The organism is Mobilibacterium timonense (assembly GCF_900155555.1).
Classification (GTDB): domain Bacteria; phylum Bacillota; class Clostridia; order Peptostreptococcales; family Anaerovoracaceae; genus Allobaileyella; species Allobaileyella timonense.
Map to the genome: position 1 here is coordinate 634,387 of NZ_FUHN01000008.1, position 57,671 is coordinate 692,057.

At 55.5% G+C, this 57,671-nt stretch carries 43 protein-coding genes and 1 tRNA gene (2 of these 44 only partly in view); 37 read left to right on the top strand and 7 right to left on the bottom strand.

The window, feature by feature from the left end:
• The 20 genes from queE to BQ7382_RS09130 form a co-directional block, all read left to right on the top strand.
• Window positions 1–439: the 3' portion of a putative 7-carboxy-7-deazaguanine synthase QueE gene (gene queE, locus BQ7382_RS09035; protein ID WP_077391778.1), read on the top strand. Its footprint begins 203 nt before the window's first position; 439 of the gene's 642 nt are visible here — the last part of the coding sequence; its start codon lies off the left edge, out of view; its stop codon occupies window positions 437–439.
• An 18-nt stretch (window positions 440–457) separates the two neighbouring features.
• Window positions 458–1,033: a GTP cyclohydrolase I FolE gene (gene folE / locus BQ7382_RS09040; protein ID WP_077391779.1), complete on the top strand. Its 576-nt coding sequence runs from the start codon at window positions 458–460 to the stop codon at window positions 1,031–1,033.
• Window positions 1,034–1,307: 274 nt separating this feature from the next.
• Window positions 1,308–2,699 (top strand): beta/alpha barrel domain-containing protein, encoded by a 1,392-nt coding sequence (locus tag BQ7382_RS09045; RefSeq protein ID WP_077391780.1) that lies wholly within the window; start codon window positions 1,308–1,310, stop codon window positions 2,697–2,699.
• 21 nt (window positions 2,700–2,720) lie between these two features.
• On the top strand, window positions 2,721–4,655 hold the full coding sequence (locus BQ7382_RS09050; protein ID WP_077391781.1) for an aconitate hydratase: 1,935 nt from the start codon (window positions 2,721–2,723) through the stop codon (window positions 4,653–4,655).
• An 18-nt stretch (window positions 4,656–4,673) separates the two neighbouring features.
• Window positions 4,674–5,882 carry an isocitrate/isopropylmalate family dehydrogenase gene (locus BQ7382_RS09055; protein WP_077391782.1) on the top strand — a complete coding sequence of 403 codons (1,209 nt, stop codon included), beginning with the start codon at window positions 4,674–4,676 and terminating at the stop codon, window positions 5,880–5,882.
• Between the two features lie 185 nt (window positions 5,883–6,067).
• On the top strand, window positions 6,068–7,009 hold the full coding sequence (locus BQ7382_RS09060) for an AEC family transporter (RefSeq protein WP_077391783.1): 942 nt from the start codon (window positions 6,068–6,070) through the stop codon (window positions 7,007–7,009).
• Between the two features lie 287 nt (window positions 7,010–7,296).
• Complete coding sequence (gene purE, locus BQ7382_RS09065) at window positions 7,297–7,788, top strand: 5-(carboxyamino)imidazole ribonucleotide mutase (RefSeq protein WP_077391784.1); 492 nt, start codon at window positions 7,297–7,299, stop codon at window positions 7,786–7,788.
• Between the two features lie 48 nt (window positions 7,789–7,836).
• A complete protein-coding gene (gene purF, locus BQ7382_RS09070) occupies window positions 7,837–9,270 on the top strand; it encodes an amidophosphoribosyltransferase (RefSeq protein WP_144082130.1) in 1,434 nt (477 codons plus the stop codon).
• Window positions 9,271–9,352: 82 nt separating this feature from the next.
• A complete protein-coding gene (gene purM / locus BQ7382_RS09075; RefSeq protein ID WP_077391786.1) occupies window positions 9,353–10,402 on the top strand; it encodes a phosphoribosylformylglycinamidine cyclo-ligase in 1,050 nt (349 codons plus the stop codon).
• A gap of 14 nt (window positions 10,403–10,416) precedes the next feature.
• Entirely contained in the window at window positions 10,417–11,046 is a 630-nt protein-coding gene (purN, locus tag BQ7382_RS09080) for a phosphoribosylglycinamide formyltransferase (RefSeq protein WP_077391787.1), read from the top strand.
• Window positions 11,043–12,308, top strand: coding sequence for a phosphoribosylamine--glycine ligase (purD, locus tag BQ7382_RS09085; protein ID WP_077391788.1), 1,266 nt, complete (start codon window positions 11,043–11,045; stop codon window positions 12,306–12,308). Before purN ends, purD begins: the two co-directional genes overlap by 4 nt.
• Before the next feature lie 21 nt (window positions 12,309–12,329).
• Window positions 12,330–16,040, top strand: a complete 3,711-nt coding sequence (locus tag BQ7382_RS09090) for a phosphoribosylformylglycinamidine synthase (RefSeq protein ID WP_077391789.1) — start codon at window positions 12,330–12,332, stop codon at window positions 16,038–16,040.
• A gap of 129 nt (window positions 16,041–16,169) precedes the next feature.
• A tRNA-Thr gene (locus BQ7382_RS09095) sits at window positions 16,170–16,246 on the top strand.
• 40 nt (window positions 16,247–16,286) lie between these two features.
• Window positions 16,287–17,480, top strand: coding sequence for an elongation factor Tu (gene tuf / locus BQ7382_RS09100; RefSeq protein ID WP_077391270.1), 1,194 nt, complete (start codon window positions 16,287–16,289; stop codon window positions 17,478–17,480).
• A gap of 348 nt (window positions 17,481–17,828) precedes the next feature.
• Complete coding sequence (locus tag BQ7382_RS09775; protein ID WP_077391790.1) at window positions 17,829–18,278, top strand: YdbC family protein; 450 nt, start codon at window positions 17,829–17,831, stop codon at window positions 18,276–18,278.
• A complete protein-coding gene (locus BQ7382_RS09110) occupies window positions 18,278–18,610 on the top strand; it encodes a thioester domain-containing protein (RefSeq protein WP_144082131.1) in 333 nt (110 codons plus the stop codon). Before BQ7382_RS09775 ends, BQ7382_RS09110 begins: the two co-directional genes overlap by 1 nt.
• Window positions 18,522–20,213, top strand: coding sequence for an MSCRAMM family protein (locus BQ7382_RS09115; RefSeq protein WP_144082132.1), 1,692 nt, complete (start codon window positions 18,522–18,524; stop codon window positions 20,211–20,213). The genes BQ7382_RS09110 and BQ7382_RS09115 overlap by 89 nt, the downstream gene beginning before the upstream one ends.
• 111 nt (window positions 20,214–20,324) lie before the next feature.
• Entirely contained in the window at window positions 20,325–21,983 is a 1,659-nt protein-coding gene (locus BQ7382_RS09120; protein WP_077391793.1) for a nucleoside kinase, read from the top strand.
• Between the two features lie 46 nt (window positions 21,984–22,029).
• Window positions 22,030–23,454 carry a tRNA (N(6)-L-threonylcarbamoyladenosine(37)-C(2))-methylthiotransferase MtaB gene (gene mtaB, locus BQ7382_RS09125; RefSeq protein WP_077391794.1) on the top strand — a complete coding sequence of 475 codons (1,425 nt, stop codon included), beginning with the start codon at window positions 22,030–22,032 and terminating at the stop codon, window positions 23,452–23,454.
• A 3-nt stretch (window positions 23,455–23,457) separates the two neighbouring features.
• Window positions 23,458–23,799: a histidine triad nucleotide-binding protein gene (locus tag BQ7382_RS09130; protein ID WP_077391795.1), complete on the top strand. Its 342-nt coding sequence runs from the start codon at window positions 23,458–23,460 to the stop codon at window positions 23,797–23,799.
• A 107-nt stretch (window positions 23,800–23,906) separates the two neighbouring features.
• On the opposite strand, the gene BQ7382_RS09135 is transcribed toward BQ7382_RS09130, so the two are convergent.
• Window positions 23,907–24,551, bottom strand: a complete 645-nt coding sequence (locus BQ7382_RS09135) for a TetR/AcrR family transcriptional regulator (protein ID WP_077391796.1) — start codon at window positions 24,549–24,551, stop codon at window positions 23,907–23,909.
• A gap of 219 nt (window positions 24,552–24,770) precedes the next feature.
• Here BQ7382_RS09135 and BQ7382_RS09140 point away from each other — a divergent pair, with 219 nt between their 5' ends.
• The 11 genes from BQ7382_RS09140 to BQ7382_RS09190 all read left to right on the top strand — a co-directional run bounded on the left by BQ7382_RS09140 (window position 24,771) and on the right by BQ7382_RS09190 (window position 43,382).
• Entirely contained in the window at window positions 24,771–26,729 is a 1,959-nt protein-coding gene (locus tag BQ7382_RS09140; protein ID WP_077391797.1) for an NAD(P)/FAD-dependent oxidoreductase, read from the top strand.
• A gap of 100 nt (window positions 26,730–26,829) precedes the next feature.
• Window positions 26,830–27,996, top strand: coding sequence for an MFS transporter (locus BQ7382_RS09145; RefSeq protein ID WP_077391798.1), 1,167 nt, complete (start codon window positions 26,830–26,832; stop codon window positions 27,994–27,996).
• Between the two features lie 15 nt (window positions 27,997–28,011).
• Window positions 28,012–29,364, top strand: a complete 1,353-nt coding sequence (locus BQ7382_RS09150; RefSeq protein WP_077391799.1) for an MFS transporter — start codon at window positions 28,012–28,014, stop codon at window positions 29,362–29,364.
• Between the two features lie 265 nt (window positions 29,365–29,629).
• A complete protein-coding gene (locus BQ7382_RS09155) occupies window positions 29,630–30,277 on the top strand; it encodes a hypothetical protein (RefSeq protein WP_077391800.1) in 648 nt (215 codons plus the stop codon).
• 92 nt (window positions 30,278–30,369) lie between these two features.
• Complete coding sequence (locus BQ7382_RS09160; protein WP_077391801.1) at window positions 30,370–31,098, top strand: tRNA threonylcarbamoyladenosine dehydratase; 729 nt, start codon at window positions 30,370–30,372, stop codon at window positions 31,096–31,098.
• Between the two features lie 145 nt (window positions 31,099–31,243).
• A complete protein-coding gene (locus tag BQ7382_RS09165; RefSeq protein ID WP_077391802.1) occupies window positions 31,244–33,106 on the top strand; it encodes a Na/Pi cotransporter family protein in 1,863 nt (620 codons plus the stop codon).
• A 394-nt stretch (window positions 33,107–33,500) separates the two neighbouring features.
• On the top strand, window positions 33,501–34,979 hold the full coding sequence (nhaC, locus tag BQ7382_RS09170; protein ID WP_205408176.1) for a Na+/H+ antiporter NhaC: 1,479 nt from the start codon (window positions 33,501–33,503) through the stop codon (window positions 34,977–34,979).
• 225 nt (window positions 34,980–35,204) lie between these two features.
• Entirely contained in the window at window positions 35,205–39,986 is a 4,782-nt protein-coding gene (locus BQ7382_RS09175; RefSeq protein WP_159437284.1) for a phosphohydrolase, read from the top strand.
• Window positions 39,987–39,999: 13 nt separating this feature from the next.
• Window positions 40,000–41,028: a hypothetical protein gene (locus BQ7382_RS09180; protein ID WP_077391804.1), complete on the top strand. Its 1,029-nt coding sequence runs from the start codon at window positions 40,000–40,002 to the stop codon at window positions 41,026–41,028.
• A gap of 46 nt (window positions 41,029–41,074) precedes the next feature.
• On the top strand, window positions 41,075–42,205 hold the full coding sequence (locus tag BQ7382_RS09185; protein ID WP_077391805.1) for a flavodoxin family protein: 1,131 nt from the start codon (window positions 41,075–41,077) through the stop codon (window positions 42,203–42,205).
• Between the two features lie 307 nt (window positions 42,206–42,512).
• Window positions 42,513–43,382 carry a LysR family transcriptional regulator gene (locus tag BQ7382_RS09190; RefSeq protein ID WP_077391806.1) on the top strand — a complete coding sequence of 290 codons (870 nt, stop codon included), beginning with the start codon at window positions 42,513–42,515 and terminating at the stop codon, window positions 43,380–43,382.
• Window positions 43,383–43,534: 152 nt separating this feature from the next.
• On the opposite strand, the gene BQ7382_RS09195 is transcribed toward BQ7382_RS09190, so the two are convergent.
• From BQ7382_RS09195 to BQ7382_RS09215, 5 genes are all read right to left on the bottom strand, one after another.
• Window positions 43,535–44,611 (bottom strand): helix-turn-helix transcriptional regulator, encoded by a 1,077-nt coding sequence (locus tag BQ7382_RS09195; RefSeq protein ID WP_077391807.1) that lies wholly within the window; start codon window positions 44,609–44,611, stop codon window positions 43,535–43,537.
• A gap of 167 nt (window positions 44,612–44,778) precedes the next feature.
• Window positions 44,779–46,080 carry a hypothetical protein gene (locus BQ7382_RS09200; RefSeq protein WP_077391808.1) on the bottom strand — a complete coding sequence of 434 codons (1,302 nt, stop codon included), beginning with the start codon at window positions 46,078–46,080 and terminating at the stop codon, window positions 44,779–44,781.
• A 94-nt stretch (window positions 46,081–46,174) separates the two neighbouring features.
• Entirely contained in the window at window positions 46,175–47,146 is a 972-nt protein-coding gene (locus BQ7382_RS09205) for an MBOAT family O-acyltransferase (protein WP_077391809.1), read from the bottom strand.
• A gap of 27 nt (window positions 47,147–47,173) precedes the next feature.
• Window positions 47,174–47,779 (bottom strand): MBOAT family O-acyltransferase, encoded by a 606-nt coding sequence (locus BQ7382_RS09210; protein ID WP_077391810.1) that lies wholly within the window; start codon window positions 47,777–47,779, stop codon window positions 47,174–47,176.
• Window positions 47,752–49,332, bottom strand: a complete 1,581-nt coding sequence (locus BQ7382_RS09215) for a class I adenylate-forming enzyme family protein (protein ID WP_077391811.1) — start codon at window positions 49,330–49,332, stop codon at window positions 47,752–47,754. The genes BQ7382_RS09210 and BQ7382_RS09215 overlap by 28 nt, the downstream gene beginning before the upstream one ends.
• 342 nt (window positions 49,333–49,674) lie before the next feature.
• Here BQ7382_RS09215 and BQ7382_RS09220 point away from each other — a divergent pair, with 342 nt between their 5' ends.
• The gene (locus tag BQ7382_RS09220) at window positions 49,675–49,914 is read left to right on the top strand and encodes a phosphopantetheine-binding protein (RefSeq protein WP_077391812.1); all 240 of its coding nucleotides are present in this window, start codon (window positions 49,675–49,677) and stop codon (window positions 49,912–49,914) included.
• 6 nt (window positions 49,915–49,920) lie between these two features.
• Here the strand turns inward: BQ7382_RS09220 and nadA are convergent, their stop codons facing one another.
• The gene (gene nadA, locus BQ7382_RS09225; protein WP_077391813.1) at window positions 49,921–50,838 is read right to left on the bottom strand and encodes a quinolinate synthase NadA; all 918 of its coding nucleotides are present in this window, start codon (window positions 50,836–50,838) and stop codon (window positions 49,921–49,923) included.
• 329 nt (window positions 50,839–51,167) lie between these two features.
• On the opposite strand from nadA, the gene BQ7382_RS09230 reads away from it, so the two are divergent.
• From BQ7382_RS09230 to hisD, 5 genes are all read left to right on the top strand, one after another.
• Window positions 51,168–52,487, top strand: coding sequence for an L-aspartate oxidase (locus tag BQ7382_RS09230; RefSeq protein ID WP_077391814.1), 1,320 nt, complete (start codon window positions 51,168–51,170; stop codon window positions 52,485–52,487).
• Window positions 52,488–52,919: 432 nt separating this feature from the next.
• The gene (gene nadC / locus BQ7382_RS09235) at window positions 52,920–53,774 is read left to right on the top strand and encodes a carboxylating nicotinate-nucleotide diphosphorylase (RefSeq protein ID WP_077391815.1); all 855 of its coding nucleotides are present in this window, start codon (window positions 52,920–52,922) and stop codon (window positions 53,772–53,774) included.
• Window positions 53,775–55,021: 1,247 nt separating this feature from the next.
• Complete coding sequence (locus tag BQ7382_RS09240) at window positions 55,022–55,315, top strand: YerC/YecD family TrpR-related protein (RefSeq protein WP_077391816.1); 294 nt, start codon at window positions 55,022–55,024, stop codon at window positions 55,313–55,315.
• A complete protein-coding gene (gene hisG / locus BQ7382_RS09245; RefSeq protein ID WP_077391817.1) occupies window positions 55,315–57,018 on the top strand; it encodes an ATP phosphoribosyltransferase in 1,704 nt (567 codons plus the stop codon). Before BQ7382_RS09240 ends, hisG begins: the two co-directional genes overlap by 1 nt.
• Window positions 57,019–57,033: 15 nt before the next feature.
• Window positions 57,034–57,671, top strand: partial view of a histidinol dehydrogenase gene (hisD, locus tag BQ7382_RS09250; protein WP_331465921.1) — the start only. Its footprint extends 745 nt past the window's final position; 638 of the gene's 1,383 nt are visible here — the first part of the coding sequence; it begins with the start codon at window positions 57,034–57,036; its stop codon lies beyond the right edge, outside the window.

The following is a 57,671-nucleotide window of genomic DNA, read 5'->3' on the forward strand; positions in this document are numbered from 1 at the left end:
ACTCACCGGCGGCGAGCCCCTGATACACGAGGGCGCGCAGGAGCTGGTGGAGACACTTACGCAGAACGGTTTCCAGGTGAACATCGAGACCAACGGCGCATCGCCGATAGGGCAGTTCCTTTTCCCGGAGACAATAATAACCATGGACTACAAATGTCCCTCCAGCGGCTGCGAGGAGAGCATGCTTCTGGAGAACCTGGGCTTTCTCAGGCAGCAGGACGCCTTGAAATTCGTGGTGGGTACCGCGCAAGACCTGGAGAGGGCGCAGGAGATACTGGAAAAATACCGGCCGAAGGCCATGGCATACCTGAGTCCGGTCTTTGGAAGGATCGAGCCGGCGTCTATCGTGGACTTCATGAAGGAGCATCACATGGAGAGGTGCAGGCTCCAGCTGCAGCTCCACAAGTACATCTGGGACCCGGAGGCCAGAGGGGTCTGATAAGACAGGAGAGGTCAGATGAAGGAAATAGACGGAGAGAGAATTGAAAAAGCCGTGAGGGAGATCATCCTCGCTCTCGGGGATGACCCGGAGCGCGAGGGCCTGGTGGAGACCCCGGCCAGAGTGGCCAACATGTACAATGAGGTCTTCCAGGGCATGTGCTACTCCAACGAGGAGATCGCCCGCATGTTCGACAAGTGCTTCACCGAGGACACCAACGACCTCGTGCTCATCAAGGGTATAGAATGCTTCAGCCACTGCGAGCATCACCTCGCTCTGATGTACAACATGACCGTGTCTGTAGCATACATCCCGGACGGGAAGGTCATCGGACTGTCCAAGGTGGCAAGGATAGCCGACATGGTGTGCAAGAGGCTGCAGCTCCAGGAGAGGATCGGCAACGACATCGCGGACATACTCACCATGATCCTCGGGACGGAGGACGTGGCGGTGTTCGTGAAGGCGGAGCACTCCTGCATGACTGCAAGGGGCATCAGAGCGAGAGGCGCCAGGACCGTGACCCACACCCTGAGGGGGATATTCCAGACGGACAAGGAGCTCAGGGGAGAGATCTTCACCATGCTGGACGACTAGATTTGCAGAAATTGCATACAATATTAAAAATAAGTACAAAAAGAGCAGAATACAGTGCCCGAAACACAGTATTCTCTTGAAAAAGGTTTTTGCCTCATGTCGCCATGCTCCGGGGAGAGCGGCGCGGCCGGGAGGCGGAAATCCGCTAAAAAGGTGGACTCGCAGCGGGTCTGCCTTATTTTTATTGTATGTAATCATGCAGGACGATTGACACATGACAGATTGCGTTTTAGAATACCGATATACAATTTCCGAGAAAAACAGGAGGTGTGCTTTGAGCGACATCAGTCTTAACAAGAGAACCAATCTGCTTGAGCAAGATCCTTACAATTATCAGCTCCAGGATGTGGAAGAACCGAATCTGATGAGGGACTTTTTTGAGTATACAGAGGTGCCTAAGGTGTCATTCAACTTCAGGCGGAATCCTCTCGGGATGCCTGAGCACATCTGGATCACCGATACCACCTTCAGGGACGGCCAGCAGAGCAGGGCTCCTTTTACAGTGGACCAGATCGTGGACATCTACAAGATGATGTCCAGGCTGTCGGGGCCGAACGGCATTCTCCGGCAGACGGAGTTTTTCGTATACAGCGACAAGGACAAGGAGGCCGTGCAGAGGTGCATGGATCTGGGCCTCGAGTTCCCTGAGGTGACAACGTGGATCAGGGCCAAGAAGGAAGACTTCAAGCTCGTCCACGACATCGGGGTCAAGGAGACCGGCATTCTGGTCAGCTGTTCCGACTACCACATATTCAAGAAACTTGGAATGAACAGGCGCCAGGCCATGGAGCACTACCTCAGCGTCATCAGCGACGCATTCGAGGCCGGAGTCGTGCCGAGATGTCATCTGGAGGACATCACCAGGGCGGACTTCTACGGCTTCGTGGTGCCTTTCGTAAAGGCCATCATGGACATGTCCAAGCAGGCGAAGATGCCGGTCAGGATCAGGGCCTGCGACACATTGGGATACGGAATACCTTACAACGGCGTTTCCATGCCGAGGTCGGTGTCCGGGATAGTTTACGGACTGCAGCACTACGCCGGAGTGCCTAGCGAGATGCTGGAGTGGCACGGACACAACGACTTTTACAAGGCTGTCACGAACGCCGCCACAGCCTGGCTCTACGGGGCCTCGGCCGTGAACTGTACTCTTTTCGGGATAGGCGAGAGGACGGGCAATGTGCCTCTGGAGGCCATGGTCTTTGAGTATGCTCAGCTGAGGGGCACCCTGGACGGAATGGACACGACCGTCATCACGGACCTGGCCAGGTATTTCGAGAACAAGATAGGATACCACATCCCGGAGCAGACTCCTTTCGTGGGAAAGAACTTCAACGTCACCAAGGCCGGCATCCACGCGGACGGCCTGATGAAGGACGAGGAGATATACAACATTTTCGACACGGCGAAGTTCCTCAAGAGACCGCCTCGCGTGTCTATCAACCAGAGCTCCGGTGCCGCGGGCATCGCCCTGTGGATCAACGAGGACTACGGCCTCGAGGACGAGCACAAGGTGGACAAGCACAGCCCTGTAGTGGCCTACGTGAAGAAGTGGGTGGACGAACAGTACGCACAGGGGCGTGTCTCAGGTATCGGCGGGGATGAGCTGCACAAGCTGATCCACAAGTTCATCACCGAGGACGGGATAACGAGCCAGAGCTTTTAACAGAGGGGAAGTAAAGAAAAAATGGGAAAGACCATAGCAGAGAAGATCATAGAGCAGCATCTGGTCTCAGGGGAGATGAAGACCGGTGAGGACATCGGGCTTCGCATCGACCAGACGCTGACCCAGGATGCAACAGGCACCATGGCGTACATAGAGTTCGAGGCCATGGGCATCGATCAGGTGAAGACGGAGCTCTCCGTGGCATACATCGACCACAACACGCTCCAGTCCGGGTTCATGAACGCCGACGACCACCGGTACATACAGTCCGTGGCGGCTAAGCATGGCATCCTCTTTTCCAGACCCGGCAACGGCATCTGCCACCAGGTCCACTACGAGAGATTCGGTATACCGGGGAAGACCCTGATAGGATCCGATTCTCACACGCCTACAGGCGGCGGCCTCGGCATGCTGGCCATGGGAGCCGGCGGGATGGACGTGGCAGTGGCCATGGGCGGAGGCGCCTACCACATCCCAATGCCGAGGATGATCTTCGTCGAGCTGAAGGGCAGCCTTAAGCCATACGTTGCGGGAAAGGACATCATCCTGAAGGTGCTGTCCATGCTTTCTGTAAAAGGAGGAGTCGGTGCCATCGTAGAGTACGGGGGCGAGGGAGTGAAGTCCCTGTCCGTTCCTGAGCGGTGCACCATCACAAACATGGGCGCGGAGCTGGGCGCCACCACGTCCATCTTCCCGTCGGACGAGGTGACCAGGGAATTCCTGAAGGCCCAGGGCAGAGAGCAGGACTACAGGCCTCTGTACAGCGACCCCGATGCAGAATATGCAGAGAGATACACTATCGACCTGGACGAGCTCGAGCCGCTCGCCGCATGTCCTCACAGCCCGGACAACGTGAAGCCGGTGTCGGAGCTCAAGGGCATGAAAGTGGACCAGGTGTGCATAGGCTCCTGCACCAACTCGTCCCTGGCGGACATGCTGAAGGTCGCAAACATACTCAAAGGTAAGAAGATCGCAGACAACGTGAGCCTCTCCATCTCTCCGGGATCCAGGCAGGTATACTCCATGCTGGCCGAGAGAGGAGCCCTCACGGTACTCATAGACGCCGGGGCCAGGGTCCTGGAGTGCGCCTGCGGCCCATGCATAGGGATGGGATTCTCTCCTAATTCCGGCGGCATCAGCCTCAGGACCTTCAACAGGAACTTCCTCGGGAGGTCCGGGACCAAGGACGCCCAGGTGTACCTGGTGAGCCCGGAGACGGCCGCAGCCTCTGCTATAGCCGGAGTCTTCACCGACCCGACGGAGCTGGCGGGGAGCGAAAACGACTTTTTCGACGTGACCATGCCTGAGACGTTCAGGATCAACGACAGCGGGATAATCCGCCCGCTCCCGCCTGAAGAGGCGAAGGACGCGGTGGTCCTCAAGGGGCCGAACATCAAGTCCTTCCCGGAGACTGCGCCGCTGGCTGACTCCATCACCGCGGAGCTGGTGCTGAAGGTCGGGGACAACATCACCACCGACCACATCATGCCTGCGGGATCGAGGGTCCTGCCTTACAGGTCCAACATACCTAAGATGTCCGAGTTCTGCTTCGAGGTCGTGGACGAGACCTTCCCGGAGAGGGCCAGGAAAGCAGGAAAAGGCATCATCGTGGGAGGCGTCAACTACGGCCAGGGCTCCTCGAGAGAGCACGCCGCCCTGGTGCCGCTGTACCTCGGGATCAAGGCGGTGATCGTGAAGAGCTTCGCCAGGATCCACAAGGCGAACCTTGTGAACGCAGGCATCCTGCCGCTCACATTTAAAAATCCTGAGGATTACGATCTGCTGGAGCAGGGCCAGGAACTGAGCCTCTCCGACATCCACCAGGGACTGAAGGATGACGAGCTGGTGCTCCGCGCCGGAGACAGGGAGATCCCACTGGAGCTGGATCTCTCCCAGAGGCAGAAGGACATGCTCATGGCGGGCGGCCTCCTGGACTACACGAAGCAGAACGGATAGAAAGACTGGAGAGCATAGATGGCAGAGATCAGAGAATCGAGAGAACAGGATATAAGAAACGCGGTGTCGGCTTTTGAGGCCATGCTCAGGGAGCAGGTCGCCAGGAACGACAGGATGGAAAAGGAGCGGCTGGAGGCCTCGACAGCCGGCGGATCACCGGATACTTCCGCCTCGGAGGGTGCGGGGAACGGTAAAAAGATCGTGATAGGCACCACCGCAGGCGACGGTATCGGGCCGGTGATCATGAAGGAGGCCAGGCGCGTCCTGGCGGAACTCCTCAAGGACGAGATCTCCGGCGGAAAGGTGGAGCTCCGCAGCATCGAGGGGTTCACCTTGGAGAACAGGCTCGCCTGCGGTGAGACCGTGCCTCCGGATGTGCTGGCGGAGATGAAGAAGTGCGATGTCCTCCTCAAGGGCCCGACCACCACCCCGAACGCCGCGATGAACACGAAGAACCTGGAGAGCGCCAACGTTTTCCTCAGAAGAGCCTTCGACCTCTACGCGAACGTGCGCCCGGTGTCGATACCTGAGGAGGGGATAGACTGGACGTTTTTCAGGGAGAACACTGAGGGCGAGTACGCCCTGGGCAGCCGCGGCGTGACCGTGGGAGACAGCCTGTCGGTGGATTTCAAGGTGACCACCGTCGAGGGGACGAGGAGGATCGCGAAGGCAGCCTTCGATTTTGCCAGAGCCAACGGCAAGAAGAGGCTGTCCATCGTGACAAAGGCCAACATCCTCAAGAAGACCGACGGCGGGTTCCTGCAGCTCGCCCGGGAGATCGGGAAGGACTATCCTGAGATCGAGGTGGACAGCTGGTTCGTGGACATCATGGCCGCGAATCTCGTAAACAAGGACATCAGGAGCGACTTCCAGGTGTTCCTGCTGCCGAATCTCTACGGTGATATCATCACCGACGAGGCCGCCCAGATCCAGGGCGGCGTGGGCACCGCGGGGAGCGCCAACATCGGGAGCCGCTACGGTATCTTTGAGGCCATCCACGGGAGCGCGCCGAGGATGGTGGAGCAGGGCATCGAGGAGTACGCGAATCCGGCGAGCCTCATGAAGGCGTCGGCGATGATGCTCTCCCACGTGGGTTACACGGAAAAGGCCCGCCGCCTGGAGTCGGCGCTCGACGCCGCGGACCGGGAACTCGGGAGCACCATGACCGGCCTGCCGGGCGGAGGAAAGTGCACGGAGTTTGCTGACAAAGTCATGGAAAAGTTATAATATAGCAAAAGTGATATTACGAGAGGCTGTCATGTGGCAGCCTTTTTGATTGGGCTATGTGGCCCCGGTCCGCCAGGGCCACATAGCCACGGCCTCGAACATGATCCGCCGGACGGCACGGACTCAGGCCGCCGCAAGACTTCGCAGACACAACAGACTTTTTTCAGAAAGGAAGACTTTTTCGGATGCTGGGAAATCTGATAATTTGCTTTAACGCCGTACTGCCGCTGATGATATACCTGCTCATCGGGTTCCTGATACGGAAGTTCAACATCCTGGACGGTGACGAGGTGAAGCGGGTGAACCACATGATCTTCATCGTGTTCTTTCCCGCCCTGATGTTCGAGAACCTCTATTCTTCCAACATCAGTGAGTCCATCGACATGAGACTGGAGCTGTACGGGGTGACATTTCTCATGGTGATGTTCGGCCTGACCTGGGCATTCGTCCACAGGATAGTGAAGAGCGACAAGACCAGGGGCGCAATGATACAGGCGATCTACCGGAGCAACTTCGTGATCATGGGGCTGCCGATAACCATAAACATTTTCGGGAAGGGGAACGCGGCGGCCACGGCGGCGCTGATCATGGTGATCGTACCTCTGTATAACGTCCTGGCCGTGATAACCCTGGAATACCACAGGGGAGGCAGGACATCCGCGGGAGACATGATCATAAGGATCCTGAAGAACCCTATCATCCTGGGGGCCCTTGCGGCGATCGCATGCATGGCCCTGGGGATACAGGTGCCGAAGCAGGTAAACAGCGTCATTTCGTCGATGTCGGATACGTGCACCGTGATGGCAATGATAATACTCGGAGCGTCCTTCAGCCCTCAGGGTGTTGCCGCGGGAAAGAAGAACCTGATAATATCGCTGGTCGGGAGGCTTTTCGTGTTCCCGGCGGTGGGGCTCACCATCGCGGCGCTGCTTGGGTTCCGGGGACAGGAGTTCATCGCGCTGCTGGCCATGCTGGCTGCACCGCCTGCTGTCTCCTCCTTCACCATGGCTCAGTCCATGGACAGCGATGGTGAGCTTGCGGGGAACGCGGTGGTGTTCGCAACGCCGCTCTCGTGTCTGACCATTTTCCTGTGGCTGTTCCTCTTCAAAACATTGGGGATGTTCTGATGGAACGCTGACGATCATGCCGGCAAATGAATACATAGATAAACATCAGCAGCCGAACGAAGGCTGCTTTTTATGTTATAATTGTTCACGAAAAAGCCCTTGATGTTCTTATTTTGGCGGCTGGGGAGGCCACGAGCCCGGGGATGGCCGCGGGACAGATTGAACTCACTGACTTCAGGTGATAGATTTATTACGCGAATATTATTGTTGATAAAAGACAGGAACGGAAGACAGGAGCCGTTCCTTTTTGCGCCTGTGAGGTTATTCAGGACTGGAGGTACCGGGCTATGAAAAAAGTTGCAGTTATCATGGGAAGCGACAGCGATCTGCCTGTAGTTGAGAAGGCGGTGACCGAGCTGAAGAAATACGGAGTTCCGACGGAGGTCCACGTTTTCTCCGCACACAGGACTCCTGACGAGGCCATCGGGTTCGCCAAGGCCGCAGAGGACAACGGATTCGGAGTTATCATCTCGGCAGCAGGAAAAGCTGCTCATCTGGGCGGTGTTCTGGCTGCCAACACGGTCCTGCCGGTGATCGGAGTGCCGATCAAGGCTTCGGCCCTCGAGGGAATGGACGCACTTCTTTCCACGGTCCAGATGCCTCCTGGGATCCCTGTAGCGAGCGTTGCCATCGACGGAGCGAAGAATGCCGGTATCCTTGCAGTGGAGATCCTGGCTCTGAGCGATCCGGATCTCAAGAAGAAGCTCTGGGACGAGAGGAAGAAGGCCCACGACGCGGTGATAGAAAAGGACAAGAAGGTAAGTCAGCAGTTCCAGTAAGACGAGCAGCAGTGCTCAGGCGTTATGACAGGAGAACAAGAGGAGACAATGAACGGGCTTAGAGAAGAATGTGGAGTTTTCGGGGTCTGGTCGCCCCACAGATCCCAGGTGGGAAGGACCGTGTACTACGGGCTTTTCTCGCTTCAGCACAGAGGTCAGGAGAGCTGCGGCATCGTGGTGAACGATGACGGGGTATTCACCGGATACAAGGATCTGGGAATAGTGAACGACGTTTTCACCAATGAGAGGCTGGATGCCCTCGGGCCGGGAAGCATAGCCATCGGCCACGACAGGTACGGGACCACCGGTGCCACCGACAGGAACAACGCCCAGCCTATAGTGGTCAATCACATCAAGGGCGGAATGGCCCTGGCCCACAACGGCAACATCGTGAACTCCTTCGAGCTCAGGCGGGCCCTTGAGCTTCAGGGTTCCATTTTCCAGACCACCAGCGACACCGAGGTGATAGCCTATCTCATCACCAAGGAGAGGCTGACGTCTGAGTCCATACAGGAGGCCATCAACTCGGCGATGAACAAGATCAGGGGAGCCTATTCCCTGGTGATCATGTCCCCGTCAAAGCTCATCGCCGTGAGGGATCCTTACGGGATCAGACCGCTGTGCTACGGCGTAAGAGAAGACGGCACGTACATTGTCGCATCCGAGAGCTGCGCCCTTGACGCCGTGTCCGCGAAGTTCGTGAGAGACGTGGAGCCGGGGGAGATCCTGGTGTTTTCCGAGGACGGCATCGAGAGCATAAGAGATCACTGCGGAAGTGTGAACAAGCGCATCTGCATCTTCGAGTACATCTACTTCGCGAGGCCAGATTCCGTCATCGACGGGGTCAGCGTGCACTCCGCGAGGGTCAATGCGGGAAAAGCCCTGGCCATGGACTGGCCGGTGGATGCGGATGTCGTGGTGGGCGTTCCTGATTCCGGCCTCGACGCGGCCCTCGGATACGCGTACCAGTCCGGTATCCCGTACACCATGGGGTTCATCAAGAACAAGTACATAGGAAGGACCTTCATCGCTCCCGGACAGAGCGAGAGAGAGCGGATGGTGGACATCAAGCTCAATGTCATCAAGGATGAGGTCCGTGGAAAAAGAGTGGTCCTCATCGACGATTCCGTGGTGAGGGGCACCACCTCGAAGAACATAGTCCAGAAACTGAGGGACGCAGGAGCGAAGGAGGTCCATCTGAGGCTGACCGCCCCTGAGTTCACCAACGCCTGCTACTACGGCACGGATATCCCGGACAGCAAGAACCTCCTGGCTGCAAACCACACCCTGGAGGAGATGAAGGAGATCATCGGCTGTGACAGCCTGGGATTCCTCAAGAAGGAGAGGCTGAGAGAGATGATCGGCGAGACCGACGATCAGGGATACTGCAGCGCATGCTTCGGAGACGGTTATCCGGCGGGCAGGCCTCAGAGCGACGGAAAATACATGTTCGAGACCAAGATCAGCGAGAAGAACAAATAATGAACTGACGGGCAGTTGACGGGCGGTTGACCGGTAGTTGACGGCACAAATAACGACGGAAGGCAAGGAGGATAGACTCACGATGAAGAGCCAGAGCGAGAGCTACAAGGAAGCAGGAGTAGATATCACCAGCGGATACAGGGCCGTTGAGCTGATGAAGGAGCACGTGGCAAAGACCATGGTCTTCGGCAACACCGCCCCTGTGGGAGGATTCGGAGGACTTTTCCAGCCGGACCTCACCGGCATGGAGGAGCCTGTGCTGGTAAGCGGCACCGACGGCGTGGGGACCAAGCTGAAGCTGGCATTCCTACAGGATCGCCACGACACTGTGGGCATCGACTGCGTGGCGATGTGCGTTAACGACATCATCTGTGTGGGAGCGAAGCCACTGTTTTTCCTGGACTACATCGCCTGCGGCAAGAACGTTCCGGAAAAGATCGCGGACATCGTCAAGGGCGTTGCCGACGGCTGCGTCCAGTCGGAGTGCAGCCTCATAGGAGGAGAGACGGCGGAGATGCCGGGCTTCTATCCTGAGGACGAGTACGACCTGGCGGGCTTTGCGGTCGGCATCGTTGACAAGAAAAAGGTCATCGACAAGGAGTCGGTGAAGGAGGGCGACGTGATCATCGGCATCGCCAGCTCGGGCATCCACTCAAACGGATATTCCCTGGTGAGGAAGGTATTCGACGTGGAGAACTGCGACCTGGGCCAGAAGCCTGAGATCCTGGGTGGAAAGACCCTGGGAGAGACGCTGCTCACCCCGACGAAGATCTACGTAAAGCCGATGCTGGCTCTTTTCAAGGAGATCCAGCCACATGGCGTGATGCACATCACCGGAGGCGGCTTCTACGAGAACATTCCGAGAGGCCTGCCTGAGGGGTACAGCGCCAGGATCAACAAGGACGACCTGGAGGTGCTGCCGATATTCAGGCTCCTCATGGAGAAGGGCAACATCCCTGAGAGGGACATGTTCAACACCTACAACATGGGAACTGGCATGACGGTTGTAGTCGCCAGGGAGGACGCGGAAAAAGCCCTGTCCATAATCAACGGGGCCGGCGAGCGCGCTAAGGTCATCGGCGAGGTGGTCAAGGGCGGCGACGGCGTCATCATCACGGGACTCGACGACTAGCGGAGACGGTCACGATGGAAAATTCCAGCATAGATAAGAACACAGACAAAACAGAAAAAGCGAAGGTGGCGGTCCTCATATCCGGCGGGGGAACGAATCTCCAGGCGATAATAGACCGCTGGCAGGCGGGGAAGATGCCGCATTGTGAGATATCCCTGGTGGTATCTTCCAGGAGAGACGCCTACGGCCTGCAGAGGGCGGAGAAGGCGGGGATCCCACACTGCTTCATCGGAAAGGAGAACTTCGAGGAGAGGCTCCTCGAGCTCCTGGAGGAAAACGGTATCCAGATCATCGTACTGGCGGGCTTCCTCAAGGTTCTGAGCAGCGGGTTCGTGAGCAGATATCCGGAGAGGATCCTGAACGTCCACCCTTCCCTCATCCCTTCCTTCTGCGGTGACGGATATTACGGGCTCAAGGTCCACGAGGCCGCTCTTGCCAGAGGGGTCAAGGTGTCCGGAGCCACCGTCCATTACGTGAATGAGGTGACCGACGGAGGGAAGATCATCGCTCAGAAGGCTGTGGAGGTGAAAGACGGCGACACGCCGGAGACCCTGCAGCGCCGTATCATGGAGCAGGCCGAATGGATCCTTTTGCCAGAAGCCGTGGAGATGACCGCGGCCGGGATAACGGGAGGAAAAGCATGAAGATAGCAGTAGTAGGAGGGGGCGGCAGAGAGCACGCCATCATCAAGGCGCTGAAGAAGAGCCCCAAGGTAGATAAGATATACGCCCTTCCGGGGAACGGCGGCATCGCGGCCGACGCGGAGTGCGTGGACATTGGAGCGAAAGAGCTGAGCAGGATCGTGGACTTTGCGGTGGACAACGCCATAGATTACGTGGTGGTCGCCCCGGACGATCCCCTGGCCATGGGTCTCGTGGACCTGCTGGAGGCAAAGGGCATACCGGCCTTCGGACCTAAGGCCTCGGCTGCGATCATAGAGTCCAGCAAGGCCTGGTCCAAGGACATGATGAGAAGATATGGCATACCTACGGCGGAGTACAGGACCTTCGACGATCCCGGAGAAGCCATGGAATACGTGGAAAAGGCAGAGCTCCCGGTGGTCATCAAGGCCGACGGCCTCGCGCTCGGAAAAGGCGTGATCATCGCTGAGAGCAGAGAGGACGCCCGCGAGGGGATCAAGTCCATAATGGAGGACAAGAAATTCGGCGACAGCGGCAACGTCGTAGTCATAGAGGAATTTCTCCGTGGACCTGAGGTCAGCGTCCTGGCCTTCACCGACGGAAATGTGGTGAGACCTATGATCTCCTCCATGGACCACAAGCGGGCCCTGGACGGTGACAAGGGACTGAATACCGGAGGCATGGGCACCATCGCTCCGAATCCTTACTACACACAGGCCGTGGCGGACGAGTGCATGGAGAAGATCTTCCTGCCGACCATCAAGGCCATGAACCAGGAGGGAAGGACCTTCAGGGGATGCCTGTACTTCGGTCTCATGATCACGGAAAAAGGCCCGAAGGTCATCGAGTACAACAGCAGGTTCGGTGATCCGGAGACTCAGGTGGTGCTTCCGCTCCTCCAGGGAGATCTCCTGGATATCATGATGGCATGCACCAACGGCACCCTGTCGGATGTCGACTTCAGATTCAGCAGCGACAGCGCCTGCTGCGTGGTCGCCGCATCCGGGGGATACCCGGTCTCCTATAAGAAGGGATATCCGGTCACACTCCCGGATGACACCAGCCGGATCTACATCGCCGGAACGAAGCTGCAGAACGGCGTTCAGGTCACCAGCGGAGGAAGAGTGCTGGGCGTGACAGAAACGGCCCCGACCCTCAGAGAGGCAGTAGATAAGGCGTACAGAACCATGGAAAAAGTCAGCTTCCAGGATATGTACTACAGGAAGGACATCGGAGCCAGGGCACTTGAGGCTCTGGAGAAATAGATAGCCAGGAGAGAGGTGAACATGGTCAGAGTAATATATGTAGAGAAAAAACCTGAATTTGCCATCAAGGCCGAGGAGCTCCGCAGGGAGATCCGTGAGGTCCTGCTCATCCCGGGCGTGGAGAGAGTCAGGATCCTGAACAGATATTTTGTGGAAGACCTGTCAGACCAGGCTTTTCAGGAGGCGAAGGAGACCATATTCTCCGAGCCGCCGGTGGACATCACATACGATGAACTGGATCCCGGAGAAGGGAAGGTCATCGCCGTGGAGTACCTGCCAGGGCAGTTCGACCAGAGGGCGAGCTCTGCGGAGGAGTGCGTGAAGTTCATCGCTCCCGATGAAGACCCTGCCGTGAAGTCGGCTACGGTATACATCCTGGAGGGGGACATCTCCGACCAGGATCTGGAGAGGATCCGCACACACCTGATCAACCCGGTGGAGGCAAGGGAGGCTTCTCTTGAGGTGCCGGAGACGCTCAGGGCGTCTTACCCGGAGCCTGAAAAGGTCGCCGTTCTCGAGGGGTTCATCGGCTATGATGACGATGCTCTGGAGAAGTTCAGGATCGATAACGGCCTTGCCATGGACCACCCTGATCTGGCCATGTGCCGCGACTACTTCGCAGGTCTCCACAGAGACCCTACCATTGCAGAGATCAAGGTGATCGACACCTACTGGTCCGACCACTGCCGCCATACCACATTCAACACCACCATCAGGGGAGTCACCTTCAAGGATCCGGTGGTGAACAAGACGTTCCAGGATTACCTGGAGACGAGGAAGCAGCTCGGCGTCAGGAAACCTGTAAGCCTCATGAACGTGGCCACCATCGCGGTGAAGGCCCTCAAGGAAAAGGGGCTGCTCGACCACATGGTGGAGTCGGAGGAGATCAACGCCTGCACAGTCGACTTCAAGGCGGATGTCGACGGGGAAGAGCAGGACTGGGTGCTCCTTTTCAAGAACGAGACACACAACCATCCTACCGAGATAGAGCCTTTCGGCGGAGCCGCCACATGCATAGGCGGTGCCATAAGAGACCCTCTTTCCGGGAGGAGCTACGTCTACGCGGCCATGAGAGTCACCGGAGCGGGAGACCCTCTCACACCGGCCTCTGAGACCAGAAAGGGCAAGCTGCCTCAGCGCAAGATCGTGACGACGGCTGCGGCAGGATACAGCTCCTACGGAAACCAGATCGGCCTCACCACCGGCATCGTAGACGAGATATACCATCCGGGCTACGTGGCCAAGAGGATGGAGGTGGGGGCCGTACTCGGCGCCGCGCCTGCTGACAACATAAGGAGAGAGAGACCTGAGCCGGGCGATGTGGTCATCCTCCTCGGCGGCCGCACGGGAAGAGACGGCATCGGCGGAGCCACGGGTTCATCCAAGTCTCACAGCAAGGAGTCCCTGGAGCATTGCGGCGCAGAGGTCCAGAAGGGAAATGCGCCTGAAGAGAGGAAGATCCAGAGACTGTTCAGAGATCCGGAGGCTACCAGGCTCATCAAGAGGTGCAACGACTTCGGAGCCGGAGGAGTTTCCGTTGCGATCGGAGAGCTGGCGGACGGCCTGGACATCCAGCTGGATAAGGTGCCGAAAAAATACGATGGACTGGACGGGACCGAGCTCGCCATCAGCGAGTCGCAGGAGAGGATGGCCGTGGTAGTGGCCGCAAAGGACGCTGAGGCTTTCGAAAAGCTGGCCGAGGGGGAAAACCTCGAGTCCACTGTCGTGGCCACTGTCACCGAGAAGCCTTATCTGACGATGACCTTCAGGGGTCAGAAGATCGTGGACATCTCAAGGGAATTCCTCGATACCAACGGCGCTGAAAAACAGGAGGACGCCGTCGTGGAGGCCGCTGAAGATTACAAAAAGCCACTTCCTGCCGACTTCGGCCGCGGAATGAGGGAGCTGGTGGCAGACCTGAACGTGTGCTCCAAAAGAGGCCTTTCCGAGCGCTTCGATTCGACCATCGGCGGCGGCACCGTGCTCATGCCTTTCGGAGGTATCTACCAGAGGACGCCGATCCAGGCAATGGTCCACAAGATCCCTGTGCTGGACGGCGCCACGGACACCGTTTCCATGATGTCCTACGGATTCAATCCTTATATCTCGGAAAAGAGCCCTTATCACGGTGCGTACCTCGCGGTGGTAGAGAGCATATGCAAGCTCCTCGCCCAGGGTGCGGAATACAAAGACGTTTACCTGACTTTCCAGGAGTACTTCGAAAAGCTGGGAGACAGCGACAAGAGCTGGGGCAAGGCCCTGTCTTCCGTTCTTGGCGCCTACAGGGCCCAGATGGAGCTGGGCGTGGGAGCCATCGGCGGAAAGGACTCCATGAGCGGGACCTTCGAGGACATCCACGTTCCGCCTACGCTGATATCCTTTGCGGTGACCACCAGCAAGCTGGACAGGATCGTTTCGTCCGAGTTCAAGGCCAGGGGCCACAAGGTGGTGATCCTGAAGCCTGAATACGGCGAGGACGGCCTCCCTGAGGCGCAGTCTCTCATGGAGAACTTCGGGGAACTCAAAGAACTCTTCGACCAGGGACTCGTGGCCGCCTGCAGGACTCCTGGATACGGCGGTGCTGCAGAGGCCGTCTACAAGATGGCCATAGGCAACGGCATCGGATTTGAGTTCGATCCGGTCATACCGCTGGAAGACATATTCGGATACAGCTACGGCAGCTTCATCATAGAGCTCGAGCACGAGACAGAGCTCAGCGACCACTTCACCAGCCTGGGCCGCACCACTGGAAAGGCGGCGATCGCCAGCCTCCACGAGGTCATCAAGCTGGAGGAGCTGGACATGCTCTACGAGGGCAAACTGGAGCCGGTATATAACATGGAGACCGGAAAATATCCTGAGCCTATCAGAGAGGTGATCTACAGGACGAGATACCAGGGCGGAGAGCACAAGGCTGTTGAGGGAAAGCCTCGCTTCCTGATACCTGTGTTCCCGGGCACAAACTGCGAATACGACACCGCCAGAGCCGCAGAGGGCGCCGGCGGAGAAGCCGAGATCTTCGTGGTGAACAACCTCGACGCAGACCACCTGAAGAGATCCGTGGACGAATTCGCTGCGGCTATAAGAAGATCTCAGGCTATATTCATACCGGGAGGTTTCTCCGGTGCCGATGAGCCGGACGGCTCAGGAAAATTCATCACCTCATTCTTCAGGAACGAGGCGGTGAGCCAGGCCGTGATGGAGCTCCTCCAGAAAAAGGGAGGGCTTGTCGCCGGCATATGTAACGGCTTCCAGGCGCTCATAAAACTCGGGCTCCTTCCTTATGGAGAGATCGCTCCTCAGACGGAGAACAGCCCGACCCTGACGTTCAACGACATCGGAAGGCACCAGTCCAAGTTGGTTCGCACCAGGGTGTGCTCCACAAAATCCCCGTGGCTGAGAAAGGCGGCTGTGGGCCAGATCCTGACGGTGCCGATCTCCCATGGCGAAGGAAAGTTCGTGGCCACTGAGGACGACATGGACTACCTGATCGACAACGGTCAGGTGCTGACGCAGTACGTGGATCTGGACAACAACCCGTCCATGGACATACAGTACAATCCGAACGGATCCGTGATGGCGGTGGAGGGCATCCTCTCGCCTGACGGCCACGTCCTTGGAAAGATGGGCCACTCAGAGCGTATCGGCCAGGGCCTGTACAAAAACGTCCCTGGAGAGTACGATCTTAAGCTCTTTGAGTCCGCAGTCGACTACTTCAAGTCGGAAGCCTGATATTCGAAGACCGATGATTTTCCCGCAACATGATATAAGAGTCCGGACAGCCCCGGATGACCGGTGGCTGTCCCCTTTTCAAGGCTTGACAGCAATTGTGATTTGCTGTAATATCATCATGTTGCATGCGCTGTTGTAGCTCAGTTGGTAGAGCGCTTCCTTGGTAAGGAAGAGGTTCGGCAGTTCAAGTCTGCTCAACAGCTCCAGATTTAATTAAGTAAATAAAATTTTTCATAGGAGGCAGGTATGGCAAAGCAGAAGTACGAGAGAACCAAGCCGCATATCAACATCGGAACTATCGGCCACGTTGACCACGGCAAGACAACTCTGACAGCAGCTATCACAAAGGTGCTGCACCAGAGATACGGACTGGGAACAGACGTAGCATTCGACCAGATCGATAAGGCGCCGGAAGAGAAGGCAAGAGGAATCACCATTTCTTCCGCACACGTAGAGTACGAGACACCGAACAGACACTACGCTCACGTAGACTGCCCAGGACACGCTGACTACGTAAAGAACATGATCACAGGAGCAGCTCAGATGGATGGAGCTATCCTGGTAGTAGCAGCAACAGACGGACCAATGCCTCAGACAAGAGAGCACATCCTTCTGTCCCGTCAGGTAGGCGTACCTTACATCATCGTGTTCCTGAACAAGTGCGACATGGTAGATGACGAGGAGCTGCTGGATCTGGTAGAGATGGAAGTAAGAGAGCTGCTGGACGAGTACGACTTCCCTGGCGATGACACACCTATCATCAGAGGATCTGCTCTGAAGGCTCTTGAGGATCCTGCAGGCCCATGGGGAGACAAGATCGTAGAGCTGATGGAGGCAGTAGACAGCTACATTCCTGAGCCACAGAGAGCAAATGACCAGCCGTTCATCATGCCTGTAGAGGACGTATTCTCCATCACAGGACGTGGAACAGTAGCAACAGGAAGAGTAGAGCGTGGAACACTGAAGGTCGGCGACGAGGTAGAGATCGTAGGACTGACAGATGAGAAGCGCAAGGTCGTAGTAACAGGTGTAGAGATGTTCAAGAAGACTCTGGACCTGGCAGAGACCGGCGACAACATCGGAGCACTGCTGAGAGGTGTTCAGAGAGACGAGATCGAGAGAGGACAGGTACTGGCAAAGCCGGGTACTATCCACCCTCACACAAAGTTCAAGGGTCAGGTATACGTACTGAAGAAGGAAGAGGGTGGTCGTCACACACCGTTCTTCAACGGATACAGACCGCAGTTCTACTTCAGAACGACAGACGTAACAGGAGATCTGCAGCTTCCAGAGGGCACAGAGATGTGCATGCCTGGAGATAACGTAGTGATGGAGATCAGCCTGATCACACCAATCGCTATCGAGGAAGGACTGAGATTCGCCATCAGAGAGGGCGGAAGAACAGTAGGATCCGGAGTAGTAACAGAGATCCTGGAGTAATCTGTTCAACATACAGAACTCAATAAGGAACTACAGCAGGGCTGTCCCGAAAGGGGCGGTCCTGTTTTTATATGCGCGGCTTGACACCGGGTCACTGTGCCATTGTGTCACGGCGGTATATCCCGTCGACTTACCGGAGCCTTCGATGCCTCGAAACATCTGCTTTTCAAGACCGGCAGAGGATCTCTCGAAACGCGCTTTTTTCGCCGGATAAAAGTACGCAGTCGCCCGATAAAGGTATTATCCCGTTTGTTTCAAAGGCCGGGGCCATATACCCTATAGACACTTGATCAAGGCAGGCTTTTGCAGACTCTGACATACACGGTTGAGTGAGAAAGGGAGCACAAAATGGCAGAGAGAAACAGAAGAAGCGGAAGAAGAGGAAACGACATCGATTATCAGGTGGTAAGGAGCATCGGGATCCTGGCTGAGTACAGTTCCGGATGGACGAAGGAAGTAAACATGATCTCATGGAACGGTGGGACGGCTAAGTACGACATCAGAGACTGGGCGCCGGATCACAACACCATGAGCAGGGGCATCACAATGCACGAAGACGAGGTGAAGGCTCTTCTGGAAGTGATGAACGGGTATTTTTCGAGGATAAGGAAAAAGGATCAGCCGCGGACGCGAAGGCCGGTGGAGGAAGAGATCCCTTTTGACGATCCCCCGGAGGAACCGATGGAAGCAGCGGAGCAGTTCTGGGACGAGGAAAAAGAGCCCGGATGCGATGCGCCGGAAGCACCGGGAGGCCCGGAGATCGCTGAGGACGAGAGCGGGGAGCAGGCGGCTGTATGATGGAAAGGGTGAGAACGATCATGAACGAGGGAAGATGGCATGGCCTGGCTTTTCTCCTCCTGTTCCTGATGCTGGGAAGCTGCCTGGCCTATGGTGCCTCATCGGTGCAGTACCTGGGGCCATACTATTACCAGTCATCCACCAGTGAGGGGACGGTGAGAGTGGGGCACTTCAATGTAAACGGGCAGCTGGCGTTCTGCGTACAGCACGAGAAGGGCACCGTTCCGTCTGGGACGGCGGTGGATGAAAGGGTATACGACGACCCGGCATTCAGAAAGGCGCTTTACTACGGATACGGGGGGGCCGGAGCAGTGGCAGGGTTTTACCGATGAAAAGCAGGCCGTGGGCATCATGTCCCTGCTCCTCACAGAGCTGAATCCTGGGAGCCGTTACGGCTACGGCCACTACGACTCCATCAGCGGCATGAAGGAGTACAAGGCCTTCCTGAACTCACAGCCCGATGTGAATACGGATCTGAGATTCTCGCCGGAGAAGGTAAGAGCTTTTTACTCCAGAGAACTGGACATGGAACGGACTCCTGACATCACGGTGACCGGGGGCAACAAGGGCACGTTGACATTCACCGTTCCTGATGGGACCGTGCTTCACCACAACGGCACTGGGCAGGATCTGACTGGTACGGTCTCGCTGAAGCCGGGAGGATCCTTTTACCTGAAGGCCCCTCTAGGAGAAAAGGAAGATGAGGACATCACCGTAAAAGGACGAAACCTGAAATACCAGCCGATAGTTTTCGTCCCGGGAGACTCGGCGCTGCAGAACCTGACAAACCTGAGGCCGGTGACGGAGGAGCCGGAAACGAGCCGCCTTAAGGTGAACTGGATCGGTCTGACAGATCTGGTGATAGAAAAGCGCGACCACAGCACAGACAGACTGCTGCAGGGGGCGGAGTTCACGGTCAGGGATATCACGGATTACAGCCAGCTGAAGAGGCTGCCTGAGAAAGAGGGTGGAAGCCACATCAGGGTCGGGGCGATATATACCTCGAAGGGCGACGGCCGTGTGGTGGTTAAGGATGCCATGGTGCCGGGCAGATCCTACAAGGTCACGGAAACTGCCGCTCCGGAAGGCTACATGCTTAACGACCGGATACACTTCATCGACAGCACCGGTGCGACGCCGGAGGAACAGGTAGTCTTTCACAACAAGGCCCAGTACGTGGTGTTCCGAATAAATAAGACTGGAAAGGTCTCAAAGCTGGCTGAAGGAAAGTTGCAGCTGAGCGACAGCGGCCTGAAGGGAGGGAAGTTCCAGATCATCGCAGAGGAGGATATCACAGATGTGTCATCTGAAAATGGCCAGATAATAAAGAAAGGGCAGGTGGCAGCTGAGGTAGTAACGGGTGAAGACGGTACAGTTCGGACTCCAAAGCTTCCAGAAGGCAAGTACAGGATCAAGGAGATACAGGCTCCTCCGGGATACGTTTTGCAGAAGGAGGAAAAGGTCTTTGATGTAGACGTGCCGGAAGATGAGGAGCTGGTAGAGCAGAGTGCGGATTTCTACAACTATCCACAGGAGCGCGTGCTCCGGATCTACAAGTATGACATGTCTACGGGGAGACCTCTTCCTGGTGCTGAATTCATGATAACCAGTGCTGGTGGAGAGACCCTGGACGTTGTGACGGACAGGACGGGATATGCCATAGTGAGAGACCTTCCGGACGGAAAGTACACTCTGAAGGAGAAAAAGGCTCCTCAAGGCTACGTGAAGGACGAGGAGGCAAGGGAGTTTACGATATCCCGAGACGGAGCTTTGCGGGATCTGGTGATAATGAGGATAGGAAACAGGAGTGCGGGCCCGGAGACCGGGGATGACGGAAAAGCCCTTTTCCTGTACATGGTACTGGGAACGGCCACTGGCCTTGCTCTGATTGCGGCTGTAGCCGGCAAAAGGTATAATGGACGCAAAGAGTCCTGATCATAGGATCGGGAATTGTGTGTGATGAGACCGCACGGTGGATGTTCTGCCGTGCGGTCATGAAGTGATTCGCGAGGTGAGTCGCGAAGTGAAAGGAACAGAGGCTATATCATGGAGATCCAGCTGAGCCTTGGAGCAGGCCGCCCATACGAGAACTTTTCCGCAGATGAGGGGGCATCTGCAGAGATGATTTTGAACGATGTGCGGGACAAGGTGGAATATTCTGTATATGCAGCTCTGGTAAATAATCAGGTCAGAGCTCTGACTGAAGAGTTGAAGGCGGGAGACCGTCTGCAGTTTCTGGACATACGCTCAAAACAGGCTTTTCTGATGTACCAGAACAGCCTGGTGATGCTTTTCCTGGCGTCCGCCAAGGACGTGATCGGGGACCAGCACGTTGAGGTGAGGATGTCACTGAACCAGGGACTGTACATAGAGGTGACCTCCTGTGCCGTCGACGAGGACCAGACGGCGATGATCGGAGTGCGCATGGAGGAGCTCATAGACCAGGACCTGCCGTTCGAACTCAGGAAGTATTCAAAAAAGGAAGGACGGAAGCTCCTTGTGGAGGAGGGGCTGGACGAGACTTCTCGGGTCTTCGACAAGTTCCGGGACTCCGACGAAGTGCGGATATACTGCCTCAACGGATACAGCGACTTTTTCTTCACAGACCTGGTGCCTTCCACGGCATATCTCAGGCATTTTGAAGTGATGAAATACAGGGAGGGGATACTCCTTAGATACGCGCAGCCGGAGAAGCCTGACGAGATACCTGCATACAAGGACGAGTACCTGATGTACAGGGCCTTCAAGGAGCAGAGCGACTGGAACGAGCTTCTGGGCGTTAAGTACGTGGCAGATCTCAACGAAAAGATAAGGGCCGGAAAGTCCTTTGACATGATCCAGATGAGCGAGGCGCTCCACGACCAGAAGATCGTGGAGATAGCCCGGATGATCACCAGCCTCCACAAGAGGGTGGTCCTGATCCTGGGGCCTTCATCGTCCGGAAAGACAACTTTTGCCAGAAGGCTCATCGTTCACCTGAAGGTACAGGGACTTGATCCTCTCTATGTGGGCACGGACGACTACTTCAAGGAAAGGGAAGACTGCCCTGTGGACGAGAACGGGGAGCGCGACTACGAGGGGCTGGACGCTCTTGATCTGGAGCTCTTCAACAGGCAGATGAAGGATCTGCTGGCGGGGAAAAAGGTGGACATGCCCGTGTTCAACTTCATCACCGGACACAAGGAGTACGGGAGCCGGATCACCAGGATCACCCAGGATCAGCCGATCATAATAGAAGGCATACATTCCTTCGACAGAGAGCTCACCCAGGACATAGCGGACTACAGCAAGTTCAGGATATACATCAGCCCGCTGATCCACATCAACCTTAACGCCCACAACAGGATCCCGACCACGGACACCAGGATAATCCGGAGGCTTATAAGAGACAGCAGGACCAGAGGCTCCGACGCGGCGGACACCCTGAAACGGTGGTCCCAGGTCCACTCGGGAGAGAACCAGAACATATTCCCTCAGGCCGGGGAGGCGGACACCTTCTTCAATTCCGTCCACGTTTACGAGCTGGCGGTAATGAAGAAGTACGCGGTCCCTCTTCTGGAAAAAGTGGGTCCGGATGAGCCGGAGTATCCCGAGGCGTCCAGGCTTCTGCGGCTTTTCGAGTTCGTGGAGTCCATGGACGGGGATCAGCTCATAGCAAATACTTCTATAATAAGAGAATTTATCGGCGGCGGGGTCTTCGCGTAGCTTCTCCGCCGTGGATACAAGCAGGATATCAGACGGAGAGGTGTATATGAAAGCAGCGTTCCACACTTTGGGTTGCAAGGTGAACCAGTATGAGACAGAAGCGATAAAGGAAGAGTTTGCAGCCCGTGGCGCAGAGATAGTAGGTGAGGACGACTGGGCGGACGTGTATGTGATAAACACCTGTACGGTCACAAACATGGCGGACAGGAAATCCAGGCAGTACATCCGGCGGATGAAAAAACTCAACCCTCAGGGACTCATGGTGGTCACGGGATGCTACGCACAGGTGGGCGCCGAGGACCTGGAAAAGATGCCAGACGTGGATATGATCGTGGGGAACAACCTCAAGTCTCAGATCTGTCAAATGGTATTTCAGGAGCTTGGGAGAAAACAGTCACATGCAAACGAGGAGAAATGCGGAGATCCTTACGACACAGATGCGGAAAATCCGCAAACTGATATCGAAAAAATTGGAAAAATTGAAGACATCCTTGGGTACAGTGAGCTCAGCTCATACGAGGACATGGGGATCGTAACATCCGGGGAATCCCACATGTCCCGTGCCTACATCAAGGTCCAGGAAGGGTGCGACAGGTTCTGTTCCTATTGCCTCATTCCATATGCAAGGGGCGGAATCAGGAGCCGGTCTGTCCGGTCCATCGTACAGGAGGCGGAAGAGCTTCTGTCCAGAGGGTACAGAGAGCTGGTGCTCACGGGTATAAACACGGCTCTCTACGCCATGGAAGATGGGTTTGAGTTTGACAGACGGGCAGACGAGCAGGACCTTTCCGGGATAGAGATAGCCATCAAGAGGGTGAACGAGCTTCCGGGAGATTTCCGGATAAGGCTGAGCTCCCTGGAGCCGAACGTGGTGGACAAGGAGCACGTGGAGCGGCTCCTCCGATATGAGAAGCTGTGCCATCATCTCCATCTGGCCCTCCAGGCCGGGAGCGACCACGTGCTCGGTCTGATGAACAGGAACTATACCAGAGAAGAATATCTGGAGATCGTCCGCGCCCTTAGAGAGAAAGATCCGCTCTTCGGCATCACCACAGATATCATCGCAGGGTTCCCGGGAGAGACGGAAGAGGATTTTCAGGATACGCTTGACGCGGTAGATCAGGCAGGCTTCGGAAGGGTCCATGCATTCAAGTACTCACCGAGGAAGGGCACCCGGGCCTACGCTGCGGGAGACACAGTGGACGGCAACGAAAAGAACCGCCGTGCCCGCCTTCTGGAAGAGGCAGGAGAAGAATCTGCCCGGGCTTTTTTCCGGAAAAACCTAGGCACCACCGCGAGAGTCCTCGTGGAGACCGTGGAAGACGGCACGGGAGAAGGGTACACTGAAAACTATATCAGGGTCCGCTTCAAGGCTGACGCGAACACCCGGCAGGGTGAGTTTCAGAATGTCAGGCTTGTGGGAATATATGATGAGGGATGCCTGGGAGAGGCAGCTCAAGAAGGGAGGTAGCAAATGGACGACTGCATTTTCTGCAAACTGGCCAACGGGGAGATCCCGACGGAGATGGTCTACCAGGATGACAGGATCGCCTGCTTCAAGGATGCCAGTCCGCAGGCACCGGTGCATGTACTCATGGTGCCGAAGAGGCACATCGCCTCGCTGGATGACCTGACGCCCGAGGACGAGGAGCTGATGGGATACATGATGCTGAAGATCAAGGATATCGCCAGCTCACTGGGCCTGGAGAACGGATACAGGGCGGTCATCAACTGCGGCGAGGACGGCCAGCAGACGGTGAAGCACCTGCACATCCATATCCTCGGCAAGAGGAAACTCACCTGGCCACCAGGCTAGAGGTATGGATGACAATAGATCGAATAAACATAAACCGGGCCAGGTGATGAACCCTGTGGCCCGGTTTTAATATTGTGTTTTAATACCGCTATAGTTCAGATGGTAGATCAGTACTTGAGATATGCTCCAAGTCCGCCCAGTTTAGTGAAGTTGATCATTATGATAAGGTCTTTCAGAGAAATCCGTTCGGATTCCTGTTTAAGACACCAGTTGATGACTGGTTCAATATAGGTTCCTGCAACATTGGCAGCGATGTGCGCAGTGATATCGTCATCAGGCAGGTTTTCTGAAAACAGCAGATAATCAAGGATTTTCTGCGTTATGCATCGAATCAGTTTTTTTTGAAAATAAGGGTCGGTGTTTTCGCTAAGGATAACTGAATGCATGTACTTGGGATCATTGTGAAAGTAATCGATGATCTGGATCGTAAAAGTAAACAGATTTTCATGAGGAAGGGCATTAAGGCTTTCGTTAAACTTTTCCTCGTATTTAGAAATAAACTCATGTGAAAGCTCAGTGATGCTGAAATTCGAAATATCGTTGATGATATCTTTTTCGATTTCATCGATCATTTCGTAAATACTGCTGTAATAAACATAAAAAGTATTTCGTGAAACGTCTGCCAGGCGAGTCAGATCTTTGATCCGAATTTCGTCATAGCGGCGTGCTTCAAGCATTTTTGCATAAGTGTGCTTGAGAAGGAGTTTTGTCCTTTCTGATTTTTTCTTTTGATCCATCTTCCAGTCTCCCAATTTATTCTCTCCTTTTTACCGGGATATTATAGCACAATCGATGAAAAAGCCTGAGAGAATTTTAACAAAACCGGTCATAGTGTTAAAGATTTAACACTATGACCGGTTTTGTAATAGAAGGGTAACAGCATGAATGATATTGTTTTGACGATAAATTTACAATGTAGCGTTACAAATTGCAGAAAATGATTTGATTTATCAGTCAAAGGAGCTTGAGAAATGAACAAATATTATCCAAACCTGTTTAGCCCGATAAGGATCAACGGTGTGAGATTCAAGAATAGAATAATTGCTGCACCGACTGGAATGATGGATCTTACCCCAGACGGAAGACTTACCGTGTTTGACGTAAACTATTATGAACTGAAAGCCATGGGAGGTGCCGCTGCAGTTACTCTTGGCGAGAGCATCACCGACACACAGACAGGGGAGTCTCATAACAGACAGATTCATCTGGATGACCCGGAATCCATGCCTGGACTGACCCATGTGGCAATGGCGATCAAGCGTCACGGAGCCCTTGCGAATATAGAGCTTTCACATGGTGGAAAGTATGGTGGTTTGAACAGTATTGGCGGAGAGGGTACGGCGGACAGGACTTCGTATGGCCCAAGTGAAGAGGATCTTCCGACTGGTGAGCATGTATATGAAATGCCTGTGGAGTTGATACAGCATATAGTTAAGGCGTATGGAATCGCGGCTAAACGTGTAAAAGACTGTGGCTTTGACATGATAAACGTTCATGCAGGTCACGGTTGGCTTTTCAATCAGTTTCTCTCTCCTGTGCAGAACCACAGAACAGATGAATTTGGTGGCAGCCTGGAAAACAGGGCCCGTTTCCTGATGATGGCTCTTGACGAGTGCCGAAAAGCAGTAGGGCCAAGATTCCCAATCGAGGTTCGCATGAACGGAGATGACTTCATGAAGGGCGGTATGACCCTGGAAGACTATGTGGAACTGGCAAAACTGATCGAGGATAAAGTGGATCTGTTCAATATTTCCTGTGGATCCCACGAGGAGGATGGCCTGTTTGTAAGAACACACCCTCATATGTTCCTGAAACATGGATGTAATGTCTATCTCGCTGCTGAGATAAAGAAGCATGTGAACAAGCCGGTAGCTGCAGTGGGAGCTATCAGCACCCCGGAGCTGGCTGAGGAGATCATTGCCTCTGGTCAGGCAGATATGGTGGAGATCGGCCGTGAACTGCTTGCTGATCCGTATTTCCCTAAAAAGTCCATGACAGGACATGCTGACGACATAACACCTTGCCAGAGATGTTACCACTGCTTTGAAAATATCGTTCGGAGCACATCCGTTGAATGCGCAGTAAACCCTGTCATCGGGCATGAGCTGGATTGCAAATACTATGATCCTGCTCCAACAACGAGGAAAAAAGTTCTGATCGTGGGCGGAGGCATCGGTGGCATGGAGGCAGCTATCACTGCTGCCGGCAGAGGCCACGAAGTGATCCTCTGTGAGAAGAGCGATTCTCTTGGCGGAGCACTGAAGCTGGCCAAATATGTAGACTTCAAAGAGGCGCTTTACGAACTCGAGCAGGTATTCGAGAGAAGAGTCAGGAAAGCTGCTGTAGAGATCCGTTACAATACAGAAGTCACACCTGAGTATGTCATGGCAGAAGGACCGGACGTTCTCATTGTGGCTGTAGGAGCCGATCCGGTGATCCCTCATATTCCAGGCGTGGACAGGGACAACGTTATTCTTGGCGTTGATGCAGAAGCTGAGATAGATAAGATCGGAAAAAAGGTCGCTATCATCGGCGGCGGTCTGATCGGTTGTGAAACAGCAATAAATCTGGGAATGCAGAATCGTGATGTGACGATCATCGAAATGAGATCAGAACTTGCTCCAGAGGCAAATATGTTCCACAAAATGGCTGTTCAGCCGATGGTGGAGAAATACACAACGGCCATGACAGGTGTTGCTGCAAAGGAATTCAATGAAAAGGGCGTAGTTGTAAAGAATGTGGAGACCGGGGAGGAGATCCTGGTAGAAGCAGATACCATCATTCTTTCTGTAGGACTTCGATCCAGGACAGAGGATGTGGAAAAATTTGAAGGACTGGTCGACGAGTATTACCCGATCGGAAACTGCGTAAAACCAGGGCAGGTCACGGGAGCGATACATGATGCGTATTTTGTGACCAGAGACCTGTAAGATCAGAAATTCCTTTTGACAGACCGGAACCGCTATGCCTGGATAGAATATCGTCAGCAGGCGGTCCGGTTTGGATCTCTATTAATGGGAGGAAAGTGAGATGAACGAAAAAAGCGGAGTTAAGTCTAAGGTAGTACTGCTCCTTGTGTCAGCACTCCTTCAGACGATAACATTGATCTCCATCATGTTGGCAGGAATACAGCAAACTTTTCCGGATAAATCAACTGCTACCGTACAGATGATCTATTCAATAGCCGTGGGCGGCGGTGTCGTCGGAACCCTTTTCGCAGGAAAAGCGGCTTCCTTCATGACGAAGAAGAAATATCTGCTCATCTGTCTGGCATTGAATCTTGTAGCGGGAGCGGTAGGATTCATATTCCACACTTCCTTTGTTATGCTGGCAGTAGCGTCGGCTCTTGTAGGTATCGGGACCGGATCGCTGCCGACGTTGACTGCAGCTATTATGGCTGAGTATTTTGAAGGCGAAGCAAGGGCGAAAATACTGAGTTATCAGGGCATAGCAGTTGCGTTAGGGGGTATTGTATTCTCTGCGCTGGCTGGTGTTTGTGCGAAGATCGGATGGTATGGGGTTTTCCTGATATATTTCTCAAATGTTGTCATGTTTCTTCTGACACTGTTCCTTCTGCCGGACGGAGAACTGGAAATTGCGGACAGATCTGAAAAAGTATCCATCATGAACAAGCACATTCTGCTTCTCCTTGCAATGCTGGCATTCATGGCACTCGCATACAATACTTTCGGAAACAACATATCTTTCCTTGTAACAGAGCTGAAGCTTGGAGATACGAGCACAACAGGATTTATAACATCAGTTCTCATGGGAGGAATGATCGTGGGAAGTGTTGCAGAACCTTATTGCTACAGAGTCCTGAAGAAATTCACATCGACCCTTGATATTACGCTGATGGCGTGCGGATTGCTGATTTGTGCGCTGGCACAGAATCTGGCGATGATCTACATTGGCTCAGCTGTGATCGGTGTTGGATTCGGAATGTATTCTCCATGCATCTATTCATTTATGCCTGAGTGGTCAAAGCCGGGAATGATAACCATGACAATGGCTATCTACGCTATCGTTGATAAAGTCGTTACGATGCTGAATCCGGTGATTGTTACAAAGGCGGCAGCTATCATAGGAAATGGAGCACAGCCAAGATTTATGCTGGCTGTCGGAATAGCCGCAGTGGGCATCGTTATCTCCATTATCGGAATGAAGACCATCGGAAGTGATGAGGTGGTGAACTAGGAGATCACTGGTATCATGAAACAAAGGCTGACCAACACAGTAAAATTCATATACGGCACGGGAGATGTCGCCTCAAATCTCGTATGGACCACGGTAGGGTCATTTCTGACGATGTATTATACAGATGTGGCATTGATCAGTGCAGCAACTGTAGGTACGCTTATGCTCGTGAGCAGGATCCTTGACGGTATAACCGACCTGACGATGGGATGGATTATCGACAGGACCAGGAGCCGTTTCGGGAAGGCACGACCGTGGCTGATAGCCTCTGCTCCGGTGCTGTGTTTGCTTCTGGTAATGGTGTTTTCTGTACCATCGGGAGTTAAGATAAATGAAAAAGTAGTTTACGCGACTGTCACATATGTATTGATATGCGCTGTTGCCTATACCGCATCAAATCTTTCATATTCCATAATGTGTAATCTTATGACAAGGAATATTGAAGAGCGTAATCAGATGAATACTATAAGGTTCATAATGGCCTTCCTGACTCAGTTGTTTGTAAACAGTTATACAGTGATCTGGGTGGACAGGTTGGGCGGCGGCAGCGCTGGCTGGACAAGGCTTATGATCATATATGCTGCTGTAGCTATGGCCATTTTTGGACTTGTGTTCGTCTTCTGCAAAGAGGATCCTGAAATGCTCGATGAGCAGAATTCAGCTGAAAAGATGAAACTCCAGATCAAGGATATTCTACAGGGTCTGATGAATGGAAAACATTATATGATTCTGGCGCTTGGAATATATGTGTGCTTTTACATGCAGCTCATTCTGATGAACAGCTCCATGGTGTATTTCGCCAGGGATGTGCTTGGGAAGAAAGAAATGACCATAAGTTTGACGATGTTCATGCTCATTCCAAGTCTTCTGATGCTGCCTTTTGTTCCGAAACTTGCAAGGCGCTTCGGAGTCCACAGAACTTTGTCCTTAGGGTATCTGTTCGGGATCATAGGTCCGGGAGTGGTGTGGTTCAGCAATGGTGACCTGCATCTAATATTTGCAGGACGTATTCTTTACGGGATCAACCAGGCACTGGTCGCTCCCCTGGTTCAGACCAAGGTATCTCAGATGGCAGATTATAACTGCATTATAAACAACGGTATGCCTCTGATCGGGGTGACAAATTCAGTCACGAGCTTCGGTGTAAAGATCGGAGTTGGTCTGGGAGGCGCCATGGTGGGCTGGCTGCTTCAGGTGGGTCAGTATCAGGCAACAGCGGCAGTACAGAATTCTTCGGCACTGGCAATGGAAAATGCGCTGTTTTCAATAATTCCGTGTGTGTTCGGAGTGCTTTGTTTCCTGTTGAATCTTGGCTGGGACATTGGAAAAGCTTTTGATCAGGCCAGAAGTGATCTTGAAATGAAATAGAATATACATTTGATATAATCTCCCCCCTGCCACTGACATAGAACGCTGCCCTTGCGATGGGCGGCGCTTTTTTGTGTCAGAAAAAATGTTATAAGAGGCGGATAAATCTTAATAATTGCGGCTTTCTGTGGTAAAATCCATGCTGTCGTGGAATGCATTTTCGCGGTTTTTGAAACATTTCGCGGGTGCTTCTGTAACATTTGCCGGGACCCCGGCAGAACGAAACGATTTTTTGCATGATACTTCTGTTGGAACAAGAGAATTAATGAAAATGACTAAAGAAGAACTGATCGCCCTGGCCATGGAACCTCCTGAGGACCAGGACGTGTACTACTGCAACCTGCCGCTGATGAAGAAATACGCCACTGAATGGATGGAGTCGCACCCCAGGTGGAAGAGACTGCGGATACTGATCTTCCTGTCTTTTGTGGTGTCCGCCTTCATCATATGGTTCGGGCTGGACCACTCCGGAAACGGCACAGGTCTTCACGGACAGCTGCCTCTGCACCTTTCGATCTGGGCATCTGTGGCCGTGATCTGGCTTGTCACCAACGGCGTGTATAAGATATGCAAGCCTCCTTTCAAGGGCATCCACAGCGTGCGCATACAGCTCTCAGACCAGGGCTTTCACTACATCTACCAGATCGGCATGCACCTGAACTCCTACTTCATCCCAGACGACGAGATAAAAAAGATCGTCTACGACGGCCAGGCCCACGCCATGTACATCGAGGGCAGGGGGCGCCAGGTGAGGATAAAACGAAACGGCGCAGATGAGACAGAACTCGACCACATCTACGTCCTCATGCCGTACGACAAGTACGATGTGGCCGACATGCTGGACCCTTACGGGGATCTGGCGGAGATGAAGCCGGGCACCCTCAGGGAAAAGTTTGCCGCCGACGGCAGATAAGTCATCACGGTTGGTGTGCGGGTCACAGTCCGGCAGATGGCGGGCCGAAGACATTAGGGCCTGCCTCCGACAAAGAGTCATGGGAGAGAATTATGGAAAAAGATGATCAGCTTCAGCGCACTGAGATGCTCCTCGGAAAAGAGGCTCTGGAAAAGCTCAGGCGCTCAAGGGTAGCGGTTTTTGGCGTCGGAGGAGTCGGCGGTTTTGCGGTGGAGGCCCTCGCCCGCACAGGCATCGGGGCCCTCGAGCTCGTAGACCGTGATGTGGTGAGTCTGACAAACCTGAACCGTCAGATACTGGCTACCCACGAAACCATAGGCAGGGACAAGGTGGATGTGGCAGTGGAAAGGGTCCGCGCCATCGATCCGTCGATCCGGGTCACCGGCCGCAAGTGCTTCTATCTGCCGGAGACGGCAGACCAGTTCGACTTTTCCGGGTACGACTACGTCGTCGACGCGGTGGACACGGTCAAGGCAAAAATAGACATCATCGTCAGAGCGACGGAAGCGGGGGTGCCCGTCATTAGCAGCATGGGCGCCGGAAACAAGCTGGATCCGACGCAGTTCCGTGTCGCGGACATCTACAAGACCTCCATGGATCCGCTGGCGAAAGTGCTGCGGAAGGAGCTCAGAAAGAGAGGCGTGAAAAGACTGAAGGTGGTCTATTCTCCTGAGAAGCCCCTGACACCGGGAGACCCGGGAGAGGAGCCGGCGCCGGGGAAGAGGACAACGCCCGGGAGCATAGCCTTTGTACCTTCTGTGGCAGGTCTGGTGATCGCCGGAGAGGTGGTGAAGGACCTGGCCGGGATACGGAGAAGGTAGCAGTCAGGGGGATTTTGCCCTGTCGTCTGCGAAGAATGTTAAATCCAGGTTACAAAAAGGTTAGAATAAAGTAAAATCTAAAGGATCGGGAGGATCACATGGATCAGAAAAATCGGAAGAGCCGAAAAAGAAAGAGTGACGAGTGATGGATCTATTTTACAGAATCGTAAGCCTGCTGGGAGGTCTGGCCCTTTTCCTGTACGGGATGAGGGTCATGGGAGACGGACTGAAATCCGGATCGGGAACGGCGATGAAGGCCGCCCTGGCAAAGGTCACAGACAGACCGTTCAAGGGATTCATACTGGGGTTGATCGTGACCTGTATGATACAGAGCTCCACGGCGGCGATAGTTCTTACCGTCGGACTGGTAGGCGCGGGATTCCTCACGTTCAGGCAGTCCATCGGCATAGTTCTGGGGGCGAACGTGGGAACGACCATCACGGCCCAGATCATAAGGCTCATGGACGTAAACGCCTCTTCCGGGAGCATACTCTTTTTCTTTAAATCCGACAACCTTGCGCCGATGGCCCTGATCGCCGGCATCATCATGATAATGTTCGTGAACAGGAGAGCTGCAAAGACGGCGGGGACGATACTGATGGGATTTGGTATTCTGTTCGTCGGACTGATGAACATGAGCGCTTCTGTTGCGCAGATGGGCGACACACTCAGCCACCTGCTGGTATCATTCGAGGATAATCCTGCGCTGGGCTTCGGGGCTGGTGTCCTGGTCACGGGCATCATACAGAGCTCTTCCGCTGTAGTAGGAATACTTCAGTCGATCGCCAGCACGGTGGGAATAAAGTTCTGCGCTGTTTTTCCTGTGATCATCGGCGTAGACATCGGCGACTGCATCACCACTTACCTGGTCTGCCGCATCGGAGCAAAGCCTGAGCAGATCAGGACGGCCCTCGTACACGTAATGTACAACGTGGTGGCCTCCACCATGCTGTTTATCACAGTGGGGATACTGAGGGCGACGGGCGTGCTTGACGACCACATCTGGTACATGACACTTCATGCGGGCGGAGTGGCCAACGTCCACGGGCTTTTCAAGCTCATCCCGGCCCTGATCCTGCTCCCTTCGGCGAACCTTTTCGCGAAAGCCGCAGAGGCCATCGTCAAGGACAAGCCGGAAGATCCGGAAGACCTGGAGATCAAGGCCAACCTGAGAAAGCTGGACATGCGCCTCGTGACCAATCCGACCATGGCTCTTGGCGAGTGCAACAAGCTCATCGACAACATGGCACAGGTCGCTCTCCACAATTATCAGGCCTGCATCCAGCAGATGACCAGCTTCGACGAGAAGAGGCAGGAGAGGATCGCCGAAAGGGAAAACATGCTGGATACCATGGCGGATGCGGCGAATCAGTACGTTGTCGCCGTATCCCCTTACGTTACTCTGGAGTCGGACAAGAGGGCTCAGAACTATCAGCTGAGGGCGCTGGTGTGCTTTGAGCGCATCGGAGACCTGTCCGTCAACATCACTGACTACATCGCGAACCTCAAGGAGGCGGGAAAAAAGTTCACTCCTTATGCGGAGCGTGAGCTCGAGGTCGCCATGGATGCGGTCCATACGATCCTTGAGATGGGGGCAAAGGCTTCCCGCGAGGACGATCCGGAGCTTGCCTGGAACGTGGAGCCCCTGGAAGAGGCCATCGACGAGCTGGTGGAGAGCATCCAGGGCCGTCACATGGACAGGATGACGAAGGGCATCTGCGACGTGTTCAACGGTATCCAGTTCCAGAACATCATGCTGAATCTGGAGCGGATATCGGACCAGTGCTCAGACCTTGCGGTATACCTGCTGGGTCGCCATGATCCAGAGATCGTCGGCAACGAGCACAAGTACCTCCACGATCTGCACCACAGCAACGATAAGAGATACATGGAGTGCTTCCAGAAATACTACGACAGATACTTCGGAGAACTCGGCGAGATCCCATCGGGTGTGACGGCAGAGGCCGGTGAGCAGCCTGGAGGGAGCCTCGAACCTGCTTCGGTCTGAGCCCGATCTGGGGATGTTCCTCAGGAAGCCGGGAGATCTGCTATCCAAAGATACGACCAGTAATATACGATCCCGAGATCCATTGAGACCTCGGGATCTTGTTTTTTGCGGCGGTCAGGCGGCCCCGGACCGCCGCATCAACGCTGCATCAACGCTGCATCAACGTCGCATCAAAACGCGTGTCAACGAGAAACGTCCCTGGTGACACACCGCAGGCTGGGGCGCCATATGCAAATAAATTTCCGTAATTATGAATAAAAATACAAAATTAATTCCCGGTTTTGTGGTCTCATTACACATTACTATGGTAAAATGAGTGATAAATTCGTCAGAAAGAACATCATTCCAGATGATGAAGGTTATTAACCATAACATCCAAAAGGAGATATAGTATATGAACAAGTCCAGAAATATGCAGCCGAGGAAGCCGGCCCTGTGGCACGCCCTTTTGTCCTTCGGCGTGCTGATAGTGGTCATGAGCGTGGGGATAGCCGTCTTTGAGGTGGATCCTCACATCCCTATGTTCATCGGGGTCATCTTTGCATGCTGCATGGCATTGTATCTGGGAAACAGCTGGAACTCCATCGAGCAGATGATGATCGAGGGGATCTCCAAGGCCATGCAATCCATACTGATCCTGGCCATCGTGGGAATGATGATAGGCGTGTGGCTCCTTTCCGGCACCATCCCTACCATGATCTACTACGGGCTGAAGCTGCTTTCCCCGTCCGTATTCCTGCCTGCCACAGTGCTGATCTGCTCCATTACATCCCTGGCCACAGGAACGTCCTGGGGCACCATGGGGACCATGGGACTGGCACTCATGGGCATCGGCCACGGTCTGGGCATGCCGGTAGGTCCGACGGCGGGAGCCATTCTTGCGGGAGCCTATTTCGGAGACAAGATGTCGCCACTCTCTGACACCACTAACCTGGCGCCGGCAATGGCGGGCACAGACGTTTTCACACACGTGAAGTTCATGCTCAAATCCACAATGGTGGCCTACGCCATAACACTGGTGTTCTTCGGCGTATACGGATTCCGCCACACGGCCCAGGGCGCAGTCGATACCAGCCAGGTGACGGAGCTCATGAACGGTCTCAAGGACACCTTCAACATCAATCCGCTGCTGTTCATCCCGCCTCTGGTGGTCATCCTGGCCATCGCCCTCAAGATGCCGGCGATCCCGGGAATAACCCTGGGGCTGATATCCGCGGCGATACTGGCGCCGATCCTCCAGAGCGGCATGCCGGTCTACAGTGAAGACCTCACGTTTCTCCACACAGGCGTGACGTTCGGAGACATCCTCACGGCCGCGAGAAACGGCTTTTTCTGCAAGACGGACGTGAAGGCACTGAACTCCCTCCTCACCACGGGAGGCCTGATGAACATGTCATCGTCCATACTCATGACCATCATAGCCATGATGTTCGGCGGAGTGATGGAAGGCTCCGGTCAGCTTGAGGTCATCATCAACGCCATCACCAAGGTGGTGAAGTCCGCCGTCGGCCTCATCGCCGCCACGGAGATCACATGCATACTCTCCAATATCGTCATGCCTGAGCAGTACATCTCCATCCTGGTACCTGGAAGGATGTACGCCTCCGCATACCGCAAGAAGGGCCTCCACCCGAAGACCCTTTCCAACGCTCTGGAGTCCGCAGGCACAGTCACATCGCCGCTCGTTCCGTGGAACACCTGCGGCATGTTCATAGCCGCCACTCTGGGAGTGACCACGAGCGTCTACGCCCCGTGGGCGATCTTCAACTACATAATGCCTCTGTGCACGCTCGTGATGGCCTTCTTCGGAGTGACAGTGGCCTACATGACGCCGGAGGAGCTGGCGAAGGCAGATGCAGGAGAAGTTGTATAGAAAAAGAGTTATAATTAAATGACCGCGGCAGCAGAGGCAGGCGGGGATGCCGGCAGATATCGCGGCAGTGCCGGGCCTCACGCCCGGAAAAGACATTATTGAATATCCACAGATTGCGGGGGACAGAAAAAAATGGACGAGCGGGGTCTTTTGTATCAGGAGCTGAGAAGTCACCTTTTGGACAGGAGCTTTCTGCGGGCGGCAAAACTCGACAGAAAGCACATCATGTCTATTCTTCAGTCGCAGGGCGAGCCAATGGCGGAAGAGCTGAGCCAGGTCCTCAAGGAGTATCCGGCTCCGGCCATGGGACACAATGAGTCGTCCGGCGTGCTCAAGCGGTTCGACACGAGGGATATCGTGTCCATCGCTGAGAAATTCGTGCCTGAGCTTCGTGACGAGCCGGCCGAGGGCTGGGTATATCACTGCTTCAAGGGCCTCCTGCACCAGCTCTATCCCCACATGGAACAGCCGGAAGACTGGGAAGAACGGTCCGCCGGCCGTTTTTTGGTGCTGCAGATAATGAGGGCGGCCTTCAGCTGGGAGAGGAAGGTCCTGCCTTTTGACCCTACCAGGGAGATGGACCTCCTTTCAGACCAGGAGGTCACCGCCGGCGGATTCACGCCCGAGTACATCCACATGCACAAGCTCATCAGGAGCAGGTACGTCCACGAGTTCGCCAGGATAGGAATAGACATAACCCCTTTCAACACGCTGGGTCACATAGGAGGGGTCCACTACGTTGCCATGCATATGGCCCGCCAGCTGTACAAGGCGGGAGTGCCTGTGGATCTGGCGCTTATGTCCGGAGCCGCAGCCACCCACGACGTTGGAAAATACGGCTGCCGGAGCTGGGAGGCCAGGCGGGTGCCGTATCTGCACTACTACTATTCGAGCGAGTGCCTCAGGTCTTTTGGCCTGAACAAGATAGAGCACATCGCTGCGAATCACTCCACCTGGGACCTGGAGCTCGAGAACCTTTCAGTTGAGTCCCTTCTCCTGATATACGCTGATTTCCGCACGAAGAGCGACAGGAACAGCGACAACCAGGAGGTGGTCCACTTTTACTCGCTCAAGGACGCATTCCAGGTGATCCTGAACAAGCTGGACAACGTGGATCAGGCAAAGGAAAACAGATACCGCAAGGTCTACGCGAAGCTGAAGGACTTCGAGGACTACATGGTGGAGCTCGGCGCGGACCCGGAGCTGCCTGAGGACCTCAGGGAGGTGAAGGACCCGGAGATCCACACAGTAAAAAGGGAGATGGCGCTCCTCGGAGGCTTCCAGGTGATCGACCAGCTGAAATATGACGCCATCCAGCACAACATCGCCCTCATGAGCAGGTTCAACAGCCAGGAGGACTTTGCCAGCCTGCTGGAGAACGCCAGGAGCGCCCGCTCCTGGAACGACCTCAGGACCTACATGTCCATACTCGGCGAGTATTTCACCTACATGACGGAGAACCAGAAGTCCATGACACTCCAGTTCCTGTACGAGGTCCTTTCGAACAGGGAGAGCGACATCCGTGATCAGGCGGCGTCCATAATGGGGAGCATCACCGCCAGGTACAGCATCGAGTACAACAAGGAGCTGCCTGATGACGCCCTGCGCCCGGCCATCGCCGAGACGAACGTGAAACTTTTCCGGGAGACCCTTGAGAGGATCCTGGATCCGGGATACAAGTACACCCGGCAGCATCAGATCTGGATCATGGGCACCGCAGGACCGTACATCAACAGCACCCTGGCCAGCTGCGGACAGCAGAGAAGGCCGAGGTTCCTTCAGGTGGTGCAGGACGCCTTTTCCAGGGCTGTGAACTCCGCGGCGCCGGGCAGGAAGGAGGCTCCTTTGATCGCCCTCCTCAGCGCGGTTGAGGTCATGGATCCGGAGTTTTTCACGGAGGAGATGAAGCTCACCCTCAACCAGGCGTTTCTCCAGATCTACGGAAAGCTCTCCAGGAGCGTGGATTTCCTCATCCTGGAGCTCCTGGGCAGGATCGACGGCCTGGATGCGGGGCTGGGCATTCCGGATAAAGACGAGGAGTTCCTCAGGCTCCTGGACGTCAGCGGTCCGTCTGCGGACCTTACCGCCAGGCTTTCCACCATGTTCCTGGACAATCTCAAGACCAGCACACCGTGGGTGGTGAAGAAGGCGAACATCAACTTCATGCTCATGTCCATGGACGAGCTCACAGAGGATCACTGCATACAGATCGCCACCCACTTTGCAAATCTCCTGAAGGTCAGCGAGACCGTGGCGGTACGAAGAAGAGCCGGAGAGGCCCTGGTGGAGATCATGGACAGGATACCTTACGGCGCCAGAAACGAGGTAGCCGTAGAGCTGATCAACGCCCTGGACCTCGGGGACTACCAGTTCACGAAGTACATCCCGGACTACCTGGGGATACTGCTCTTCTACCTGAAGCAGGAGGAGCTGGACGAGACCCTCGACGAGATGGAAGAGAGGATGCTGGTCAGAGGGGAGAGCACCGCCATGGCCATCCTCAAGACCTGTGGTGTCATGCTCCAGAACATGGACCGGTTCATCCCGGAGGGCAAGGAAGACGACAAGATCATCAAGGCCAGGCGCATGAGGATCATGTATCTGATACTCAAGGGTTTCGGCAGCTACAGGGAGGTCATGTCGCGGGAGGCCTTCAACACCATCGGCGAGCTCTATGGCAGCGGCCTGCTCTCACTTGAGCAGAAGAACAGGCTCTTCCGCCACAGCGCCAAGAAGCTCATGCTGATGATCGATGAAAAAGAAGAGTCGGAGCTGGATTTCTACAACGACGCCGCAGCTCTCAACCAGATATACAGATTCATCAACCAGTTCCAGTCTGACGGCGGTGGCTTCAGGGTGGGAGGCAAGAGAAAGTCCGCCTTCTTCCCGGGGACCTTCGACCCGTTCAGCCTGGGGCACAAGGCCATCGCCACCACCATCAGGGACAAGGGCTTCGACGTCTACCTGGCCCTGGACGAGTTCAGCTGGTCCAAGAACACCCAGCCGCACATGCTGAGGCGCCAGATAATCCAGATGTCCACTGCAGACCAGGAGAACATCTATCTATTCCCTGAGGACATACCGATAAACATCGCGAACCCGGAAGACATCGCGAAGCTGAAAAGCCTTTTCAAGGACAGCGACCTCTACATCGCCGTCGGCTCCGACGTGGTGAAAAACGCCTCGAGCTACCGGATCGCGCCGGGGGAGAACACGATACACAGCCTGAACCACATCATCTTCGACCGGGAAGTGAAGAGGCCGACGGAGAGGGGCAACCTCACCGCTGCCACGGACGATCAGTCCTACCCGATACAGGGCGAGGTGGTCCACCTGTCGCTGGCGAAGTACTACGAGGATATCAGCTCTACCAGGATCAGAGAGAACATCGACCTCGACAGGGACGTTTCCACCCTCGTGGACCCTATGGCACAGAGCTTCATATACGAGAACAGCCTGTACTCCCGTGAGCCTACCTTCAAGCACGTGCTCCAGGCGCGGTCCATCAGGATCAGCAGCTACCAGCCGGGGCAGTACATCGACGTGGAGAGCCTGGTGACCGGGGAGATGGCCCGCAAGGGCTTCGACCCGCGCAGGGACGAGGATTTCCTGGAAAATGAAAAGACCCATTCCGTGTATATCGAGAATACCGGGAAGAGCGGGAAGGTCATCGGCGTCGCGGCGGCGCGCAGGGTGTCGAGCGAACACCTGCTGGACGTGGTGAAGGATCCGGACATCGCCGCGAGGATCAGGAAGAATGCCGCGGGGAGGATCGCCGTCATCGGCCTGTTCTATTACGGCAGCATGAGGGGGACTTCGAACCTTTCACAGATACTCCTGACGGAGATCATGGCAAGGCTCCTTGAAAAGGACTACACCTACTGTCTGTACATCCCGGTGGACGAGGCGGGGATGAACCCTGCCACGCTGGATGCCTTCAGGCATCAGGGGTTCGTGAACATATCGGGGGACCACGACAACCCGGTGCTGGCCGTGGACATGCGGGCGCCGATCGTGCTTTTCAGAGATGTGGAGACGGTGATCAAGAACCCGTTCAACAAGAGCCTGAAGGTCCAGAAGGCCCTGGACTCCGCACACATGCGGCTGCTCCACACATTCAACGAGCTTTTCCCGGGGAAGCTGATCATGAGCTTCAACACCAGCGCCGTCTACAGCAAGATCATCGACCTGGTGGCCAGGGAAAACGGCGTGACCACAGTGCCGGGGACGATCAAGGACAGGGGGCCCTATATCTCCGTGCCTTTCGGAAAGGCGCTGTCCGGAGTCCTGGTGCCGAACACCGTCACCAAGGAGCTCCACACCGGGAAGTATTTCACCCCTGAGCTCCAGGGGTTCCAGGTCAGGGAGGCCAGGAACTACAGCAAGATAGAGAACCAAGTGAAGACCATCAAGTCCTTCGGCAGGGATGTGATACTCATAGATGACCTGCTCCACAAGGGCTACAGGATGAAGAGCCTCCTCCCTATCTTCCAGCGCCAGGGCGTGAACATCAGGAAGATCGTGGTGGGCGTGCTCACAGGAAACGCCAGGGACCAGATGACACTTCAGGGCATGTCCGTGGATGCGGCCTATTTCATTCCGGGGATCAGCATATGGGCCAACGAGAGGGACTGCTACCCGTTCATCGGCGGGGACAGCGTGGATCCGGGCCCTGGCGAGGAGAGAAGCTGGGACGCCTCCATCAACTTCATAATGCCGTTTACTTCATACAGCTTCGTGGGCAGGACCGACAGGGACGCCACATTCAGGTATTCCATGACTTGCCTCGAAAACGCCCTGGAGATAATGAAGGCTCTCGAGGCCGACTACCAGGAGCGCTTCGGGAAAAAGCTCACCCTCGGCAGGCTCGGGGAGACCATCAAGTCGCCTTTGCGTCCGGAGATAGGAAGGGGCATGAGCTACGACATGAACATGGCTCCGTCAACGTTTATCGAGAACAACATCATCGAGGCCAGGCGGATGCACATGATCAAGACCAACAGATAAGGAACACAGTGAGATGAAAAGCATAAGAGATCTGTACGCGGATACCGGAATGAGCTATGACCCCGCCACCGCGGGGTGCCCGATAGAGCTCGGAAAAAAACAGCGTGTCAGCATCGTCGCCCTCGGGGACGTTGGCGCCACCATGCTCATCGGCCTGAGGCTACTGGGAGCCCCGGTGATACAGGACATAGGGATATTCGACATCAGCGGCAGGAACACAGCCCGGCTTGAGATGGAGATCAACCAGATCTACGGCCCCGGGGACTGGTGTCAGGGCATGCCGCCGGTGGAGGTGATAGGAGAGGATGAGATCTTCCAGAGGGACGTGGTCCTCTTCTGTGCCAGCAGGGGCGTGCCGCCGGTGAAGTCCGGGGAAAAAGAGAGTCAGGAAAGGCCCGGCGCCGGCGGGGGGCCTGAGAAGCCCGCAGTGGACGTGAGGATGGTCCAGCTGGAGGCCAACAGGGAGATCATCAGGCACTACGGGGAGCTGGCCCGGAAGGCCGGCTTCAGAGGTCTGTTCTGCGTGATCTCGGATCCGGTGGATCCGCTGTGCGCGGCCTTCCTGGACAGCTCCGGCCTGGAGCCGTGTCAGATCAAGGGCTTCGGCCTGGGTGTCATGAACGCCAGAGCGCGGTACTACAGCCAGAGAGATGCGAGATTTTCCAGGTTCCTCACAGACGGCAGGGTCTTCGGGCCCCACGGTGACGGCCTGGTAGTGGCGGATTCCGTCCGCGACTACGATGATGATCTGTCTCTGGAACTCACCGGACTCACCAGGGATGCGAACATCAAGGTCAGGGATCTGGGCTTCAAGCCATATATAGCTCCCGCGCTTTCATCCGGCGCGCTTTCGGTAATAAGCCTGCTCAGGGGAGAGTGGCACTACAGCTCCCTTTTCCTCGGTGGCGCCTATCTGGGTATCAGGAACCGAATGACCGCCGAAGGAGACCAGTTCGAGGACGTACCGCTGGACGACCGGCTGTACTCCAGGATCCTGAAGTCATATCAGGAGCTGGTGGAGATAAGGAAGAACATGAACTGAGAGCGCTTGATCGCACTGAATGAACTGAAAGAAGGCGTATAGGAAAATGGATAACAAAGAGATCGTGGTTATCAGCCCTGTAAGCGCCGAGGCCAGAAACCTCAGTGGCCAGAGGAGGAGCGTGAGACTGAAGGGCGTCCTGAGCCGGGCTCTGGAGGGCCTGGACTGCCGCCTGATCCACATGGTGGAGGACATCGAGGACGGGGACCTGCAGGACAGGCGGGTCCTCTTTGCCATAAACCTCAGCAGCGCCGGGGTGAACATGGAGTTCTACCGGCTGCTGGAATACCTGAGGGCCCACGAGGACTGCCTTAAGGGCAGCATCGGTGGCATCGTAGTGGACGGCGGCGGGGAGATGTACACCAAGGGTATCGCCCGGCGCATGGCCTTCAGCGCCAACCGCGCGGGGTGCACTTTTCCCGGAAAAGCCCTGGTGGAGGCCACGGGATCCCTGAGGAATTTTCAGGTCCTGAGCCGGGTCATGGAAAAAGAGCCGATGGAGGTCTACGGGATCCAGGTGGAAAAGCTCGTTCGCCGCATCATGGGCTTTCAGATCCAGGGGGCGCCAGGTGCTCAGGATGCACCAGGGACTGCAGAGGTCCGGGGCGTCGGCGATGGTCAAAGGCTTAAAGTCCTCGCAGTCCACGCCAGCACCCGCAGCTCCTCCAACACCCTTTTGCTCTGGGACGAGGTGAAAAAACACCTGGAGCCACGGGCATCCATCAGGGAGATCTCCCTGCGTAACGGGCAGATGGTGGACTGCCGCGGCTGCAAGTACGAGACCTGCAGGCACTTCGGGGAAAAGGGCCGCTGCTTCTACGGCGGCATCATGGTCGATCAGGTCTACCCGGCCATCGTGGACTGCGACGTGCTGGTGATGATCTGCCCTAACTACAACGATGCGCTGGGGGCCAATCTCACCGCCTTCATCAACCGGCTCACCGCCGTCGTGAACATCAGGAGCTTTGAGAAAAAGAGAGTGTACGCCATCATAGTTTCCGGCTACAGCGGCGGTGACATCCTGGCGGAGCAGGTGCTCGGGGCCATGAGTATGAACAAGGGATTCATCCTGCCTCCTCGCTTCGCGCTTCTGGAGACGGCCAACGACCCGGGCACCGTAATGGAGATCCCGGGGATAAGAGAAAAAGCTGAGACCTTTGCCGATGGCATCAGGTAAAAGAAAAACCCCCGTTCCGGGGGGAACAGGGGTGGGGTCAGGTTCTTCGAACAAGAGAGGATCAACAAGGTCCCCCCGGTATTCGTTGGTAAGAGATGTGTCTTTTGCAGGGCCGGTACCTGGTATACAGGCCCTGTTGTTTGGGGTAAGACACAAACAATCATTTCTTTCATTAACTATTTTACGAATTTTCGGGACCTTTGGAAGACAAACAAAGTAATAGACATATTAGCTTGTACGATAACCAAAACTAAGTTAAACTGATAACGGTATTAACAAAGCAGAAGAAAGGTTATATGCGGGTAATATGGACAGCAGAAAAATTCAGGTTTTGCTGACTACCCTGCGCCTTGGCAGTTTCAACAAGGCGGCAGAGGAGCTACACATGACTCAGTCGGCTGTGACACAGTCGATGAACCACTTTGAGGACGAACTGGGGTTCAGGGTCCTCAACCGCTCCCACAACGGCATCACACTGACATCCGCGGGGGAGAGGATACTCCCTTTTATCGAAGAGGCGGACAGGGCTCTTGCGAGGGTGGAAGTCGAAGCGCGGGAGATCTCCGGAGGAGGTTCTCTGCCGATACGGATCGGCGCCTATGCCAGCATCGCCAGCGCCTGGATCCCGGCGGCGGTGATGGGGTTCAAGGGAAAACACCCTCAGGTGGAGTTCACCATGACCGTCAGCACTTACTCACTGGTCCAGAAGATGCTCGATGATGAAGTGGACCTGATAATGTGCGACAGCGACATCGTGTCCGGCTTCGATAAGAAGAAATACACCTGGTGTCCACTGGCGGAGGACGAGTACTTCGCGGTGGTGCCGAGAGATCTTTTCCCGCAGGACATGACGCAGATCAGCCAGGAACGCCTCATGGAAGAGACATTCATAATGGCGTCGGCGGACACGCTCCACAGGCACATGACCGTGAAGCCTAAGAAGATGATGTCCGTGACCAGCGATGACGACGCGTCCATCGCATCGATCGTCTCCCACGGCATCGGCGTCACCATGGAGCCGGAGCTGTGCCTCCGGAACCTGCCGGGCAACATCCGTATCATGAAGGTCCGCCCGAGGGAGGCCAGGACGCTGGGGATCCTGGTGCCGAAGAACACCACGAGCATCGTGAAGGAGTTCGTGATGTTCGTGAAAAAGATGGACGTGGCGAGCCTGTAGGATGGCGATCAGGTCGGAGATAAACGTTGAGGCGATTTTTGCAGCAAAAAACGGCTCCCGTGAGTTCAGATGTGAACTGGCACGGAGCCGTTCTTTTCGTTTGTCGTCAATATGGCGGGATGTGCCGGGAGCCAGCCCCGTCTGTCTCGATCTTACCGCGACTTGATCCGCCTTATGTCACGGAGCTCCACGTCACAGACCTTGGCGGCCCTGTATTCGTACTCCTCCGCCACCTTCTTGGGGCCGAGTATCCGCATCTGGTCGCTGAACTGGAAGAGCCAGCCGAAGAATGTCGGGCTGACCTGGACGTTCACTGTTATTGTGAGGGTGCCCCTCGGCGTCTCCTCGATCTTCACGTCCTCCCCGAATCGGTCGTAGACCACGCCCAGCATTTTCAGGGAATTCTGGAACTCGAGGGTGACCTGCTCCGGCTTGCCCATGAACATGCTGAAGACCTGTTCCCGGTAGTCCGATATGTAATCCAGGGCCTTTTCCGCCTCCGGACAGATCGGTATGAAATACCTGGACTTGTCCTCCTCCAGGACGACGTCCTTCATCCGGTCCACCCTGTAGTTCCGGAGTTCCTTCTGGGTCACGGAGTAGCCCATGAGGTAGTAGTTTTCGTGATCTATGATGAGGGCCAGGGGATCCACGACGTAAAGGGCGTGATCGTGGTGGTACCTGGGTTTCCCCTCGACGTCCAGGCTGTAGTAGTAAAAGTTGATCCGAAGCTTGTTTACGATAGCGTCCTGTATGGTGTCGATGTTGTACAGGATGGATTCGTTTGTGTGCTTCATGGTCTTGCAGCTGGTCATGCTCTCCTTGAGCAGCTGGGCCCGGTGGCTTCCCGCAAGGTCCGCCAGCCGCTGGATCAGCTCCTGGGACTTGCTTTCTGTGATGAATGTGGACGCCCTTACCGCGTCCATGAGGATCTTTATCTCCGGGCTGGAAAAGCTCCGGTCTTCGTAGTAGTAGGCCTTCTCGTGTCCGATGAAGGTGCTCTGTACCTCGTAGCCGTTTTCCGTGAGAGTGTCCATATCCTTTTTCAGAGTCCTGCGGTCACAGGTGATTCCCATTTTCATAAGATCCTTGCAGAACTGGCTGGTGGTCCTGGGATGGTTCTCATCGGTGTCGTGCTTTAATATTTCAAGTAGCTTTACGAGTTTTACTTTCTGGCAGTTCTTATGATGAACTTCGCTTTCGCGGGTCTCCTTGATGTCGTCCGCCATTAGGTCCCTCCGCTTAATACTTATTCTGATGTGAAATAATTTGTCAAAACCCCTCCGCTTTTGATTGTAGCACCAAAAAGGTCAGATTTAAACACGGAAGAGGAATTAAAAGATCCCGGGAGGAGGTGACACGAAATGATCGCCCTATCCCCCCGGGACCTGATCAACTATGACTTGTATGACTGATACGGGTGCGCATCCGTGTACTCTTCCCACAGCTGGTAGTACAGCGCCTGCATCTCTCCGTAGTACTTCTGCTTTGTATCGGAGTCGGTGGCTTCCTCGTACTTCTTCACCAGCTTCATGTACTTCCTGTTGGTCTTGCAGGCCACCTCTCTCTTCAGCCTGTACTGAGAGTAGTTCCACGTCTCGTAGTCTGGATCGTTCCTGTGATCCGGCAGATTCAGCTCGGACTTCAGCTTCTCGGATATGAAGTCGGTATACTTCATGGCTCCGAAGATGTTCACGTGGTTCTTCTCGAAGTAGTCACGGCTCCAGTTCATGTCTATCTCATCCTTGAGCTCTCCGTGGTTGAAGTCCCAGACCTCGTAACCGCGGCCTTCGATGTAGTCCACGGCCGTGTTCAGGCGCTCCTGCTTGTCCTGGTCCGCATAGTAAGGCGAAGCAACGAAGATCACCTTCTGGTCCAGTGTATCGCAGTAGTCCAGCAGGTCGTCCAGGGTCTCCATCCTGGCCTCACCCAGGGACTGGGTGCCGGCGTACTCGCCGGGGTCGCTGAGCTTTTCCACGTAATAGCTCTTGCTGGTAGGCAGGAACCCCTTGTACGAGGTCTTTTCCCTGGTCCCCAGCAGGTCCGTCCCGGTGATGTCGCCGTCCCAGCGGCTGTGGTATTTCAGGAACGGGAAGTAGTAGTCCCACTTGTCGTAGTCGAAGTTCTCAAGGCCGAGCCCCTTGAAGTAAGCGAGGTTGTCATCGATCAGGTCCTTTCTGTTCTCCGACTGGCGGAAGGCGTCGGTGACCCTCCGCAGGTCCGCCTCGTACAGGTGGTCGTCGGTCTTGACCACGTTCCTGATCTCGATGAGGATCACCTTGCAGTTCGGCTGGGTCTTCAGAGCCTCCTTGATTATGTACTTCTGGGACACTATCGGCTGCGAGCTGGTGGCAAGGTCGAAAACGGTGAATCCGTACTTGCTGAAAGCCCGTGGAGCCATGAAGTACCTGTAGGTACCGCTGGACCCCAGATATATCCCGTCTATCGTGTCCTCAGATGCGGCGTAGAAGGAGTTGAAGACCTTCTCCGACCCCATCTCGTCTTTCATGTCGAACACCCTAAGGAGGTAGAAGCAGAAGAGGCAGAAGATCACTGCAAAAACCAGTGCTCTCACCTTCGGACCCTTCCCGGTATTGCTGTTGAAGGCGCTGTCCGGATCCTTCAGAGCGGCCCGGAGCCTCTGCCTCCTGGTGGGTCTGTCGTTTTCACGGGTGTTGTTATCCTTCCCATGTATCATGGAAGTAATTCCTCCGATCTCTAGTAAAAGTCTTTTTCGTTTATCTTCAGCCTGCGGCATTGCGCGGCAGTGCGTGTTCGCATGCAGGAATCCATCAGAAGTTCCTGTACACGAACTCTGACGCCGAGTATCCCGGCCCGTAGACCCCGAGTATCACAACTGCTGCGAAGCCCAGGAGATACACGATCCACCGGACATAGAACGGCTTTGCCGCCAGTGTCTCCCGCATCTCCATCCCGCGCTCCTGGAGAACGCTGACCGTGAAGAACAGTGCGAATGTGATGAACAACACGATCCAGTTTCCAAGATCCAGGCCCATGGCGGAAAAGACAGGCAGCCCTGTTGCCCCGGTAGACGCAAGGGTCTCGGCGGCTGCCGCCGTGGCTGACGAAGCGCCCGCGTAGGCGGCCGTCTTTATCCCCACGACCCTTTTCAGCATCGCCACGGCCACGTGGACGCTGGACGCGCGGGTGAGAGTTTTTCCCGCCGCCATGATGAGGAAGGTCCTGGCTATCTGGAACACCTTCCAGCCGAAGGACTTTTCGTTTATGTGGAAGAACTTTATCATCCTCTGGAACACAGGTGTGAGTATCATGCTCACCACGATTATGGTGGCGTTGTACAGCCCGAAGACGATGAAGCCCCATCCCGCTCCGTGCCATACTCCGATCAGAAAGAACGTCACGAATGTGGGGAAGTAGGAAGGCAGCTGCTTGCCGATGGAGCCCTTGATGTGTTTGCGGCCCCATTTTCCAACCTTGTTGGAGAACTTGCTCAGGGTCAGCGGGAAGAAGACGTAGTCTCTCATCCAGCTGGTGAGGGCGATGTGCCACCTGCGCCAGTACTCGGATACGGTGTTTCCGAAGTACGGCCGCTGGAAGTTCTCCATGAGGGTGATCCCCAGCATCTCGGAGCATCCTCTGGCGATGTCGATGCCTCCGGAGAAGTCAAGGTAGATCTGAAGAGCGTAAAGTATTATGGCCAGTCCCGTCTGGAAGCCGTCGAACTGGGCGTAGTCCCCGAATACTGTGGATACCGCCGTTCCTATGCGGTCGGCGATGACCATTTTTTTGAAAAAGCCCCACAGCGCCAGCTACATGCCGAACTTGAATGTCTTGTAGTCGAACGGGTGCTCTTCCTTGAGCTGGGTGCCCAGGTCGTTGTACCGGCTGATAGGACCCTGTACGAGGATCGGGAAATACGATATGAAAAGAGCGAATCTCGGGAGGCTCTTCTCGGCCGCGTACTTGTTTCTGTATACGTCGATCAGGTATCCGATGGACTGGAACGTGTAGAACGATATGCCCAGCGGAAGGACGATGTTTATCAGCGGCAGCTGCGAGTCGTAGGCGAAGATCCCGAGACCGTGGTTTACGGACTCCGCGAAGAAGTTGTAGTACTTCAGCATCAGGAGGATGCCGAAGTTGAACACGGTGATCAGGGTAAGTATCCTGCGGTTGGTGGCCTTGGCGGCCTTCTTGCTTGGCGCCGTGGCCTTCACGTGCTCCATCCACCTGCCTCCGCCGTAGACGGTGAGGGTGGTGGAGAGGATGAATATCAGAGGCGTCACGCCCCCGTAAAGAAAAAAGCCGTAGCTGGCGATGAGGAGCAGCACCCACTGATACTTCTTAGGCACCAGATAGTACAGCAGCGTCACCACCGCCATGAAAACTATGAATTGAAACGAGATGAACGACATGCGGCCTCCCTTTCTTCCAGCTTTTTCCTCTGAAGCTTACCGTTGTATGTCCGTGGGATCTCGTCGATCACCTCCACCGACGCCGGGACCTTGTTGCTGTCCAGGTGCTCCCGGAGATATGCCTTGAAGGCCTTCATGTCCAGGCCTTCCTCGCTCAGCGACACAAAGAGCTTCGGCTTCTGGCCCTGGAGCGGATCCGGCACCGGTATGCAGGCGCAGTCCCTGATTCCCGGGAATTTTCCCGCCTGGCTCTCGATCTCCTCAGGGCTGATCTTCACGCCGCCGCAGTTGATCACGTCGTCCTGGCGGCCCAGGTAGTAGATCCGGCCCTCCTCGTCACTGTATCCGAGGTCGCTGGTGTATATGAACCCGTTGCCGGTCACGGAGGCCGTGAGCTCCGGCTCGTGGAAGTATCCCTTCATGTTCATAGGGCCGGCGGTGGCCATGAGCCCGGGGTTTTCGGGGGTCGCCTGGATCTCATTCCGCTGGTCGTCTGTAAAAATGAACTTCGCGTTGACCGAAGGGTATCCGATGCAGCCCGGCATGTCGGGCATGCTGTTGAAGTCAAGGCTGCAGGTGCGCCCGGATTCGGTGGAGCCGTAGAAGTTGTATAATCTCACTCCCGGCATGATCCTGGCCAGGTGGAGCTTGTCCTCCTCAGGAAGGGCGGCGGACCCCAGCTCGATATAGTCGAGCTGCCCGCTGTAGTCTCCCAGCTTGTCTTTAGAGAGCTTGAAGAGCATGGACAGTATCGACGGGGCCATGTCTATTGCGGTCACCCCGTAATCCTCCAGGAGCCGGAAAAACTCTTTTACCCGGATCACCCCGTTGGAAAAGACCAGCGTGCTCCCGTTGTACAGACCCGCATAGGTGGTCCTGAGGCCGTGGCTGTGGGACAGGGGCATCGGGACGAGCTCCACGTTTTCCGGTCCCATGCGAACGGCGCCGCAGATGTTCTGGGCCACCGCCACGTTGTTCCGGTGGGATATCTCTATGCCCTTGGACTTTCCCGTCGTCCCCGTGGAAAAGAGGATCTCCGCAGTCTCCTCAGGTATCGGGAGCCTGAGGCCCATGGACTCCAGCGAGTCATCGGTGCCTTCGCGGTCCGCGGTGATCCCGGATATGAGCTGGAGGATCCGGCCCGTGTCCATGATCTCCAGGCCGGCAGGCGCCTTTGCGCTGCCCTTTTCGGTGGCGACGAACAGGGATGCCCGGGAATCCTCCGCGATCTGAGCGATGCGGGAGTCAGAAGCTCCTTTTTCCACAGGCACAAAAACGAGGCCCGCCAGCTGTACAGCCAGGGCCGTCACGATAAAGGCCACGTCCTGTGTGCACTCCACCATGACGTATCCGGAGAGATCCTCCAGATCGTATGCGAGGGCTTTCACAGACTTCCAGACCTTGCCGTAAGTGAGATCGGTCTTGCCGTCGCACAGGCACAGGCGGTCCTTGTGGCCGGGATCCCAGGCTCTGGTCGACAGGGCTTCCAGTATGGTGGAAAAGCTCTGGCGTTCCTCCCTGAGACCGCTGCTATTCAAGCTGTTGTCATTCAAAGTATGTCTCCATTCTGTTTGTGTCGTTCAGTGTCTCCGGGTCGGCAGGCGTAAGACAGGTGGGGAGCACCACGTCTGACCGGATCCCGGAAACGGTCAAAAAATATCAGCGGTGATATTTTACCACAACAGGGGGCTCGATTCATTGATTTTTCAAGGGAGAAACAAGGTGTAAGGCTAAAATAACGTGATGGAAATGGAAAGAAACGGTGAGGATACCTGTAACAAATTGAAAATGCATTCAGTAAAGAGTAAAATGCATTAGCTGAAAAGGGGGCGGAGAGCAGAGCGTGCTGCTCTCCCCACGACAGAAAATTTTGATGAAAAAAGAGAGGAACACAAATGGACACAAGCAGAATTATCGAGATCCTGGAAAGCGTAAAGGACGATCTGGATTACACCAAGGAGACGGCACTCATCGATGACGAGCTTCTGGATTCCTTCGACGTGGTGGCCATCATAGGATCCCTGTCCGACGAGTACGACGTCACGATCTCCGTAGACGACATGACTCCTGAGAACTTCAACTCCGCAGAGGCGATCGCCCAGATGGTGGACAGGCTCATAGAAGAGCAGAACTAGCCAGAATTAGCCGCCGAGCTGGATCATCCGGTCGATAGGTCTTCTCGAGCGGGTGATCACGTCCTCTGGCAGGACGATCTCCTCGCCGCCATCCCCGGCCACTGCGTTGTATACATCCACCAGGGTGGTCATCTTCATGTTGTAGCAGACGCAGTTTTCAGACAGGAGGTAGAACTTCTTGTCAGGGCACTGGAACTGCAGGTGCTGGACGATGCTGGCCTCCGTGCCGATGATGAACTCGCGGGCGGAGCTCTCTTCGGCGTATTTCATGATGCCGGTGGTGCTTCCCACGTAGTCTGCGAGCTCCACCACGGATGGCCTGCACTCAGGATGTACGAGCACAAGAGCTTCCGGGTGTGCGGCCTTCATCCGCTTCACGTCAGACGGGCCCGTGCGCATGTGGGTAGGGCATCCGCCGTTGTAGAACTTGAAATTCTTCTCCGGGCACTGTGCCTGGACCCAGGCCCCGAGGTTCGGGTCCGGGATGAAAATAATATTTTTATCAGGGAGAGCCCTGATTATCTTCACCGCCGATGATGACGTGACCACCACGTCCACGGCGGTTTTTAAATCCGCGGTAGTGTTGATATATGCCACCGTTGCGTAGCCGGGATACTCCTTCTGCATCTCCAGGACGGCGTCCCTGTCCATCTCCATGGCCATCGGGCACCCGGCCGTCGGGTTGGCGAGTATCACCCTTTTCTCAGGAGACAGTATCTTGCAGGTCTCCGCCATGAACCTCACACCCGCCATGACCATGGTGTCCTCTGGAGCGCCGGCCGCCTTCTTGCTGAGTGCGAAGGAGTCCCCGATGAAGTCCGCCACCTCCCAGATGTCCTGGCTCTGATAAGCGTGGGCGAGTATGCACACGTTCTTTTTCTTCTTAAGTTCTATTATTCTGTCCTGCAGTTCTCTTGTGTTCATGGAAAAAACCTTTCATCTATGTGCGCAGTCCTGCGGATCGCGTTTCTTTGTAGTTCTGCGGATCCTGCGGGGCGCCGCGGCAGTTGCCTGTGGTTTGTGAGCGGCCCATGGCGGCCCGTCCGCCGATCCCGGAGCCGGGACGCCGGTAAACAGATGTAAGTATAGTGGCGCAGACCTGTTGTGTCAAGACATATGTATAGCCATAATTTACATCTGTCTTGACAGCTCGATGTGCCGGCACTATAATACCTGTCGACCAGGCGGAGACACCGCCGGAAACCCGCGGAACTGCGGGAAGGAAAATGTTTTTTTCAAAGGAGACGAGAGGAATGAAGACGGATATCCTCATCATCGGCAGCGGCTGCTCCGGCCTGTATGCTGCACTGCAGCTGCCGGCAGACAAGAAGATCACGGTCATCACCAAGGAAGACCTGGAGAGCAGCGACTCCTACCTGGCACAGGGGGGCATCTGCATGCTGAAGGACGACGGTGATTACGACAGCTATTTCGAAGACACCATGAAGGCGGGTCACTACGAAAACGACCGCCAGTCCGTGGACATAATGATCCGCTCTTCTCAGAGCGTCATCAGGGACCTCATCGGCTACGGCGTCAGGTTCCAGCGCAGAGAGGACGGCTCTCTGGACTTCACCCGGGAGGGCGCCCACTCCCGCAAGAGGATCCTCTACCACGAGGACATCACGGGGGAGGAGATCACCAGCCACCTCCTGGCCAGGGTCAGGACCCTGCCGAACGTGGAGCTGCTGGAGTACACCACTATGCTGGACATCATCGAGAAGGACAACACCTGCTACGGCGCGGTCGTCCGCAGGAAGGACGGCTCCCTGGAAAAGATAGAGTCGTCTGTCACGGTGCTGGCCACCGGAGGGGTGGGAGGGCTTTTTGCCCATTCCACCAACTTCAGGCACCTCACCGGGGACAGCCTGGCCGTCGCCATCAGGCACGGAGTGGCCCTCAAGAACGTGAACTACATCCAGATCCACCCGACCACCTTCTACTCGGAAAAGCCCGAGGACAGGAGTTTCCTCATATCCGAGTCCGTCAGGGGCGAGGGCGCTAAGCTCCTGGACAAGAACGGGCACAGATTCACCAACGAGCTGCTGCCCCGGGATCTGCTGACCCAGGAGATCCGGAAACAGACCGCAAAGGACGGCACGAAGTTCGTCTGGGAGGACCTGCGGCCGATACCGCGGGACGTCCTGGAAAACCATTTTCCCAATATCGTCGAGCACTGCCGGGAAAACGGCTACGATCCCTTCACTCAGCCTATCCCTGTGGTGCCGGCCCAGCACTACTTCATGGGCGGCATAAAGGTGGATCACCAGAGCCGGACAACAATGAACCAGCTCTACGCCATCGGGGAGACCGCCTGCAACGGCGTCCACGGCAAGAATCGTCTCGCCAGCAATTCCCTCCTGGAGAGCCTGGTGTTCGCGAAGCGGGCGGCCCGGGACATCGAGGCCCGCTGGTCCGCCAACAGGGCGGATCCGGAGTTCGTGGCGAAGACGGACCTGTCTCAGTACAGCGATCCGGAGGCCCTGGAAAAGACATACTGCCGCCTCGTGGAGGACGCCATCGATGCGGCCAACAACGGGCAGCCGGCCGGAGCGGAGTACAGGTCAGCGTGAGGCGCGGGCGCCGTGCGCTTGAGCTGGTGAATTTCACCGCGGACGGGCGCCGTGCGCCTGATCTGGTGGATTTCGCCGCGGCCGTGCGCCTTGCGCCTGGGCCGCTGAGCCTAGCTGGAGCCGCGCCACCGCCGCAGTAAGGAAAACGCTCGACTGAGCCGCGATACTGCGAGGAACGAAAAAACTTTTTTCCAGGCGAGTCGCGGCATGAACGCGACACGGCACCGGAACGACGCCTACGCATCGCTGCACTGACGCACAAATGTGCGGGGGCACCACAGATGAAATGCGCACGCATACGCGTGCGCCACTGCGCTGACGCACGGCTGCCTGGACGCGCTGCTTACGCGGGCTGTTTAAGAGTGTTGCTAGCGCGCGCCACATGAGATTGCTGCTTGCGCGCATAAAGATAAAAGAAAGAGCAAAAATATAATGTACGATCCGATCACAATTAAACTCAACGTGGAGCCGCTTATCCTCAGCGCCTTGAGAGAAGACATCACCAGCGAGGACGTGTCCGCAAACTGCGTGATGCCCGAGGCGAAGAAGGGCACAGTTGACCTCATCTGCAAGGAGGACGGGGTCATCTGCGGCCTGCAGGTGTTCGAGAGGGTCTTCACACTGCTGGACGAAAACGTTGAGGCACGGTTCGACGTCTCCGACGGTGACGAAGTAAAGAGGGGCCAGAAACTGGGGACCCTCCGGGGCGACATGCGCGTGCTTTTGTCTGGAGAGCGGACCGCCCTCAATTTCCTGCAGAGGATGAGCGGTATAGCCACATTCACGAGGCACATGGCGGAGCTGCTGGACGGGACTTCCATCCGGCTGCTGGATACTCGGAAAACCACTCCCAACAACAGGATCTTCGAGAAATACGCAGTCCGCACCGGCGGCGGGAACAACCACCGCTACAACCTTTCCGACGGTGTCATGCTGAAGGATAACCACATCGGGGCCGCGGGCGGGGTCGCGGAGGCGGTAAAAAAGGCCAGGGAGTACGCGCCTTTTGTCCGCAAGATCGAGGTGGAGGTGGAAGACCTCGACATGGTGCGCGAGGCCGTCCGTGCCGGGGCCGACATCATCATGCTGGACAACATGGATCACGATTCAATGGAAAAAGCCGTAGAGATCATCTCGGGCAGAGCCGAGATCGAGATCTCCGGAAACGTCACCCCGGAAAAAGCCGCAGAGATCCGAGACCTGAAAGTAGACTATGTATCCAGCGGCGCCCTCACGCACTCGGCACCGATACTGGACCTCTCACTCAAACACATGCGCCCGCTGTGATCTTTCAGGCGCCGCCCTGGCGATGTGCGGGTGGTGTTCAGGCGGTGCCCAGGCACTGTGCGCAGACCACAGACATGTGTCTCCGCACTACGCGCTCGGGTGGTATTCGCGGCTGGCAGACTGCATAAATATCAACTTGTGAGGGAATCGCGGGTGACTGACGCCGGCATACTGCGGAAAAAACATAAATTTCCGGAATTGTAAATAGACAGTTCCGGAAATTTTCTGTACAAACGACCAGCACAGTTTTCAAAATGGGCTGTGGATTATTATTCATAATTTTAATTCCATATCACATACCCTTTTTCGGCGTTTCCCCTGGAACTTTTTCCCGCGACCGGAGACGCTGGCGAGACTCTGAATAGAAAAAGTATTATTATTCTGCCTTCAAGTGAGCACCGATCTCACCGCGTTGGTGTGATCAGTCTCATTGCTATCTTTTTGAGACTTTTGAATCTGATTCCTGTGACCATCTGGCAACTTCAAGCTGTAATGTCCAGTTTTGTATTACTCTGTTCTTATTTTCAGTTGATCGAGTCGGTAGGCTTTCCAGGGGAAACGCCGAAAATCGGCGTTTCCCCTGGAAAGCCCTCATCTCACAGAAGCGGTATCCGCAATTTCCTCCGGAATTGCGGATGTTCATATGCGATAAACTGCATAAATATGCTCAAAACACGATTCACCCAATGCCCCTATCCTTCTTGTCAGACACACTGGTCTCACCACTATATTTATTTACTATCATGTGACGCACAAATGAGACCCCAGGCATTCTAGAGCTCGGCGTTCATCATTCCGGACAGTACACTTTCAGAAATCGCATCTTTGCACTGCTCGCTGTGACTCCAGATCCGTTTTCAGAGCCGGTTCCGAGCAGTACAGATTTGGGTATCATGACTTAGTACTGCTTTTTGTCGCTCCGAATCAGCTTACGAAACCGGAAACGAGCAGTACAGATTTGGAAATCGCCACCCAGTACTGCTCGCCCGCGCTCCTGGCGAACCTGCACAACTCGATCTGTTCGAATTCCATCAAATAACTTTCTTCAATACAATCTTTCACGGTGTTGACTTTAGCACAGTAGAGTAGTAACATAGCGTCAACTTGGCACGTGGGCCTGAGGTGAGCAGGCGCCAACCTCGCGGAGCGACAAGTCATGTTTGCGTCAGACCCGCATAGCGGCAGTCAAAACCCGCGCCGCGACCAGATATTTTTTCAACGATTTTTTACAGGAGGACGAAGGCTGTATGGATCACAGAGAGAAGGACAAAGAGTACAGGGAGAATTTCTACAGGGCGATCCTGTCGCTGGAGACCCTGGACGAATGCGACGCTTTTTTCCAGGACGTGTGCACGATCAAGGAGTTCAACGACCTGATCCGCCGCCTGGAGGTGGCGAAGATGCTCTCAAACGGGAAGGTCTTCAACGAGATCAGCAAGGAGACGGGAATGAGCTCCACCACCATCAGCCGGGTGAACAAGTGCCTCAACTACGGCCCGGGAGGATACCGCATGGTGCTGGACAGATTGGAGAACAAATGATGAAAGATTACGCAGCCATCCTGAGCAGAAGTGAAAAAGCCATATACGACCTGCGCGACCTGTACCGGCGCCACGGCTACAGGCTTTTCAGGACGGGAAAATTCGAGGACTACCAGCTCTACAGCAAGAACCGGGACTTCCTCGGCAAGGACGGGATAATAACCTTCACCGACAACCGCGGGCGGATCATGGCCCTCAAGCCGGACGTCACCCTGTCAATCGCCAAGAACAGCCAGTACGCCCCGGACACCGTGGAGCGCTACTGCTACGACGACCAGGTCTACCGCATGAGCCGTGGAAAAGGAGATTTTCGCGAGATCGATCAGACCGGCGTCGAGTGCATCGGCGACCTCACCGAGGATCACGTCCTCGAGGTGATCCAGCTGGCGGTCAAGAGCCTGGAGGCCATCTCCGACGACTATGTCCTCACCATCTCCCACATGGGCATCGTGAGAGGCTTCATCTCCATACTCGGCCTGTCCGAAGACGCAGAGGAAAAAGTCCTCAGGGCCGTCGGCAACAAGAACTTCCACACCGCCGCCGCGGTCTGCGCCGGAGAGGGCGTGAGCAGATTCATGATCAGCAAGCTGGAGGAGCTCATCGCGACGAGCGGCACCATGGATCAGGTGCTCGGCTCCATCGAGGACCTGGCCATGAACCAGGAGATGGAAAAGGCCGCCCGCGAGCTCCGCAGGATCCAGGAGGCACTGGACAGCACGGGGCTGGCGAAAGCGGGGGCGATACGCTTCGACTTTTCCATGGTCAACGACATGGGATACTACAACGGAGTGATCTTCCAGGGATTCGTGAGAGGCGTTCCATATGCCGTCCTTTCCGGTGGCCGTTACGATAACCTCATGGAAAAGATGGGGCGTAAGGGCGGAGCCATCGGTTTTTCCGTGGACATCTCGGCCCTCGAGGATAACAGCCAGGAGGCTGGAGCCGCAGTAGCCGGCGAAGGAGCATCTACTGGCACTGGAGTCGCGATCGCAGGCGCAAAAAAAGCCGAAATGAAGGCCGGTGCCGCAACTGAAGGCAGGCAGATGATCAACGTGGCCCTCCCTAAGGGCCGCCTGGGTGAAAAGGTCTACAGCATGTTCGCCGCCGCGGGCTACGAGGCCCCCGAGCTGCTGGACCCGGGCAGGAAGCTGATATTCACAAACGAAGAGGCGGGAGTGAGCTTTTTCTGGGTAAAGCCTTCCGACGTGGCGATCTACGTGGAGCGGGGAGCCGCAGACGTGGGCGTCGTGGGAAAAGACATTTTGCTGGAGGGCGGCAGCGACGTTTACGAGCTCCTGGACCTGGGCATTGGCAGGTGCCGCATGATGGTGGCCGGCCCGAAGGACTGGGAGGACAACACCGACAGGACCCTGAGAGTCGCCACGAAGTTCCCGAGGATCGCATCGAAGTACTACACCGACAGGAGCCGGGACATCGACATCATCAAGCTGAACGGGTCCATAGAGATCGCCCCTATCCTGGGTCTGAGCGACGTGATCGTGGACATAGTTGAGACCGGGAACACCCTCAGGGCCAACGATCTGGAGCCCAAGGAAAAGATCGTGGACATCAGCGCCAGGTTCATCGCCAACAAGGCCATATACAACTTCAAGTCCGGGGAGATCGGCAGGATCGTGTCGGCGCTGAGCGAGTCGGTGGCAGCGACGGGGACCTCGGAAACGCCGAAGGCACAGAAAGCGTGATCCCCGCAGGAACGGATGATCAGAAGAAAATTACACGGCCGCGGCCGGGCGACCATCTACAGTGCTGGTTACAATACCAGCCGCCGCGCATATAACACAGAAGAGAAAGGAAGATCCATGATCCGGATAATGAGATACGGGCAGGACGAGGCAGAGAAGATATTTTCCAGGACCCGGATGCCTGCCGACGTTGAGGACATCGTAAAGGGGATAATCAAGGATGTCCGGGAAGGCGGAGACGCCAGCATCAGAGAATACAACAAGCGATTCGACGGCTTCGATTATGAGGACTTCAAGGTGAGCCAGGCCGAGATAGACCGGGCTTTCGAGGAGGTCGACCCGGAATTCCTGGAGGTCCTGAAAGAAGCTGCAGAGAACATCAGGGCATTTCACAGCAACCAGGTACGCAGGGGCTTTCAGATGGAAAAAGAGGACGGCATCGTCCTCGGCCAGAAGGTCCTCCCCATCCAGAAGGTGGGCATCTACGTTCCGGGAGGCACGGCAGCCTATCCGTCCACGGTCCTCATGAACTGCATCCCCGCAAAGCTGGCGGGCTGCAGCGAGATCGTGATAACCACGCCGGCCACTGGCGGCAAGGTAAACCCTAACATACTTGCCGCCGCCCACATCGCCGGAGCCACGCAGATCTTCAA

Coding starts and splice junctions, on each gene's coding strand:
- folE (WP_077391779.1), top strand. CDS start 458: ATGAAGGAAATAGACGGAGAGAGAATTGAAAAAGCCGTGAGGGAGATC.
- BQ7382_RS09050 (WP_077391781.1), top strand. CDS start 2,721: ATGGGAAAGACCATAGCAGAGAAGATCATAGAGCAGCATCTGGTCTCA.
- BQ7382_RS09055 (WP_077391782.1), top strand. CDS start 4,674: ATGGCAGAGATCAGAGAATCGAGAGAACAGGATATAAGAAACGCGGTG.
- BQ7382_RS09060 (WP_077391783.1), top strand. CDS start 6,068: ATGCTGGGAAATCTGATAATTTGCTTTAACGCCGTACTGCCGCTGATG.
- purE (WP_077391784.1), top strand. CDS start 7,297: ATGAAAAAAGTTGCAGTTATCATGGGAAGCGACAGCGATCTGCCTGTA.
- purF (WP_144082130.1), top strand. CDS start 7,837: ATGAACGGGCTTAGAGAAGAATGTGGAGTTTTCGGGGTCTGGTCGCCC.
- purM (WP_077391786.1), top strand. CDS start 9,353: ATGAAGAGCCAGAGCGAGAGCTACAAGGAAGCAGGAGTAGATATCACC.
- purN (WP_077391787.1), top strand. CDS start 10,417: ATGGAAAATTCCAGCATAGATAAGAACACAGACAAAACAGAAAAAGCG.
- purD (WP_077391788.1), top strand. CDS start 11,043: ATGAAGATAGCAGTAGTAGGAGGGGGCGGCAGAGAGCACGCCATCATC.
- BQ7382_RS09090 (WP_077391789.1), top strand. CDS start 12,330: ATGGTCAGAGTAATATATGTAGAGAAAAAACCTGAATTTGCCATCAAG.
- tuf (WP_077391270.1), top strand. CDS start 16,287: ATGGCAAAGCAGAAGTACGAGAGAACCAAGCCGCATATCAACATCGGA.
- BQ7382_RS09775 (WP_077391790.1), top strand. CDS start 17,829: ATGGCAGAGAGAAACAGAAGAAGCGGAAGAAGAGGAAACGACATCGAT.
- BQ7382_RS09110 (WP_144082131.1), top strand. CDS start 18,278: ATGGAAAGGGTGAGAACGATCATGAACGAGGGAAGATGGCATGGCCTG.
- BQ7382_RS09115 (WP_144082132.1), top strand. CDS start 18,522: ATGAAAGGGTATACGACGACCCGGCATTCAGAAAGGCGCTTTACTACG.
- BQ7382_RS09120 (WP_077391793.1), top strand. CDS start 20,325: ATGGAGATCCAGCTGAGCCTTGGAGCAGGCCGCCCATACGAGAACTTT.
- mtaB (WP_077391794.1), top strand. CDS start 22,030: ATGAAAGCAGCGTTCCACACTTTGGGTTGCAAGGTGAACCAGTATGAG.
- BQ7382_RS09130 (WP_077391795.1), top strand. CDS start 23,458: ATGGACGACTGCATTTTCTGCAAACTGGCCAACGGGGAGATCCCGACG.
- BQ7382_RS09140 (WP_077391797.1), top strand. CDS start 24,771: ATGAACAAATATTATCCAAACCTGTTTAGCCCGATAAGGATCAACGGT.
- BQ7382_RS09145 (WP_077391798.1), top strand. CDS start 26,830: ATGAACGAAAAAAGCGGAGTTAAGTCTAAGGTAGTACTGCTCCTTGTG.
- BQ7382_RS09150 (WP_077391799.1), top strand. CDS start 28,012: ATGAAACAAAGGCTGACCAACACAGTAAAATTCATATACGGCACGGGA.
- BQ7382_RS09155 (WP_077391800.1), top strand. CDS start 29,630: ATGAAAATGACTAAAGAAGAACTGATCGCCCTGGCCATGGAACCTCCT.
- BQ7382_RS09160 (WP_077391801.1), top strand. CDS start 30,370: ATGGAAAAAGATGATCAGCTTCAGCGCACTGAGATGCTCCTCGGAAAA.
- BQ7382_RS09165 (WP_077391802.1), top strand. CDS start 31,244: ATGGATCTATTTTACAGAATCGTAAGCCTGCTGGGAGGTCTGGCCCTT.
- nhaC (WP_205408176.1), top strand. CDS start 33,501: ATGAACAAGTCCAGAAATATGCAGCCGAGGAAGCCGGCCCTGTGGCAC.
- BQ7382_RS09175 (WP_159437284.1), top strand. CDS start 35,205: ATGTCTATTCTTCAGTCGCAGGGCGAGCCAATGGCGGAAGAGCTGAGC.
- BQ7382_RS09180 (WP_077391804.1), top strand. CDS start 40,000: ATGAAAAGCATAAGAGATCTGTACGCGGATACCGGAATGAGCTATGAC.
- BQ7382_RS09185 (WP_077391805.1), top strand. CDS start 41,075: ATGGATAACAAAGAGATCGTGGTTATCAGCCCTGTAAGCGCCGAGGCC.
- BQ7382_RS09190 (WP_077391806.1), top strand. CDS start 42,513: ATGGACAGCAGAAAAATTCAGGTTTTGCTGACTACCCTGCGCCTTGGC.
- BQ7382_RS09195 (WP_077391807.1), bottom strand. CDS start 44,611: ATGGCGGACGACATCAAGGAGACCCGCGAAAGCGAAGTTCATCATAAG.
- BQ7382_RS09200 (WP_077391808.1), bottom strand. CDS start 46,080: ATGATACATGGGAAGGATAACAACACCCGTGAAAACGACAGACCCACC.
- BQ7382_RS09205 (WP_077391809.1), bottom strand. CDS start 47,146: ATGGTCATCGCCGACCGCATAGGAACGGCGGTATCCACAGTATTCGGG.
- BQ7382_RS09210 (WP_077391810.1), bottom strand. CDS start 47,779: ATGTCGTTCATCTCGTTTCAATTCATAGTTTTCATGGCGGTGGTGACG.
- BQ7382_RS09220 (WP_077391812.1), top strand. CDS start 49,675: ATGGACACAAGCAGAATTATCGAGATCCTGGAAAGCGTAAAGGACGAT.
- nadA (WP_077391813.1), bottom strand. CDS start 50,838: ATGAACACAAGAGAACTGCAGGACAGAATAATAGAACTTAAGAAGAAA.
- BQ7382_RS09230 (WP_077391814.1), top strand. CDS start 51,168: ATGAAGACGGATATCCTCATCATCGGCAGCGGCTGCTCCGGCCTGTAT.
- nadC (WP_077391815.1), top strand. CDS start 52,920: ATGTACGATCCGATCACAATTAAACTCAACGTGGAGCCGCTTATCCTC.
- BQ7382_RS09240 (WP_077391816.1), top strand. CDS start 55,022: ATGGATCACAGAGAGAAGGACAAAGAGTACAGGGAGAATTTCTACAGG.
- hisG (WP_077391817.1), top strand. CDS start 55,315: ATGAAAGATTACGCAGCCATCCTGAGCAGAAGTGAAAAAGCCATATAC.